General features: G+C 44.1%; 55 protein-coding genes and 3 pseudogenes (1 of these 58 only partly in view). 18 read left to right on the forward strand and 40 right to left on the reverse strand.

Features of this window, described 5'->3' with window-relative positions; genetic code table 11:
* On the reverse strand, nucleotides 1–2,409 hold the 5' portion of the coding sequence (locus NX722_RS01550; RefSeq protein WP_262566407.1) for a hypothetical protein. It extends 3 nt beyond the left edge of the window; only the first 2,409 of its 2,412 coding nucleotides appear in the window; it begins with the start codon at nucleotides 2,407–2,409; its stop codon lies beyond the left edge, outside the window.
* A gap of 304 nt (nucleotides 2,410–2,713) precedes the next feature.
* Here NX722_RS01550 and NX722_RS01555 point away from each other — a divergent pair, with 304 nt between their 5' ends.
* Nucleotides 2,714–3,352: a hypothetical protein gene (locus NX722_RS01555; RefSeq protein ID WP_262566408.1), complete on the forward strand. Its 639-nt coding sequence runs from the start codon at nucleotides 2,714–2,716 to the stop codon at nucleotides 3,350–3,352.
* Here NX722_RS01555 and trhO read toward each other — a convergent pair.
* Nucleotides 3,318–4,334 carry an oxygen-dependent tRNA uridine(34) hydroxylase TrhO gene (trhO, locus tag NX722_RS01560; protein WP_407647946.1) on the reverse strand — a complete coding sequence of 339 codons (1,017 nt, stop codon included), beginning with the start codon at nucleotides 4,332–4,334 and terminating at the stop codon, nucleotides 3,318–3,320. The two genes, NX722_RS01555 and trhO, sit on opposite strands and share 35 nt — an antisense overlap.
* Nucleotides 4,335–4,640: 306 nt before the next feature.
* Between trhO and NX722_RS01565 the strand changes: the two genes are divergently transcribed.
* A complete protein-coding gene (locus NX722_RS01565; protein ID WP_262566409.1) occupies nucleotides 4,641–5,207 on the forward strand; it encodes a hypothetical protein in 567 nt (188 codons plus the stop codon).
* A 113-nt stretch (nucleotides 5,208–5,320) separates the two neighbouring features.
* Here the strand turns inward: NX722_RS01565 and NX722_RS01570 are convergent, their stop codons facing one another.
* On the reverse strand, nucleotides 5,321–5,725 hold the full coding sequence (locus NX722_RS01570; RefSeq protein ID WP_262566410.1) for an SMI1/KNR4 family protein: 405 nt from the start codon (nucleotides 5,723–5,725) through the stop codon (nucleotides 5,321–5,323).
* 167 nt (nucleotides 5,726–5,892) lie between these two features.
* Here NX722_RS01570 and NX722_RS01575 point away from each other — a divergent pair, with 167 nt between their 5' ends.
* Nucleotides 5,893–7,239 (forward strand): MATE family efflux transporter, encoded by a 1,347-nt coding sequence (locus NX722_RS01575; RefSeq protein WP_262566411.1) that lies wholly within the window; start codon nucleotides 5,893–5,895, stop codon nucleotides 7,237–7,239.
* Between the two features lie 117 nt (nucleotides 7,240–7,356).
* On the opposite strand, the gene NX722_RS01580 is transcribed toward NX722_RS01575, so the two are convergent.
* Entirely contained in the window at nucleotides 7,357–8,688 is a 1,332-nt protein-coding gene (locus tag NX722_RS01580; protein ID WP_262566412.1) for a DEAD/DEAH box helicase, read from the reverse strand.
* Between the two features lie 71 nt (nucleotides 8,689–8,759).
* Nucleotides 8,760–9,650 carry a hypothetical protein gene (locus NX722_RS01585; protein ID WP_262566413.1) on the reverse strand — a complete coding sequence of 297 codons (891 nt, stop codon included), beginning with the start codon at nucleotides 9,648–9,650 and terminating at the stop codon, nucleotides 8,760–8,762.
* A gap of 151 nt (nucleotides 9,651–9,801) precedes the next feature.
* Between NX722_RS01585 and NX722_RS01590 the strand changes: the two genes are divergently transcribed.
* The 3 genes from NX722_RS01590 (at nucleotide 9,802) to NX722_RS01600 (ending at nucleotide 11,186) form a co-directional block, all read left to right on the forward strand.
* A complete protein-coding gene (locus NX722_RS01590; protein ID WP_262566414.1) occupies nucleotides 9,802–10,164 on the forward strand; it encodes a hypothetical protein in 363 nt (120 codons plus the stop codon).
* A 70-nt stretch (nucleotides 10,165–10,234) separates the two neighbouring features.
* A complete protein-coding gene (locus tag NX722_RS01595; RefSeq protein WP_262566415.1) occupies nucleotides 10,235–10,867 on the forward strand; it encodes a helitron helicase-like domain-containing protein in 633 nt (210 codons plus the stop codon).
* 25 nt (nucleotides 10,868–10,892) lie between these two features.
* Nucleotides 10,893–11,186 carry an adenylyltransferase/cytidyltransferase family protein gene (locus NX722_RS01600; RefSeq protein ID WP_262566416.1) on the forward strand — a complete coding sequence of 98 codons (294 nt, stop codon included), beginning with the start codon at nucleotides 10,893–10,895 and terminating at the stop codon, nucleotides 11,184–11,186.
* A 51-nt stretch (nucleotides 11,187–11,237) separates the two neighbouring features.
* Here NX722_RS01600 and metG read toward each other — a convergent pair whose 3' ends face one another.
* A complete protein-coding gene (metG, locus tag NX722_RS01605) occupies nucleotides 11,238–13,286 on the reverse strand; it encodes a methionine--tRNA ligase (RefSeq protein WP_407647947.1) in 2,049 nt (682 codons plus the stop codon).
* Nucleotides 13,287–13,432: 146 nt separating this feature from the next.
* Nucleotides 13,433–15,433 (reverse strand): PP2C family serine/threonine-protein phosphatase, encoded by a 2,001-nt coding sequence (locus NX722_RS01610; protein ID WP_262566417.1) that lies wholly within the window; start codon nucleotides 15,431–15,433, stop codon nucleotides 13,433–13,435.
* Between the two features lie 357 nt (nucleotides 15,434–15,790).
* On the opposite strand from NX722_RS01610, the gene NX722_RS01615 reads away from it, so the two are divergent.
* Nucleotides 15,791–16,252 carry a DnaT-like ssDNA-binding domain-containing protein gene (locus NX722_RS01615; protein WP_262566418.1) on the forward strand — a complete coding sequence of 154 codons (462 nt, stop codon included), beginning with the start codon at nucleotides 15,791–15,793 and terminating at the stop codon, nucleotides 16,250–16,252.
* Between the two features lie 4 nt (nucleotides 16,253–16,256).
* On the forward strand, nucleotides 16,257–16,943 hold the full coding sequence (locus NX722_RS01620; protein ID WP_262566419.1) for a replication protein P: 687 nt from the start codon (nucleotides 16,257–16,259) through the stop codon (nucleotides 16,941–16,943).
* A gap of 24 nt (nucleotides 16,944–16,967) precedes the next feature.
* Here the strand turns inward: NX722_RS01620 and NX722_RS01625 are convergent, their stop codons facing one another.
* Nucleotides 16,968–17,612 (reverse strand): hypothetical protein, encoded by a 645-nt coding sequence (locus NX722_RS01625; RefSeq protein ID WP_262566420.1) that lies wholly within the window; start codon nucleotides 17,610–17,612, stop codon nucleotides 16,968–16,970.
* 161 nt (nucleotides 17,613–17,773) lie between these two features.
* Between NX722_RS01625 and apbC the strand changes: the two genes are divergently transcribed.
* Nucleotides 17,774–18,868, forward strand: coding sequence for an iron-sulfur cluster carrier protein ApbC (gene apbC, locus NX722_RS01630; protein WP_262566421.1), 1,095 nt, complete (start codon nucleotides 17,774–17,776; stop codon nucleotides 18,866–18,868).
* On the opposite strand, the gene NX722_RS01635 is transcribed toward apbC, so the two are convergent.
* Both NX722_RS01635 and NX722_RS01640 read right to left on the reverse strand, forming a co-directional pair.
* Nucleotides 18,865–19,458, reverse strand: coding sequence for an NAD(P)H-dependent oxidoreductase (locus tag NX722_RS01635; RefSeq protein WP_262566422.1), 594 nt, complete (start codon nucleotides 19,456–19,458; stop codon nucleotides 18,865–18,867). The two genes, apbC and NX722_RS01635, sit on opposite strands and share 4 nt — an antisense overlap.
* 28 nt (nucleotides 19,459–19,486) lie before the next feature.
* Nucleotides 19,487–19,912 carry a deaminase gene (locus tag NX722_RS01640; RefSeq protein ID WP_262566423.1) on the reverse strand — a complete coding sequence of 142 codons (426 nt, stop codon included), beginning with the start codon at nucleotides 19,910–19,912 and terminating at the stop codon, nucleotides 19,487–19,489.
* Between the two features lie 218 nt (nucleotides 19,913–20,130).
* On the opposite strand from NX722_RS01640, the gene NX722_RS01645 reads away from it, so the two are divergent.
* Together NX722_RS01645 and NX722_RS01650 are read left to right on the forward strand one after the other, a co-directional pair.
* Entirely contained in the window at nucleotides 20,131–20,619 is a 489-nt protein-coding gene (locus NX722_RS01645; RefSeq protein WP_262566424.1) for a CBS domain-containing protein, read from the forward strand.
* Between the two features lie 214 nt (nucleotides 20,620–20,833).
* The gene (locus NX722_RS01650; protein ID WP_262566425.1) at nucleotides 20,834–21,841 is read left to right on the forward strand and encodes a hypothetical protein; all 1,008 of its coding nucleotides are present in this window, start codon (nucleotides 20,834–20,836) and stop codon (nucleotides 21,839–21,841) included.
* An 82-nt stretch (nucleotides 21,842–21,923) separates the two neighbouring features.
* Here the strand turns inward: NX722_RS01650 and NX722_RS01655 are convergent, their stop codons facing one another.
* Nucleotides 21,924–22,526, reverse strand: coding sequence for an OmpA family protein (locus NX722_RS01655; protein WP_262566426.1), 603 nt, complete (start codon nucleotides 22,524–22,526; stop codon nucleotides 21,924–21,926).
* A gap of 278 nt (nucleotides 22,527–22,804) precedes the next feature.
* Between NX722_RS01655 and NX722_RS01660 the strand changes: the two genes are divergently transcribed.
* Nucleotides 22,805–23,584 carry a hypothetical protein gene (locus tag NX722_RS01660; RefSeq protein WP_262566427.1) on the forward strand — a complete coding sequence of 260 codons (780 nt, stop codon included), beginning with the start codon at nucleotides 22,805–22,807 and terminating at the stop codon, nucleotides 23,582–23,584.
* Between the two features lie 74 nt (nucleotides 23,585–23,658).
* Here NX722_RS01660 and NX722_RS01665 read toward each other — a convergent pair whose 3' ends face one another.
* Together NX722_RS01665 and galU are read right to left on the reverse strand one after the other, a co-directional pair.
* Nucleotides 23,659–23,961: a hypothetical protein gene (locus NX722_RS01665; protein ID WP_262566428.1), complete on the reverse strand. Its 303-nt coding sequence runs from the start codon at nucleotides 23,959–23,961 to the stop codon at nucleotides 23,659–23,661.
* Nucleotides 23,962–23,992: 31 nt separating this feature from the next.
* A complete protein-coding gene (gene galU, locus NX722_RS01670; protein ID WP_262566429.1) occupies nucleotides 23,993–24,829 on the reverse strand; it encodes a UTP--glucose-1-phosphate uridylyltransferase GalU in 837 nt (278 codons plus the stop codon).
* 170 nt (nucleotides 24,830–24,999) lie between these two features.
* On the opposite strand from galU, the gene NX722_RS01675 reads away from it, so the two are divergent.
* Nucleotides 25,000–25,569, forward strand: coding sequence for an ATP-dependent zinc protease family protein (locus tag NX722_RS01675; protein WP_262566430.1), 570 nt, complete (start codon nucleotides 25,000–25,002; stop codon nucleotides 25,567–25,569).
* 38 nt (nucleotides 25,570–25,607) lie between these two features.
* Here NX722_RS01675 and NX722_RS01680 read toward each other — a convergent pair whose 3' ends face one another.
* The 4 genes and pseudogenes from NX722_RS01680 to NX722_RS01695 all read right to left on the reverse strand — a co-directional run.
* Nucleotides 25,608–26,306, reverse strand: coding sequence for a hypothetical protein (locus NX722_RS01680; protein ID WP_262566431.1), 699 nt, complete (start codon nucleotides 26,304–26,306; stop codon nucleotides 25,608–25,610).
* Nucleotides 26,307–26,309: 3 nt separating this feature from the next.
* Nucleotides 26,310–27,038: a tyrosine-protein phosphatase gene (locus NX722_RS01685; protein ID WP_262566432.1), complete on the reverse strand. Its 729-nt coding sequence runs from the start codon at nucleotides 27,036–27,038 to the stop codon at nucleotides 26,310–26,312.
* The gene (locus tag NX722_RS01690) at nucleotides 27,038–28,495 is read right to left on the reverse strand and encodes an O-antigen ligase family protein (RefSeq protein WP_262566433.1); all 1,458 of its coding nucleotides are present in this window, start codon (nucleotides 28,493–28,495) and stop codon (nucleotides 27,038–27,040) included. The genes NX722_RS01685 and NX722_RS01690 overlap by 1 nt, the downstream gene beginning before the upstream one ends.
* Nucleotides 28,496–28,636: 141 nt before the next feature.
* Nucleotides 28,637–28,987, reverse strand: a pseudogene (locus tag NX722_RS01695) (sugar transferase); the annotation flags it as partial.
* A gap of 106 nt (nucleotides 28,988–29,093) precedes the next feature.
* Here NX722_RS01695 and NX722_RS01700 point away from each other — a divergent pair.
* From NX722_RS01700 to tnpA (NX722_RS01710), 3 genes and pseudogenes are all read left to right on the forward strand, one after another.
* Nucleotides 29,094–29,183: pseudogene (locus NX722_RS01700) on the forward strand (IS200/IS605 family transposase); the annotation flags it as partial.
* Between the two features lie 98 nt (nucleotides 29,184–29,281).
* The gene (locus NX722_RS01705) at nucleotides 29,282–30,682 is read left to right on the forward strand and encodes an IS1380 family transposase (RefSeq protein WP_262563762.1); all 1,401 of its coding nucleotides are present in this window, start codon (nucleotides 29,282–29,284) and stop codon (nucleotides 30,680–30,682) included.
* A 222-nt stretch (nucleotides 30,683–30,904) separates the two neighbouring features.
* Nucleotides 30,905–31,249, forward strand: a pseudogene (tnpA, locus tag NX722_RS01710) (IS200/IS605 family transposase); the annotation flags it as partial.
* Nucleotides 31,250–31,315: 66 nt separating this feature from the next.
* Here the strand turns inward: tnpA (NX722_RS01710) and NX722_RS01715 are convergent.
* From NX722_RS01715 to NX722_RS01740, 6 genes are all read right to left on the reverse strand, one after another.
* Nucleotides 31,316–32,347, reverse strand: coding sequence for a sugar transferase (locus tag NX722_RS01715; protein WP_262566434.1), 1,032 nt, complete (start codon nucleotides 32,345–32,347; stop codon nucleotides 31,316–31,318).
* A gap of 419 nt (nucleotides 32,348–32,766) precedes the next feature.
* Nucleotides 32,767–33,882, reverse strand: a complete 1,116-nt coding sequence (locus NX722_RS01720; RefSeq protein ID WP_262566435.1) for a glycosyltransferase — start codon at nucleotides 33,880–33,882, stop codon at nucleotides 32,767–32,769.
* Nucleotides 33,883–33,930: 48 nt separating this feature from the next.
* Complete coding sequence (locus NX722_RS01725; RefSeq protein ID WP_262566436.1) at nucleotides 33,931–35,205, reverse strand: hypothetical protein; 1,275 nt, start codon at nucleotides 35,203–35,205, stop codon at nucleotides 33,931–33,933.
* Nucleotides 35,202–36,152, reverse strand: a complete 951-nt coding sequence (locus NX722_RS01730) for a glycosyltransferase family 2 protein (RefSeq protein WP_262566437.1) — start codon at nucleotides 36,150–36,152, stop codon at nucleotides 35,202–35,204. The genes NX722_RS01725 and NX722_RS01730 overlap by 4 nt, the downstream gene beginning before the upstream one ends.
* Nucleotides 36,153–36,155: 3 nt before the next feature.
* The gene (locus NX722_RS01735; protein ID WP_262566438.1) at nucleotides 36,156–37,214 is read right to left on the reverse strand and encodes a glycosyltransferase; all 1,059 of its coding nucleotides are present in this window, start codon (nucleotides 37,212–37,214) and stop codon (nucleotides 36,156–36,158) included.
* 50 nt (nucleotides 37,215–37,264) lie between these two features.
* Nucleotides 37,265–38,308 (reverse strand): acyltransferase family protein, encoded by a 1,044-nt coding sequence (locus NX722_RS01740; protein WP_262566439.1) that lies wholly within the window; start codon nucleotides 38,306–38,308, stop codon nucleotides 37,265–37,267.
* 225 nt (nucleotides 38,309–38,533) lie between these two features.
* On the opposite strand from NX722_RS01740, the gene tnpA (NX722_RS01745) reads away from it, so the two are divergent.
* A complete protein-coding gene (gene tnpA, locus NX722_RS01745; RefSeq protein ID WP_262563698.1) occupies nucleotides 38,534–38,965 on the forward strand; it encodes an IS200/IS605 family transposase in 432 nt (143 codons plus the stop codon).
* A gap of 89 nt (nucleotides 38,966–39,054) precedes the next feature.
* Here tnpA (NX722_RS01745) and NX722_RS01750 read toward each other — a convergent pair whose 3' ends face one another.
* The 12 genes from NX722_RS01750 to NX722_RS01805 all read right to left on the reverse strand — a co-directional run bounded on the left by NX722_RS01750 (nucleotide 39,055) and on the right by NX722_RS01805 (nucleotide 51,364).
* Complete coding sequence (locus tag NX722_RS01750) at nucleotides 39,055–40,203, reverse strand: glycosyltransferase (RefSeq protein ID WP_262566440.1); 1,149 nt, start codon at nucleotides 40,201–40,203, stop codon at nucleotides 39,055–39,057.
* A 13-nt stretch (nucleotides 40,204–40,216) separates the two neighbouring features.
* A complete protein-coding gene (locus NX722_RS01755) occupies nucleotides 40,217–40,612 on the reverse strand; it encodes an acyltransferase (RefSeq protein ID WP_262566441.1) in 396 nt (131 codons plus the stop codon).
* A gap of 272 nt (nucleotides 40,613–40,884) precedes the next feature.
* Nucleotides 40,885–41,199, reverse strand: coding sequence for a hypothetical protein (locus tag NX722_RS01760; protein WP_262566442.1), 315 nt, complete (start codon nucleotides 41,197–41,199; stop codon nucleotides 40,885–40,887).
* A 121-nt stretch (nucleotides 41,200–41,320) separates the two neighbouring features.
* A complete protein-coding gene (locus NX722_RS01765; protein ID WP_262566443.1) occupies nucleotides 41,321–42,298 on the reverse strand; it encodes a glycosyltransferase in 978 nt (325 codons plus the stop codon).
* A 51-nt stretch (nucleotides 42,299–42,349) separates the two neighbouring features.
* Nucleotides 42,350–43,615 (reverse strand): ATP-grasp domain-containing protein, encoded by a 1,266-nt coding sequence (locus tag NX722_RS01770; RefSeq protein WP_262566444.1) that lies wholly within the window; start codon nucleotides 43,613–43,615, stop codon nucleotides 42,350–42,352.
* 255 nt (nucleotides 43,616–43,870) lie between these two features.
* Nucleotides 43,871–44,371 (reverse strand): GNAT family N-acetyltransferase, encoded by a 501-nt coding sequence (locus NX722_RS01775; RefSeq protein ID WP_262566445.1) that lies wholly within the window; start codon nucleotides 44,369–44,371, stop codon nucleotides 43,871–43,873.
* Nucleotides 44,371–45,075, reverse strand: coding sequence for a WbqC family protein (locus NX722_RS01780; protein ID WP_262566446.1), 705 nt, complete (start codon nucleotides 45,073–45,075; stop codon nucleotides 44,371–44,373). The genes NX722_RS01775 and NX722_RS01780 overlap by 1 nt, the downstream gene beginning before the upstream one ends.
* 202 nt (nucleotides 45,076–45,277) lie before the next feature.
* Nucleotides 45,278–46,720, reverse strand: coding sequence for a lipopolysaccharide biosynthesis protein (locus tag NX722_RS01785; protein ID WP_262566447.1), 1,443 nt, complete (start codon nucleotides 46,718–46,720; stop codon nucleotides 45,278–45,280).
* Nucleotides 46,721–46,729: 9 nt separating this feature from the next.
* Complete coding sequence (locus tag NX722_RS01790) at nucleotides 46,730–47,818, reverse strand: DegT/DnrJ/EryC1/StrS family aminotransferase (RefSeq protein WP_262566448.1); 1,089 nt, start codon at nucleotides 47,816–47,818, stop codon at nucleotides 46,730–46,732.
* The gene (rfbA, locus tag NX722_RS01795) at nucleotides 47,815–48,684 is read right to left on the reverse strand and encodes a glucose-1-phosphate thymidylyltransferase RfbA (protein ID WP_262566449.1); all 870 of its coding nucleotides are present in this window, start codon (nucleotides 48,682–48,684) and stop codon (nucleotides 47,815–47,817) included. Before rfbA ends, NX722_RS01790 begins: the two co-directional genes overlap by 4 nt.
* A 274-nt stretch (nucleotides 48,685–48,958) precedes the next feature.
* Nucleotides 48,959–50,026 (reverse strand): dTDP-glucose 4,6-dehydratase, encoded by a 1,068-nt coding sequence (rfbB, locus tag NX722_RS01800; RefSeq protein ID WP_262566450.1) that lies wholly within the window; start codon nucleotides 50,024–50,026, stop codon nucleotides 48,959–48,961.
* 18 nt (nucleotides 50,027–50,044) lie between these two features.
* Nucleotides 50,045–51,364, reverse strand: a complete 1,320-nt coding sequence (locus NX722_RS01805; RefSeq protein WP_262566451.1) for a UDP-glucose dehydrogenase family protein — start codon at nucleotides 51,362–51,364, stop codon at nucleotides 50,045–50,047.
* A 130-nt stretch (nucleotides 51,365–51,494) separates the two neighbouring features.
* Here NX722_RS01805 and NX722_RS01810 point away from each other — a divergent pair, with 130 nt between their 5' ends.
* Nucleotides 51,495–51,836, forward strand: coding sequence for a hypothetical protein (locus NX722_RS01810; protein WP_262566452.1), 342 nt, complete (start codon nucleotides 51,495–51,497; stop codon nucleotides 51,834–51,836).
* Between the two features lie 205 nt (nucleotides 51,837–52,041).
* Here the strand turns inward: NX722_RS01810 and NX722_RS01815 are convergent, their stop codons facing one another.
* The 5 genes from NX722_RS01815 to NX722_RS01835 all read right to left on the reverse strand — a co-directional run bounded on the left by NX722_RS01815 (nucleotide 52,042) and on the right by NX722_RS01835 (nucleotide 57,200).
* Nucleotides 52,042–52,260: a UPF0175 family protein gene (locus NX722_RS01815; RefSeq protein WP_262566453.1), complete on the reverse strand. Its 219-nt coding sequence runs from the start codon at nucleotides 52,258–52,260 to the stop codon at nucleotides 52,042–52,044.
* Nucleotides 52,261–52,398: 138 nt separating this feature from the next.
* Nucleotides 52,399–54,585, reverse strand: coding sequence for a GumC family protein (locus NX722_RS01820; protein WP_262566454.1), 2,187 nt, complete (start codon nucleotides 54,583–54,585; stop codon nucleotides 52,399–52,401).
* A 77-nt stretch (nucleotides 54,586–54,662) separates the two neighbouring features.
* Entirely contained in the window at nucleotides 54,663–55,229 is a 567-nt protein-coding gene (locus NX722_RS01825) for a polysaccharide biosynthesis/export family protein (RefSeq protein WP_262566455.1), read from the reverse strand.
* Between the two features lie 143 nt (nucleotides 55,230–55,372).
* A complete protein-coding gene (locus NX722_RS01830) occupies nucleotides 55,373–56,563 on the reverse strand; it encodes an outer membrane beta-barrel protein (protein WP_262566456.1) in 1,191 nt (396 codons plus the stop codon).
* Nucleotides 56,564–56,615: 52 nt separating this feature from the next.
* Nucleotides 56,616–57,200: a hypothetical protein gene (locus NX722_RS01835; RefSeq protein ID WP_262566457.1), complete on the reverse strand. Its 585-nt coding sequence runs from the start codon at nucleotides 57,198–57,200 to the stop codon at nucleotides 56,616–56,618.
* Nucleotides 57,201–57,671: the final 471 nt, after the last annotated feature.

A 57,671-nucleotide genomic window follows, 5' to 3' on the forward strand; every position in this document is an offset into this window, starting at 1 on the left:
AGGAGGCGTCGGAGTTCCTGTTTTTTTTTTCACAAGTTCAGAGCTGTTTTTCCAGGTTGCGTCAAGGGACGGAGTGATAGACGGAGTCGATGGTGTCGGTGGTACTGGCGAGCTGTTCACAAGCATTGAATTTGAGCTGACAGTGGGTGCTGAGCCTGACGCACTGGGTGTCGACATGACTGGCATGGATGGAGAAGGGGGTAATGGTGTCGGCGAGCTGTTCACAAGCATTGAATTTGAGCTGACAGTGAGTGCTGAGCCTGACGCACTGGGTGTCGACATGACTGGCATGGATGGAGAAGGGGTCAATGGTGTCGGCGAGCTGTTCACAAGCATTGAATTTGAGCTGACAGTGAGTGCTGAGCCTGACGCACTGGGTGTCGACATGATTGGCATGGATGGAGAAGGGGTCAATGGTGTCGGCGAGCTGTTCACAAGCATTGAATTTGAGCTAACAGTGGGTGCTGAGCCTGACGCACTGGGTGTCGACATGACTGGCATGGATGGAGAAGGGGTCAATGGTGTCGGCGAGCTGTTCACAAGCATTGAATTTGAGCTGGTAGTAGATGCTGAACCTGGTGTACTGGTTGTTGTTGTGATTCTGTTCTCCATTGTTTGGGAGACAGCAGGGGCAATGTTGGTCTCTGACGAAAGTTTGACCTTTGACGTTGTGACAACCGGCGTCGTCTGAATGCCCGGCGTTATGCTTTGAAGCCGACTAGCTGAGCGAATAAGAGACGTGGCTGCCAGGCTTGTCATTGGTGTGGTGGTAAAAGTGGAAGCAGAAGGAGATATGTAACCAGAAGGGCAGGGCGTGCCATCGGAAAATATAAATCCTCCCTCTATGCTTGTTTCTTCCAGAGCTTCGCAGGGAGACTCAATTTCTTTCAGGTAGCTGTTGTTGTTATCACCGGAAAGTTTTATTGGATAAATCTGAAAGTCCGTTCTTCCAAACGGTTGTTGCTTCCCTAAGAGTTTATTCGATTTTAAGTGAAGATCGAGCTGTCCGAGCAGAGCAATCGAAGTCATAAAACCGGAAATGTCATTATTTTCAAATTGGAAACCTGGAGAGGTCAGGCTTGCCAGCTCCGGCTTTGTAATTCCAGAAATAATGATTCCTGCTGTTCTTCCCGCACTAAAACCCAGAGAAGTAAGGCTGTTATCCTTTATGAGTGTTGCAGAATTTGGAGCAACTTTTAAATCTAATACTTCTCTGACGTCAGTGATGAATTTGTTGTCCTGGAAATCCAAAACATGAGTTTTTCTCGTATTGTTTGAATAATCTGTATATTGAAGATTTATTTTCAAAGGGGTATCAATGTCTTTCTTAGGAACTCTGTTTTTACTGGCATAGCATGAGCTAAAAGTATTATTGCGAAAACTAATAAACACCCTGTCATCAAGCCATCTTGAAAAAATATCCTGATGATTTTCTTCTAGTGACATATTAACTATTGCGTCATTTATCTGGAACAGATTGCTGTTAGTGATTTTGATGAGACTGTATCCCTCGGGATAATTGAAGCTCATTGGCTGCAGGTCTATTTTAATCATATCCGAATACACCATATCAGGATATATGGTTCTACGGTGCAATCTTCTGGACCCAAAATGCCCATATTGATAACACAGTTTGCTATAGCTTTGTCTATATGAAAAGGAAGTGGCGTTTGTTATGCCTGAAATAACGACTCCAGAACCCGCAAGTCTTATAAGATTATCTCTTTTAGTATTTTGATTAAAAGTGGCGTCTGTTGAGTGCCAATGGCATGAAAAGCTAGCAGAAATTCTTCGTGCCATAGAAATATGATAGTCTTCCGCCAATGCGACCTTGTTAACATCAATTGGAATACCAATAAGCTTTTGACCGGAATCAAGAGTAATTGCATCCGTAACAAAAAAATAATTGGTCCAGGTTTTCGGTATATGACTCGAAACCCCTTTATCTTCTCCAGCGATAAACGTGCTCCCTATAGTACACGATGCCTCATTCTCTCTAATGTTGACACCGTATGCCTTTCCAACCAGTAAAAAAGCTGTGCCAAATCTTTCGTGCCAACTTTTGGAATCGTTATAACCATTAATACGTTTATCAAGATTAAACTTTTGTTCAGGTACCTCTATAATACATCGCCTGATCTCTTCATCCGGGTGTTCCCGGAAAAATTTTTCCATGCCATCAGCAATGACTTTCACAATGGCATCGTTACTTGCATCCAGGCGACCCATGTTAACCGAAAAATTACAAAGCCTGTTCAAACGGTCCATAGGTGACTCTGATGGAGAAGCAGGCTGCTCAGTGGTGCTAAGCGTGGTGGCGTTTGTGGGGATCGCCACGGCTTTATCTAAAAATCCGTACATGACAAGTACGAACAGGTACAGGATGTTAAAGCGTTTGACTTTATTCATATAAAGACTGTCCTCACAGCCAAACAAAGCAGGCTGCTCTATACCGGCGGAAGCTGGATTAATGAAAACAACCTCCGGAGATCTGGATGGTATATCTAATGATTAATTGTTAATACAAATGAGAAGTATTATCTTCCCTGAATTAAATAGCCCATATATTCACTGGCTGCAAGAAAATAGTCGGTACTTAACCAAACCTGTTGATTTGACAGGCTGCTTACCACAATCACCCAGTACGTCTTTACAAACCATCTTTGCCTTTCAATTCGTAGGTTAATGGTTGTATAGTTCGCAGCCATTTTGTTTGTTTGTCGATTGTTTGTTGTCTATGCGACTCCTGACTGCGCCATTGGTGGCGATTGCTATAACTGCTTCTGTCTATAGTGCGGAAAATGCTTTTCCGTACTGGACAATGATTGCGCAATGGAAAAACCCTCTTCTGTTTCTGGCTGGCATGATGGCAGGAGTACGCTGGCCGGACTGGGATTTTTTAATACCAGGGTTAAGCCATCGTTCCGGCTTGACGCATTCCTTACTGTTGCCGATGGTCGTGTATTTTATGGCATTACCTGCCATTGCTGCCGGTTTGTCGCTGGGTATTGCCCTGCATCTGTCTTCTGATATTCAGCCAAAAGCCTGGACGGGAGGGGCATTGATAAAATTTCCTGTTCTGGGCAGCATCGGGAAAAGGCTGTCGCCGTTGTGGCTGTTTATCAATATTGCGGGCTGCATTGGCATTATGGCGGCTTCCCTTGATATTGAACCGCATTTTGCCCAGTTGATTATGCTGATGGTGACGTCTGCCGGAACCTTCTGGTATTTCAGTCGAGAGGAAAAGAGGCGCCTGATTCCACTGACCACTCTGGCAGCCAGTGGCTTGCTGGTTCACAGTTTTCGCAGTGGGCTTCTTACTCTGAACGCTGTGACTCAGCTTTTTGTCTGATCGTCTGACTTCGGGAGCGCTGACGCTCCCTGTCGCGGATTTTCTGTTTGCGTCGTGATGTTACGGTATCCGCAACCTGCCCACCGATATGAGCCTCGCCTCTGGCTTTAGCCAGCTGCATCTGCTTTTCCCGCTCCTTGAAACGCTGCTTCTGCTGGCTGGAATGTTTGTTATGGCAGTGTGGGCAGCTGACCCCCTGCTCATAAAACGGGCTGGCTTTATCTTCCTCGGTAATGGGCAGGCGGCAGGCGTGACACTGGTCGTATTGTCCCTGCTCCAGCTGGTGGTTGACGGTGACGCGGTCATCAAAGACAAAGCATTCGCCTTCCCAGAGTGATTCTGTTTCCGGAACGTCTTCCAGATATTTGAGGATGCCACCCTGCAGGTGATACACCTGTTCGAAGCCCTTTTGTTTAAGGTAGGCCGTTGATTTTTCGCAGCGAATACCACCAGTGCAGAACATGGCGACTTTTTTGTGTCTGGCCGGGTCAAGGTGTTTGTCAGCGTATTCAGGAAACTCCCGGAATGTTTCGGTTTGCGGGTTGGTAGCATGCCTGAAGGTTCCCACCTGGACTTCGTAAGCATTGCGGGTATCGACCACGACTACCTCCGGATCTGAAATCAGTCGGTTCCAGTCCTGAGGTTTTACATAAGTGCCAGCACTCAGGTTCGGGTCGATATTCCCGACCCCCATGGTGACAATTTCTTTTTTCAGTTTGACTCTGGTGCGTTTGAAAGGCTGCTGATCCGTGAAAGACTCTTTGGTGGTCAGGTCGCTTAGTCTGGGATCATCTCTCAGCCAGTCCAGAAGGTTATCAATGTTTTCACGGCTTCCGGCCACCGTGCCATTAATGCCTTCATGGGCAAGCAGTAGGGTTCCCCGGATTTGAAGTCGGTGCATCGCCTCGGACAGGGGCAGGCGCAGGGACTGGTAGTCGGTGAGAGTCACGAATTTGTAGAGGGCGCAAACAACGGTTTTCATTATTGTTGTCCATATTGTTGTCCATTGATTGTACAACGCATTATCAGGGGATATGTTCAGGAAGCCGGATGATGGGTTGGTTAAATGTGGTGGAGAGTGTAGCAGTCAATCGGGGATTAGAAAATACTGCTGCGGTCTTCTTCGCTATGAAGTGGGTATCAGTCAGTGGAAGCGTTTCTTCCATAAAGTGTTAGGCACACTAACCGCGTAGTCAGTGTATTTTCAAAAGCACGGGTCATAATTTAAAGAGTATTAAAAAGCCAACCAATAATAACTTTTAATTAAAAAGAATAAGGAGTAAATGATATGCACTCAACACAATTTCTTAATCATCCCACAATCGGCACTTTCGGGGTCGGCCAATCTGATACAACACTCCATTCCGATGAACCCAGAGGGGCCGGTACGCTGAATGGAATGGGGGTAACGGAAGAAAACGGACACAAGTATCTTTCCCGGATGGCTGCCGACCAGACGAAGCCACCAAAAACATCCATCATGAGCAGAATAGCCCGACCGTTTAAAGTGGCGGGCAGCTACATGAAAAGCACCATCGTAAACAGTACCCGGTATGCCGCAAACATTACGGAGAAGCTGGGTAAATTTGTTGGTGCTTCCGCAATTCTCGGAGCCCTGTGCCCTATTACTGTACCCTTAGCGTTAGCGGCAGTTTTCCTTCCAGGGTCACAAGCTGGCAGGCAACTCGGTAGCATAGTCAGTCCAGCTGAGTCGCTGGCTGGAAGTGCAGGCTATATTGTTGGCGGAGTTGCAGGTGCGGCAGTGGGGCTGGCTTTAACGCCTCTTGCAGGCATGATTGGCCTTGTCAGGGGGGCGGTCAGTCACATACCCGCCTCACGTTCTGCGAAAATCTGATTCCAGTCATTTGGTCAGGGCGATGCAGTGCCAACACCGAAGGGATGAACACTGCATTTTTCCCTAATGGTAATGGCTGCCTGGAAAAGCAACAGAGCGGGAAGTGTTGTCAGTTAACTTTGCAACCAGACGTTCTTAGCCCAGTGCCAGACCGTAGGCCACGTTTCTTCTTCCTGCAGTTCACCGTCTGACCAGAGACCGACTTCGCCTTCAGCGGAAACGCAGTAGTAATCGCCATTGTATTCGCAGATTGGGATCAGGTCTCTGGGAACACCCAGATCCCAGGCGGTTGCAGTGACTTCTGGCAGATAGGTGTGTGAATGGGAGTCAGCAATGGTGACCGGCTCCATTGAACCATAGACGACATCGCTTACCTGTAACAGGAATTCACGAAATTCGTAGGGTATGGGCAGCAGGATCTGTTCCTCTATTTCTATCAGGTCATCTTCGTTGGGAAGATCCAGCGGAATGGCTACCTGTTCCGCATTTTCCCGAAGTTCTTCAATGACATCTTCCATCGGTCTTTATCCAGTAACAATAGTTTGCCCTAGTTTAACATTGCTCACCTGTAGCGTGATCACATTTAGGCGGACAGATGTGGGGTATAATAGGCTGGAAGTGCTATGGACTGTCTTTTGTCATAGTGCGTTTCGGTTGTAAATTTGGCTTTTTCGGGTAATCAAACGTGAGCAGCGTCGCTGTCAATTTGGGTACCGACCCTGTGCCAACCTGTTTCTGGCATTATCTGCTGCCCTCTGTTATGGGCATGATGATCAAGTCTGTATATATCATTTCAGATCTGATCTTTATTGGTCAGCGTATGGGATACGCTGGTCTTGCAGCAATTAATATTGTAATCCCTTACTTCACTTTTATGTTTTCGATTGCCGTGTCGATTGGTGTGAGCGGCTCAGCGTTGATGGCGATTCGTTTTGGTGAAGGGCGTAGACAAGAAGGCCTGATTATGTTTCAGCAGGCGTTCTCCCTGACCTGTATCATTATGGTGCTGTTCACGTTTTTTACACTGCTGAACCTGGAAAACATTTCTTGCCTGTTTGGTGCTGATGAAGAGCTGTTGCCCCTGGTAAAAGATTATCTGGGCATGATAACGCTGTTTGCTACTCCGTGTGGTATTGGCTGGGCCATGTCTGGATTCATCCGAAATGATGACAACCCCGGGCTGGTTATGATGGCAATGATTGGTAGCGCCTGCACTAATGTTTTTCTTGACTGGCTGTTCCTGTTTCCATTTGGCTGGGGCATGAAAGGTGCTGCTTGTGCCACGGGTATTGCTGAGGTGGTCATGTTGGGAACGCTGTTATTGCACTTCCGTCGCCCAAATCAGGCGTTGAAGCTTAAACTGGTGCTGCCGGACTGGCACATTGCCAAACTGATTTTCAGGAACGCTGTGTCGACATTTACCATGGAATCTGCGTTTGGTGTGGTGATCATGATATCAAACTGGGTGTTGTTAAGGCTCGGCGGTAACCTGTTTGTTTCTGTGTATACCATTGCCCTGAACTGCACCTGGGTGGTGGTTCTTCTTGTGTATGGTGTCGGACAGGCAGCCCAGCCGATTATCAGCTTCAATTATGGTGCCGGGCTTAACCACCGGATTCAGGAAATCATCAAACTCGGGTTTGGGCTGGTGATGGTGATTGGCCTCACCCTGTCGCTGGGAATGGTTGTGTTTGCCCACTCTATTGTGACCCTGTTTGTTGATAAGCCATCTGAGCAATTGCTGGCTCTGGGGGGGCATGTATTGCGGCTGTATGCATTATCATTAGTACCTATGTGTATCAATCTGATGACGGCGACACTGTATCAGTCGGTTGATAAAGCCGCTTATTCCACGGTTATTTCCATGTTGCGGTCTCTGGTTTTGCCGCTGGCAGGATTATTCTTATTGCCAGGCTTATTTATGGTTAATGCCATTTGGTACAATTTGTTGCAGACAGAGGTTACGACTGCCCTGATCAGTGTGTATTTCCTCAAGCGTTTTTGGGATCAGTTGCGTAGAAACAGCGTTTAACCCTCTGTGACGTTGTTTGTATAAAGAGTCTGCATGAAGAGTCTGTATGAATGGTGTTCACAGGCTTTCTGTCAGAAAGCCTGTGATGAGAAGCAGAAGGGCTATCTTCTGGAGCTATTAGCTTTTCTTTCGACGCAGTGGTTCAAAGCCTGCATCGACTGCAGTACTGGAGGTGTCAGAAGGCTCACGACGTTTACCGATGTTTTTCTTCACACGATGACGAGCTTTGGATTTGTCGACGTCTTTTTTATTGGCCTTTTTCTTTTTCGATCCTGCCGCTTTACCGGAAGCCTTGACCTTTTTCGGACCTTTCCATGAACCGCGCAGCTCTTTAATGGAGCGCTTTTCAAAACGGGTTTTCAGGTAACGCTCAATACTGGACATCAGGTTCCATTCGTTAGGGCCAATCAGGGCAATAGCCAGCCCTTTGTCACCGGCACGTCCGGTACGGCCAATTCGATGCACATAATCGTCACCACTTCGGGCCATATCGAAATTAATAACCAGTTGCACACCTTTAATGTCCAGACCCCGGGCTGCTACGTCTGTGGCGACCAGTATATTGATCTGGCCATCCTGAAACCGGTTCATAATCTGTTTGCGGTGTTTGTGATCCATATCACCGTGCAGTACACCCACCTGTAACCCCTGCCTTTCCAGCAGATTAAACAGATGCTCGGCATTGTTGCGGGTATTGGAAAAGACCAGTGCTTTGTCAAAGGGTTCGTGCTTCAGCAGCCAGCTCAACAGACGTTCCTTGTGCGGATTGTCGTCAGACAGCATGATCTGCTGGTGAATGTTTTCATGCTTGTCGCGGGCTGTACTGAGGGTAATGGTTTCCGGGTTTGTCAGTACAAGCCGGATAAGCTCGCCCATGCCTTTGGGTTTCATCGTGGCAGAAAACAACAGGGTCTGGCGTTCTTTACGGCATTCGTCAGCAATTTTAAGCATATCGGGGCTGAAGCCAAAGTCGAGCATCCGGTCAGCTTCGTCCAGCACCAGATATTCGAGGTCTCTGAAATCGGTGTTGCTGTTTTCCATGTGTTCCAGCAGGCGCCCCGGCGTGGCGATCAGGATTTCCGGGTTCTTGCGCAGGGTGTTAACCTGATGGCGGAAATCGTCACCACCGGTAATGATGCCTGCTTTCAGCCAGGTAAAGCCCGCCAGTTTTTCACACTCTGTCATAACCTGACGTGCCAGTTCCCGGGTGGGTACCAGAATCAGCCCCCGGGTGCTGGAACGGGGTGCCGGATTATTCTGCATGTGATGCAGCATGGGCAACAGAAAAGCGGCTGTTTTACCACTGCCGGTCTCTGCGTTGACGATAAGGTCCTTGCCTTTTAACACCTCAGGAATTGTGGCTTCCTGAACGGGCGTTGCCTGAGTGAATTGCTGTTGGTCCAGAGCCTTTTGCAGGCGTTCATGCAGTGCCAGTTCGGAGAAAATCAAGGGCGGGTCCTCGGCAGAAAATGATGGGAAATTTGAGAGGCAGGCATTCTATGTGGGAAGGACTGAAAAAGCTATCTCCTAACTGAACAAGGTTCGCCAAACAGCATGTCTGTGACAACATCTGAAAGCGCGTCTGAGAACTCGTTTAACCAGCGGTAATGCTCTGCCATCTGCAATGTGTTGTAGACAAAAACGCCTTTTTTGATCAGCAACAGTCCGGTTTGGCTACCTAAACTGACGACTCCTCCATCGGTCATGTCCAGGGCGTTCAGTCCATAAGTCGTTTCAAGGAACTGTATGATAAGAGTTGACTTATAAGTAACCAGATAACCGACTACTTTTACATGGTCTTCGACTTTATTGCTGACAATCCCGCGAACCGACAGCTCAGATTCGCCTTCAGTATGGGAGTAGCCATTCTGGTGCTGTTCAAAAACATCCCCTACCGCGTCTCCGATCGGACTCAGCAATAGATTCATGGCTTCAAACAGCACAAGCCCACTGAGAAGACTGACGTAGCCGGGGTAAAGTCTGTAGGTCATTATGAGGGGCAGGCCGATTGATATGGCATCTTCTGCCAGATCGTCCAGGGAGTTTTGTAAAAAATGGCTGATCTGGTCAAGAACAGAGGAGGCAGTACTGGAAGTCAGCTGTTGTAATCGTTCCTGTGGACTGGTTGGTAATTCCTGAATACTGATAATGTTACAGATGTTTCTTTTTACCCAGGGGGTGGGGCAACGATCAAGGAATTTTGAGTCGTCAGGAAGCCTTTTGCTGGTCATGACCTTTTCAAAAAGCGGATCATCATTACAGACCAGCGTGGATTCGTTGCCGGAGGTATCGATCAGGCACAGTTTCCCATCCCACTGGCCGAGAGCATAAACCTGAGGCGGGGCAAATGCTTTTACCCCTGTGGTGAGTATCGTGAGTACCAGACAAACTAAAAGACAGAAGTATTTCATGAAGCAGGGTACTTCTGGTTATTTGGTTATTAAATTAAAGTTTCTGAGGTGAATTATGTATTAACCCTTTTTTGGTTAATAATTTGCCATCTCAGGGCTGAGTTGCTATTTGATGATAGAATAAGAGTCTTTAAATGCGAATGGAGGTTTTATGTACGCCTTCTTGCGGTTTGTTGTCTTTATCGTTTTTCAGCTAGGTCTGGCAGAAGCAGGCGAGTTTAGAATTGATGTTTATAATGCAACGAATTTTCTTTGTGAGCATGATCCTGAAGAAAGCTGTTCTAAAGAAAGCTGTCCTGATGAAGTTCCGATCTCTCCAATAACACTTCAACAGCTTCCGTTTATCCGGAGTATTTATGTTTCACATAATTCAAGCCAGTATTTCATCTACTCAAATGCCGAAAATCCAGGGACTCCTGAGTTACCTCCTATGGCGAATCCGCAATTGCGGCGTGTAGCACTCAAAAGTGCGCCAGCCAATACCGGAAAAAACAAAAAAAAAATCGAATTGTGAGTTATTAAGCAGCAACACTGACACGTCTTTTGTTCCGAAGCAGGTTGTCATCAGCAAGGCAGGTAGTAGTATGTTTCTTGCTGCAACTACCTGGGCGAATGGTAAGACCTCTCGTCGCACAATGTCCGGAGACCCTCTTTCATTGATCAATGTACTGATGAACTTTGAGGATGGTATGGGGCGCAGGGACGTTCGTTATAGCAATAAACACAAAAAGTGGATGATTAAAGATGATGATGCCCGTGTGGTTCCGGGTCTTTCGTCTTCCTTTTTTTATAACAGGTTGCAGTTTGATAACGCCTTTTATGACGGCATTCTTGATGTTGATGGCGAATGTGCAATTTATGGAGTGGTTGTGCATTACAGACATGCCATTGAGTGGAATAAGCGCAGGGCTCCCCATCAGATTGTTGTTGGATTCCAGCTGGTCAATCTGTTAGATCCTTCAAACCTGTTCATTCAGATTACAAACTGGGAAAACGACGAACAGCACGTTTCTTACTATTATTGCGACCCCGGAACATCGGCTGATTGTCCGCTGCTGGGTGAGGCAGGCAGCCAGGTCGACGGGCAAACGGAAGAAGAGGCTGATTCAATGCCTGCTGCCTATGATAACGAAAGCTTTGAGTTTGATAAGGATGATTGGCCAGATCCTCCGGGGGCAGCAGGCTGTAGTGGATTCATGATATCGTCAGGCTCATAGGTGGCTTAATGTCAGGTATGGGCTGATGAGCGTTAAAGACAATGGAAAAGTCGTGTGCGTATCAGGCGGATTCGACCCGGTTCACATTGGTCATTTGCGCATGATCAACGAAGCGACATCCCTTGGGCGGGTTGTCGTTATTGTTAATTCGGATGACTCGGTTTGTGAAGCACTGGTGCGATTGAAACCGGATTGCTTTGCCAACGGGGGGACCGTAACAATGACAACACACCCGAGGTTGAGCTGTGCCGGAAACTGGGCATCCAGTTGCTGTGGAATCTGGGCGGAGAGAAAGTGCAGAGTTCATCGGAACTGGTGAAACCCAGTGGAGATGGCCGGTAGTCATCTCCACCGATTGCGATCGGAATCGTTACATCACCCGCATGCCAGGCTGGGCGCCTTCATGAGGTTCCAGAATCCATAGTTCTTTACCGCCAGGACCCGCTGCCAGCACCATACCCTCACTCACGCCGAATTTCATCTTGCGCGGTGCCAGGTTGGCGACCATGACCGTATGCTTGCCAATCAGGGCTTCCGGCGCATAGGCTGATTTGATACCGGCGAAAATGTTGCGAGTCTCCGCTTCGCCAATGTCCAGAGTCAGGCGCAGCAGTTTGCCAGCACCTTCAACGTGTTCGGCGTTAACGATTTTAGCGATACGCAGATCCACTTTGGCGAAGTCGTCAAAGTTGATCTCTTCTGCCACCGGCTCTTTTTCCAGCCATTCGTTGCTGGCTGCTTTTACTGCTGGTTTTTGTTCCGCCATTTTTGCCAGAACTTCCTTGCTGGCTTCAATCATGTTGCCCACCTTATCGGCTTCAACACGGGTCATCAGCGGCTTGAACTTGTTCACTTCGTGATCCAGCAGCAGGGACTGGCTGCCTGCCCATGTCAGTGGCTCAACGTTCAGGAAGGCTTCAGCCTTAACGGCCATGGCTGGCAGAACCGGCTTCAGGTAGATCATCAGCAGACGGAACAGGTTGATGCCTGCGGTGCAAATATCGTGCAGTTCCTGATTCTTGCCTTCTTCTTTGGCAACGACCCATGGTTTCACTTCATCAATCCAGGCATTGGCCTTGTCGGCCAGAGCCATTATTTCACGCATGGCTTTACCAAACTCACGACCTTCGTACAGTTCGGCAATTCGGTCACCGGCTGTCTGGAAGTCTGCGGTCAGCTCAGGAATCAGGTTGCTGGCAGACAGTTTGCCACCAAAACGTTTTTTGATGAAACCGGCGTTACGGCTGGCAATGTTCACAACCTTGCCCACCAGGTCGGAGTTAACGCGCTGAATGAAGTCGTCGGTGTTCAGGTCCAGATCGTCAATGCGGTTAGACAGTTTGGCGGCGTAGTAGTAACGCAGGTATTCCGGATCGAGATGATCCAGATAAGTCCGCGCAGTGATAAACGTGCCACGGGACTTGGACATTTTCTTGCCGTTGACGGTCAGGTAACCGTGAACGCTGACACTGGTGGGTGTGCGATAGCCGGTTCCGTGCAGCATCGCAGGCCAGAACAGGCAGTGGAAGTTAACGATGTCTTTACCGATGAAGTGGTGAACTTCGCAGTCGCTGTCTTTCTTCCAGTAGTCGTCAAAATTCAGGTCGTCACGACGGTCGCAGAGGTTTTTAAACGCTGCCATGTAACCGATAGGTGCGTCCAGCCATACGTAGAAGTATTTGCCAGGCTCACCCGGAATTTCAAAACCGAAGTAAGGCGCATCACGGGAAATGTCCCAGTCCTGCAGCCCGGTATCCAACCATTCCGCCAGCTTGTTAGCGATTTCATCGGAGATGGTGCCGGAGCGGGTCCACTCTTTCAGGAAGGCGTCGAAGTCGGACAGCTTGAAGAAGAAGTGTTCACTTTCCTTTTCAACCGGAGTCGCGCCGGAAATGGCAGAACGGGCGTTTTTCAGGTCAGCGGGAGAGTAAGTGGCACCACAGGCTTCACAGTTGTCGCCGTACTGGTCGGGCGTGCCACATTTCGGGCAGTCGCCCTGGATGTAACGGTCAGCCAGGAACATTTCTTTTTCAGGGTCGAAAGCCTGAACAATGTTGTGGCTGGCAATATGGCCTTTCTCTTTCAGGGCCAGGTAAATGGCTTCGGACAGCTCACGGTTTTCATCGGAGTGTGTGGAGTGGTAATTGTCGAATTCCACGTGGAATTCGCTGAAATCGCGCACACGCTCTTTGTTGATCAGGGCGACGGACTCTTCCGGTGTAATGCCCTGTTTTTCAGCGTGCAGGCTGATGGCGGTACCGTGGGCATCGTCGGCGCACACGTAGGTGCACTGGTTGCCGAACAGCTTCTGGAAACGAACCCAGATATCGGTCTGGATGTATTCGACCAGGTGGCCCATGTGCAGTGGCCCGTTGGCATAGGGCAGGGCGCTGGTAACGAGAATTTTTCTTTGGCTCATGCGTGTACTGTTTCGCTCGAACTGGCAGATTTTGGAAATTAATCAGCCATTATACTGCATTGTGTTCAGGGAGCCATAAGGGGAAGGAGTATCGGTAAGGTCAGGAAAACGCAGTCAGCGGTTTCCTGACCTCAGGGCAATCAGGCTCAGGCGTTACTGGTACCTGACTCTGCTGTCGGATTCTCGAAAAGGTCTTTAACCGGGGTCACAATAACAGTCAGGTTATCTCCGGAGCCTGCTCTGAAGGCATGATCCCGAATGCTGACTGCCAGATTTTCCGGGGATATATCTGGTTTTTCTGTACACAATCTTTTTACCAGTCGTGTGATTTGCTCATTGGTTGCCACTTCGGGAATACCGTCACAGAACTGGATCAGGAATCCATTGGGGTCAAGTTCACCTTCTTCATAAACGGTAACAAAGGGTTTCGGGCTGGTCACGCCATTGTAGTGATGATCGCCTATTGTGGCGACACAGCTCATGCCCGCATCGCCTTCAGGCGTGTCAATGCTTTTTACCCGGATCTGGCTTGGTTTTCTGGGGTGTGGCGCAACGAAGCCGCCACGCTCGTGAACCATTTTATTGAACCGGGACTCTTTGTTGTCCGGATTGTCTTCTGGCAACAGTTCAGCATCTTCAGACAACTGGATGCAGGCATTCTCTTCTGATGGCGCTTTATTCGGATTGATAAATACAGAACGGCTGTCGCCCGTGTTGATGATGCATAAATGCTTGCCGATGACGGCTGCGCAGTTGAGTGAGCTGCCTCCCATCCTGTAATCGCCCTGTCGGTCCAGGTCAACAATGGCTGCCTGGCAGGCTCCGACCATACCGATTCTGGTAAATTCTTCTCTGTTCATGGTACTGAGACGTTTGACCAGTGCCCGGGGTAGAGCTTTGCCGCTTTCAATGGCTGCGGAGTTGTCGCCAGTTGCCTGTCCGGTATCTTTTGTGTGTCCGTCAAGTACGGCTGTTATTCTGACCGGAACCCATTGACCAGCAATAACACCATGCTCGCGTTGGGCTACGACAACGTCTTCCATTCCGTAGCCGACATTTCCATCAGCTCCGGCCATGCCGGTGGCGGGCAGTTCTTTAGACATCATTTGAAATCTTTGCAGGTATTCAATACGTCCAAGCTGGGTAGTGCCATCCAGAAGCTTCTGAAACCTGCCATGTACCTGTTCGTTAAACTGCTCTTCTTTACCTTGTTCTCTGGCTCTGTTCCTGTTTTCTTTCAGTTCATCTTCAAGTAAAGCGGCATTCGTCGTTATTTGATAATCAAGGTCCTGCAACTCCGGCAACGATATACCATGGGTTGTTACTGGCGTTTTAAACTGAACCTGTTGTTTGCAGGTCTCTACAGGCTGTCCTTTGACATGCCCGGTTGTCACCAGTTTTTCTTTCTGAGGAAGGCTTAGTTCCTGAGCTTCTAAACGTGTCCGGGGGGTTGCTTTTCTGCGTACCCTCAGTTCTGTCATTAACCAGTCCACTAGTAACGACTCTTGTTCTTTGTCTCTGTATGAACTTGACACTCTTATGGCCAGTTCTTCTACCGGCTTTCTCAGGATTGAACACAGCTCCTGAAAAAAAGCTCTTTTGGTGACCTCTGTTTTGAAGTCAGATTCAAATTCCGGGCTTACACTGGACTTCAAAAAAGTCATGAGATGATCGAAGTCTCCCTCCCTTAAAGAGGGTAATCCGGAAACCTGCTGGTTTTTAGCGCGGTCGCCGTATGCTCTGGCGGTTGCAAGGAAGGGCGTTTTTGCGGATTCCTCAATACTGTCTACAAAGGGGGTTAACCCTGATGGTGTCAGGCTGTCAACAGAGTTGATTGCTATCCCCCGGTCTGCCAGATGGGTTCTGTTTGCATAGTTATTGAGGCTGCTCGCCATATTGTCCTGATATTCTTTAAATGTTTTGTTTTCAGGGTCTTTTACGGTGACTAACCATGACTTTGACCAGCCCCAATTGGTATTGGTCTGCCCGAACTTTTCATTAAACTCCTTCTCCGACATCACTGTCCCGTCCCGTGACATACCCAGTTGTTCCCCGGGGTTGGTTTTTTCGTACCGACGAATGGTTCTGCAAAATTCGTACGCGGAAGGGTAAGCATCGATTCCGGGAGCGCCGCCACTGGCATCCATAGTTGTATCTCGTGTTCAGGGTAAGGGATGACATTTCTATCGGCGCAGCTTCTGTAAGCCTGATTAAAAATTGTCACTGTTGCTGACCTCAGGCTCGGGGTAAACTATTAACCGTACATTCAAGGTGGGAAGTGCTGAAAAGTGTAAATATACGCATTGCTCTTTTGTTGACGCAGGAGCAGACTTGCCCGCCTTTTTTTCTTTCAGAAACCTGAAATTTTTTGCAGGTTTTTTGTCACGGCTGTTTGGGCAGAACTGACGGTAGACCCGGATCATCGTCAGCCAGTGTTCGCCCGATCCACGTTTAATTTCAATGACCGGTAGACCGGAACCGGGAAGGCAGGTATTGTTAAATCCATGACCGAAGAGGATCGAAAACAGCGTTATATTCGTCAACGCAACGCCGGTGCATTGCCCTGGGAACTTGAAGAGTCGACACCTGTCGAGCCGGAACATCCGGTTTTTTCTCAGGGTGTTCAGCAGGAAGTGCCGGCTGCACCCGCGAACGAAGGTGCCAGGGTGCAGCCTTTACCGGACGATTTTCAACCTGACCCGGTATATATCGAGTTTCTCGAGGTTCACCATGGCATTGATCGTGAGTTTACCCTGGCTCAGCTGGTTGAGTTCAAACTGTACTGGCGTGAAACGGGGGAAGCACGCAAGGCATGGCAGAACAAGTTCAAGAACCATGTGATCTACCAGTGGAAGCGGAGCCAAAGTGAAACAGGGCAGAGAGCTAATCGATCAACAGCTGAAAAGCTTACAGACACCAGCTGGGCAGACGGCATACAGCTCGACTTCGACGACGCCGACGACTGAGCCTGTGCAGGGTTCTGGCTCTGGCCGGAGCGCTGACCAGAATGAAAGTGCAGAACAGCAACAAAACTACCGCTACGCCATCAATACCCTGTTTACACTGCTTGAAGATGCCTACCCATTAAAGTTTAAGCGGGCATTTTCAACCGAAGAAGATCTGAACCGGGCCAAGCGGGTCTGGTTTCAGTCTCTTAAGGAATTTCATCCCCGGCGGATTGTTAAGGCGGCGCAGAAAGCGCTGGATACCAGTAAGTTCTTCCCTGACCTCAGTGATATCCGTGAGCTGTGCAAGCTGCGCTATGACGAGGTGGGTTTGAAGGAACCTCTGCAGGCGTATTATGAAGCCTGTTATGCGCCGGTTCAGACCCGCGATTATCACTGGTCGCACATTGCCGTTTATCTGGCGGCAAAGCAGACAGGCTGGATGACGTTGCGCAGTGAAGAGCAGCGTATCGCCCTGCCGATTTTCGAGCGCAATTACGAAATCATCTGCAACCGTGTGCTGGATGGTGAAGACCTTGAAGCGGATATCCTGCAGGGCCTGGAAGACAGTCGCAGCAAAGAGGCCGTTCGGCTGGCGGATGAGCAGGCTGAACAGGTATTGCGGCAGCAGATGGAAAAGCAGGGAATTGATCCGGATGCAGGGCGAGACGCATTTATCAGAATGCGTGACCAGCTGCTCAGGAATAAATAACGTAACCGGGCATCACAGACACCCTCATCCAATATCAATAAAAAAGTTTTTGCAATCATGGGTTGCCTGGCCGCTGTTGTCGGTCATTCTCAGGAATCTCATTTCGCCATCAAACAGTTTCTGGCACCATTGATTTGCAGGTTCCTGCATATTCCAACCGCTGCATATTTCCTTGCCTGCAATCGACCAGCGACTTGACTGCATTATTGCCATTGGTCCGTACATGTTCAGCTTGCAATGTATATTAAACCACGGATCGCATACCCAGATATCTTCATCTTTGTACTGGTAAAATTCTTTCAATGCTAACTTATTTTTCAATTCGGATTCATTTGCCAGCACCAGGAACGTATGAAATTCATGACGCACCAACCATATATTTGGAACCTTCAAAGCCCTGCCGTACTGGAGGGCAATACAGGTGTATTCATGACAGTCACCCGCCCTCTCCTCAGGAGAGTATGAGTCTAAAAGCCTGCATGCATCATAATTCAGATGTTTTCGTAAATCACATATCGCGTTATAAGCCTTATGAACATTGGCAAGACGTCTTTGTTTTCTCTCTGGAGAGGCCAACCCATATTCCAATGAGAAGGTTTTATTACCTGTTTTTAATGACACCTTAAAAAATTGTCGGGCATAATTCATCATCTGGTGTGAATTTGTCATTTGATCATTCATAAATGTGTCAGTCTCTCTGGTCAGTCACCCTGTCATTCTTCTATCACAGAGCCATTTATCCGTTAGAGTTTCCTGCTAATCCAGTGCTATTTGTTACTAAATTTGGTAATAATGCACACCTTATACGATTTCTCTGGAGTCAGGTGTTTATGAGTTCTCCCAGTCGTGCTGTGATTGAAACTGCGATCCAGTCTTACCAGGATCCTTATTTAAAACAGGATCTACTCTCTGCCGGTTGTGTGAAATCCCTTGAGATTGACGGGGGAAAAGTTCAGCTCTCCGTCGAGCTGGGCTATCCGGCAGACGGCTTGGTCAATGGTGTGGCGGAACTGCTGCGTACCAAAATCAATAATGTTGACGGCGTTGAAGGCTGTAGTGTCAGCGTCAGCTGGCGTGTTGCCTCTGCACCGGTTCAGGGAGAGCTGGAAGCCTTTTCCAATGTGAAAAATATTATTGCTGTGGCTTCCGGCAAAGGCGGCGTGGGTAAGTCTACGACGGCGGCTAACCTGGCACTGGCGTTGGCGGCTGAAGGTGCCAGAGTGGGTATTCTTGATGCCGATATTTACGGCCCAAGTGTTGGAATGATGCTGGGTATTGCCGATGGCACCCGGCCTGAAGTGAAGAATGAAAAATTCTTTATACCGATTCAGGCTCATGGTCTGGAGGCTATGTCTATGGCGTTCCTGATTACTGAAGATACACCGGTGGTCTGGCGTGGTCCCATGGTGAGTGGCGCTTTGCAGCAGTTGTTGACCCAGACCGTGTGGAACAACCTGGATTACCTGGTGATTGATATGCCACCGGGTACCGGCGATATTCAGCTGACACTGGCGCAGAAGGTTCCTGTTACCGGCAGTGTGGTGGTGACCACGCCTCAGGATCTTGCTCTGATCGATGCTAAAAAAGGTATCGAGATGTTTAACAAGGTCAACATTCCGGTGTTGGGCGTGGTTGAGAATATGGCAGTCCATATCTGTTCCAACTGCGGTCACAGTGAGCATCTGTTTGGTGAAGGCGGTGGCACTCGTATTGCCGAACAGTTCGGCGTCGATCTGCTGGGCGCACTGCCTCTGTCCATGATGATTCGTGAACAGGTCGATAGCGGCACGCCAACGGTGGTTGCTGAGCCGGATTCCCAGATCACTATGATCTACAGGGATATGGCGCGCAGGGTGGCCGCAGAACTGTCCCTGAAGAACAGTCAGGCTGCAGCCGCACCAACTATCTCGTTCTCAGACGATTAACGACTGAGCAGTTTCGGGAGTCTGGTTTTTACTTTCTGTAAAAACTGCTCCCGCTGCTGTTGGGTATTCTTGTCCATTCTGTACAGTGCCAGCCAGTGGAACCGACGAAAGCGGGTACACGCCCGGAGACTGAGCTTCAGCATCTTTCTGGGTGGATTTCCGATCAGTTTCATGCGCCACCAGGACGAACCCTGAGTGGTAATCACCACAACGGTTCGTATCTTTGTCAGCCCCGGTTCTACGACACCGCCATTAAACTTTGCTGCAATGCCCGGCAGCCAGACCCTGTCCAGCCAGCCTTTAAGAATAGCGGGTGGTCCCGACCACCAGGTGGGATAGACCAGCACCAGGGCTTCAGCCCAGCGCAGTCGGCAGACTTCCTGCTCAATGCCAGTGGTGTTATCGCTGGTTGTATAGCGCAGGCGCTCATCCTTGCTCATGGCTGCAGTAAAGTTCTCCTGATACAGATCCAGCACATTAACCTCATGGCCAGCTTCTTTCAGGGTGCTTTCTACCTGCGCTTTAATGGCAGCGTTAAAGCTTTCAGGGTTCGGGTGGGCGTATACCACCAGTGTCTTCTTTGGTGTCATTTTTTAAATTCGGTATGAACCCGGTGAATCAGCTAAGGGGAATCTGCTCAATGGTCACACCATTTTCACGGCAGAACTGGGAGAGTTCTTCCTGAGGATTACGGTCGTACTGTTCGTCATAAACAATGCGTTTAATGCCAGCAGCCAGCAGGTTCTTGGTACACTGGTCACAGGGGCTGTGGGTGACATAGGCGGTTGCCCCTTCAATAGCAGTGCCGCAGCGGGCAGCCCAGATCACCGCATTCAGTTCTGCATGGATTTCGTGACGCAGTGACCAGTAATGGTGCTCTTCATAGTCGGCTTCATTGCAGTTGATGTAGCCAGACGGTGTGCCATTCACTCCGGTAGACAGTACCCGCCCGTCTTTCACCAGCAGACAGCCTACCTGCAGGCGCACACACTTTGACAGTTTGGACAGCGATCGTGCCATCTCAAGATAAACAGTATCACTCATAAACAGATCTGGTTTGAATAATCGGTGGATCACCGTACTTTAGCAGCATTAAAGACGACACATAAGGCTTTGCTGACAGGCAGGCTCCGTTAAGGTCGATCATTCAGCAAGAAGCAGACCAGTTCGGGGTGAGTTATATTGATCCAGGTCACAATAGTGGTTTCCAGAAATCGTCCATACTGTAGTCACACCCAGACGCTTAAGCAGGAGGCCAAGCCATGAATCAGGACTATTCTCTGCAGTCTGTCACCGCTGCGCAGATCATGACTCATAAGGTGATTAGTGTTCCCTACGACTGGACGGTTGACCGTCTGGCAAGGTTTTTTACCGACAAGGGGATTTCAGGTGCGCCGGTTGTTGATGAATCCCGTCGTCTGGTAGGCGTGGTAACCTTGTCAGATATTGTGCGTCAGGCAGGCAGCGGCCTGGTGGATATGAAGTGTCGTGATGAAGATTTCTACAGTTCTATGCTGGACGCTGAGCTGTCGGAAGAAGATATGCAGTCTTTCCATGAAAGTATCGACCAGAGTGTTCTGGTTAACGACATAATGACCCCAATGGTGTTTGAGGTGGAGCCAGATACTCCGCTGGTGAAAGTGGCAGAAGCCATGGTAAGAGGCAGGATTCACCGGGTTCTGGTGACGGAAGGCCGAAAGCTGAAAGGCATTATCAGTGTGCTGGATATTCTGAAGGTAATGACCGACTGAAGAAGGGGGCTTTACCACTTGAAAAATTGCTTTAAGGTGACTTTCTGTTTTATGAGACCAAGGTGTCATAAAACAGAGATTCGCGTGTTCTCTAACAAAGGCTACTCGTTGGGTTAACTCGTTGGGTTAATAGTTAGTGGCGAGTAATACTGAGGGTTGGAAAAATGTAAGATTAATATAGACTTCACTGCAATAAAGAATAAGTAACTTTTTTATGTTTGTTTTTCATCGATGCTGTTTGGTGTTACTGTTTTTTTTATTATTAAGTGACAGCCCGGCGTATGGCTATGAAAAAAGGATATGTAAACATTTGATAATGCGGTGCAGTACTGAACGCTGTCATTCGAACAACATCAATACAAAACCTGAACTGGAAATAGTTCCTCATAATATTACTCCTCACCTTTATTTTGATTCTATTCCTGCTGATATTGACACTGATTACAGAATCGATAACATCCCGGCTTGCATATCACTTGCTCTACACCTGCAGTCTTTAGCAAACGAGCAAACCAGTCCCAGGCTAAGGATCTTTAGCCCCGAGCAACATCTTCTTCGGGTCGTTTTCCCTGAGGTGACTGGTTCTTTTTATAGCGGAGTTGAATTGTGTCTGCGTAATCAGAGAGGCGAATTCGTTGATTTTGACTTTCAGGATACTCATTCTGATACGTTTGCCACTGTTGCTACTATTTCGCATTATGGTCGAATCGCTGTTACAGTTTTCAACCACGAGGTACTGTCTTTCATTGATGAGGCCTTATCCTCCGGTGTGGCAATGGATAGTCAGGTATATCAAGCTTCCGGGGGGCGTTGGTTACGAACTCCTGGCTCAAATGGTCTCACGCTTTGGGAACTGGAACGCTTAGAAAATCTGAGGGTTACGGTCACCCCTCTCAGAGATGTGGCTTTCAATAACATACCGGCTCCTCCGTTAACAGAACATTCAGTAGCGCGAATGCCGCTACCTTTTGCTGATGAATCCAGAATTATACCTTTTATAAACCGGGAGCCCCTTTCAGGTAGTTCTTTTACATACAGTCAGATGGGATTATTAAGTACCGTTCAGGATGATCAAGAAGAGCAGGAAGAGCAGGAAGAGCAGGAAGAGCAAGACCAGGATCTGGAAAGTGAAATGAGTAACCCGCAGGATGGCTACGGGTTGCTCTTTTTTTGCATTTGCACTGTTTTGAGTGCTTTTATTCTTTACTACTCATGGTGGTAACTGAAGACCGTTGACGAAGTCATATTCCGATCTGTCTGATGAGATTGTCAGGCAAATTCGTGGATGCAAGCCCGGTTTTATCTTATCTCTGAGTAACTCTAATCACTGCCCTGCGGTTTTCCCGCCGCATTACCTCCGTTTCATTGCCCCTTACGGGTTCACTTTCACCTCTGCCCAGGGTTTTAATATGTTCTTCTGGTACGCCGTGATTTATCAGCCAGTTTTTTATGGCCATAGCCCGACGTTCTGAGAGATCCTGATTGAAAGTTCTAGTGCCAATGGCGCAGGCATGACCCGTAATAATAATACGACTATCATCGCTTATCTGCGTCAAAAGCTCATTTAGCTTTTGCTCACCCATCGCCTGTACAGCCGTCGAATTAAAGGCGAAGTACAGAGTGTCCAGACTATCCTGGTTGGGTATCTCAAACACGTCGTCTGTAACCGGGTCAGCCAGGGCGCATGCGGTTCCGGAAATTACTGCGCCGGTAACAAAAGCTGCACCACCGGTAGCCCAGCTATAGGCCGCAGCCGGAACACCTAACACAGCCCCCCCTTTAGCGGCACAGACAGCCCAGTGCTGGGAAGGTGCAGAAGTGTGTTGCTGGTTTGAGGTTGAGGCGCAGCCCGTTGTGAACAGCAGGGCAAGTATGATGGCGCTGAGCTTCAGCTTCCTGATTGTCATGGTACTTCTCCATCCATGGTTTTATGTCGTGACACCTGTGAGCGGAAAACGCTTCTGGTGCTTTTGAGGAGAGTATAGGCGCGGGGTTTCTGGCGGTGGAAAAGGGGTGTTTTGCCAGCAAATGAAAGGGAAGGCAGGCAAACTTTCCGGACGATGCTGGATTTTTGACTTACTCAGAGAATATTGATGGCGAATCTGAGCTAGGCTTTACCGATATCCTTAATGAATTCTGCTGAAAACTGACCAGACTGCGTGCTTGCCTATAAATAGAGGTAAAAATGCTAACTCTTGAGAGTCTGACCCACCCCTCTAATGTTCTCCAGCTGACCAATCCTGGCAGCTTTCTCAATACCACCATGATGGCCGGAGCCTGTTTCACGCCCAAGAGTTGGTGTTCCGATAGCCCCGGACCTTCAGATGCTGTTTTGGTGGATGTTGAACCTTCTTATTTTTCCGGCTATGTGTTTCGTGGCGATGCCAGACCGCCGATGCTTATTTTTGATCGGGGTTTTGAGTTGCAGATCACTTCGGGAAGTGAGATGACTCATGTGAAGAAAACGATAGGCGCCAAGGGTGGAATTACCGATCATTATGGTATTTCAACCAGTATTTGTGCCCACGTTTGTACCAGCTACAGTACTCGAGCTTCACGTAACGCTCCTTTTCCCTCGTACGGCAATTCAGGCTTTGTTTATCTTATTGACGCTAATGGCTTCAAGGGATTTGCCATACCTTCACCCAGACCGTGGGAACCAATTGTTGTGCAGTACCCTGTTTTAAGAGATATTTTTGAAGTCAATTTTCCGAGTTACATTCCCGGGTGTTACATTGTTGGTATAGTGTGGGCGATGGGGACGCAAGTGAATGGGATTGATAACTGTCACGGTGCGTGGCCCCATACCCTCACCCGCCTCTGGCTGGCGGTCAACCCAAATTTTGAAAAAAATTTGTATCTGACAGACAAAGTCATGAAGGGAATGGACGCAGCCAAATATGTGGTGCGGCAGTTCAATGATCAACAGGTACCCGCCCTGTTAGGCATGGCAAAATCATCGTAAACCCACTGTTTGTGGTGGATTCCCACTTTCGTGGGAATGACAAAGGTTTGGTAAATTTTCTATTGCCGCTTCCCTTAGGTGAGCCTGATAAACTCACGCCCTTTGCCTGTCAGAAAATACCCTCTCCCATCAGAAACAGGCGCTTCTTTAACCAGCTGATAACGGGTATTTTTTGCTGCAAGGCGGCTACCTGTGAGTTTTCGCAGGGCAGACTGAATATTTCTCTCATCGTATCCTGTTACTTCAACCAACTGGTCGCAGGTTATCCCTTCCCGATCAACAATATGCCTGAAGAGAACGAAGTCCTTCAGGCTCATTGAATTGAATGCAAGGGCAAATGTATTGAGGCTCTGTAAGGAAATTATATTATTAATCATTTTTATGGATTACATTTTCTTTCTAGCACTTCTATACGCTCTGCTCTATACACTGGCGGTCATAGCAATAGTTAGTGGCTTCAATAAAACCATCAATGCTGCCACAGTCAAAGCGCTTACCTTTGAATTTATACGCTAAAACACAGCCTCTTTGCGCCTGTTTCATCAGAGCGTCAGTGATCTGAATCTCACCTCCTTTACCTGGCTCGGTATCAGCGATCAGATCAAAAACATCGGGAGTCAAAATGTAGCGACCTATAATGGCCAGGTTACTTGGCGCATTTTCCTTTGATGGCTTCTCCACCATATGCTCAACACGGACAATATCGTCGGAGATGGCCTGTCCCGCAATCACACCATATTTGTGGACTTCATCTTCAGGAACCTCTTGCACTGCAATAATGCTGCAACGGAACTGCTTATAAAGTTGAGCCATCTGAGAAAGAACGCCATGGCCTTCAGTATTAATACAAAGATCATCAGCAAGAACGACACCAAACGGTTGATCACCCACCAGCGCTTTTCCGGTCTGAATAGCATGCCCCAACCCTTTCATCTCATGCTGCCGGGTATAAGAGAAGGTGCATTGATCAATCAGTTGACGAATATTATCCAACAACCCTTCCTTTGAGGTTCCGGAGATTTGCTGTTCCAGCTCGTAGTTCACATCGAAATGATCTTCCAGAGCTCTTTTGCCTCGCCCGGTCACAATGCAGATATCAGACATTCCGGCTTCCAGAGCCTCTTCAACCCCATACTCAATCAGAGGTTTACTCACTATTGGCATCATCTCTTTCGGCATTGATTTAGTGGCAGGAAGAAAACGGGTTCCATAACCTGCGGCAGGAAACAGGCACTTTTTAATCATTTAAAAAACTCTTGGTATATAAAAGGTATATAAAAAAAGGCATTTCTTTGACACAGAAAGTGGGCGAATAATCATCCATCAGGAATTGTGTCATTAACAGCCAGTCGTATGAAAAAACATCAGAGTAAGGACTATAAATAAATGAATAAGTTGTACTTTAAGGAAGAAGTATGTTGTTTCCTCACATTAATCATTTATTCAAATCCCTAAGCCTTTGTTTCTGTTTGTGGTTGACGCAATTCAGCTCTGATCTATCGGCAAGCGGAACAACCTGTAACAGTAACTACGAGATAAAAGTTCTCGGTTTAGTTGAATTTGTAGCCATTAACTCACCAGGCTCCCCCCAAATATTATCTAAAGCACTTCTGGATACAGGAGCCACTCACTCTGCAATCCATGCAAGAAACATCGTGACTCAGGAGAATATAGCGGGTTCATCAACGGTAAGGTTTGAAATAAAAGATGATCAAACGGGTCAGTGGAAGACCGTCCAACGCCCTTTGACCCGTTACGCCCGGGTCAAAACACACCATGGGAGTGCAATAAAACGAATGGTTGTCACTTTACCGGTTCAGGTTGGAAACTTAGCGGGAACCAGCGAATTTTATTTAATGAACCGTCAGGCGTTTAAGTACCCGGTTTTACTGGGCAGAAGTTTTTTAAGGGATCGCGCAGTGGTTGATGTTAGCAAGCAGAACATTGCTAACCGTCCGCTCTGTATGAGTCTTGCTGACCGATAAGATCAATCCAGCTCCATAGAAAATTCAACAATCAATTGCTAACGGGTCAGGTATCGACGACAAGAGCCCAGTCTGGCAAGTGCAGCAAATAACAAACACAGCTGCGGCAGATGCCCTTCCTGCTCTCCCCAGCGAATAACATCCCAGGGATAAGCGGATACATAACGCGCAAGATTCATATCAACTTGCTGCTGCAATGAGGGATTAAGGCCCGGACGGTAAAGCCAGCCTAGCCGGGCAACCTTATCTAACACGTCTTTTTCCCACGGTCCCAGCCGCATAGCTTCTTTCAGAGCCAGCTCAAATTCAGCATCAAGCTCGCCAGATCTGGCCTTTGCCACGGCAAAATCAACTCGATAATAAGGCCATGCAGGACGAAACATCATCAGCTCCCGATAAATATTTAGAGAATCCTGAGCAGATGATTCATCATAAACAGCCTGACGATCAAAGATTCGTGCTAACTGTAAAGCGAACAGAGGGTTGCCTGCTGAATACTTCAGCGCTCTTTCAGCACCCTCAACAGCCTTTGTGTAATTTGCCGGTTGAATTCTGCCATTCCATTCTTTATTGAGCGTTTCCTGATGCCAGAAATTCAAGAAGCCAATAGTTTGCTGACTATAGAGATAACCAAGACCTTCCTGAAACAAAGACCTGGCTTGAAAAGCTAATACAACGAGTATGGGTAAAATCAACAGGCGCTGCTTTATTGATAAGCTTATTTTTTGGGCAGGCATCACTTATCCATTAAATAAAGTATGAGTTAGCAAAGCCGGATTCTCACGACACAAGGTTTCGGCAACAGAATGTCCATACGTTGTAGATAAAACCTCGTATGCGTTCATCATCGAAGAAGGGCGATTAACCGGGTGGTGCGCGTCCGAGGCAACAAAATCGACTAAATTTCTCTCTAACAACCAGTGCGATAAAGTTTTCGCATTATCACCGAATTGTCCGGTGGTCGATGCGGCTGTGGCCTGAAACAGCGCTCCTTGTTCAGACAACTGAATGGCCATTTCAGGCCGCCGCATCAGTTCCCGATTACGCTCCGGATGAGCAATTAATGGTGTTATGCCTTGTTGCTTCATCCAGTTCATCAAACTGATCAGTCCCATTGGTAATCGATCATGGGGAAGCTCCAACAACAAAACCTTTGACCCTCGCCATTCACCAATATAGGGCAATTGATTTTGCCGATGCAGCAATAGAATTTCATCCGACAATCTCACCTCAGCCGCCATTGCCAGCTTAATGGGCAGACGTTTGACTTCAGGAAGACGACAAAACTCACCAAATGCTTTGGAAATAACCGACAAAGTATTGTTATAACGACCCGGATGAATATGAGGAGTGCATACTAAATGGGTAACGGAATCTTCCACTGCAAGATGCAATAGCAATAGAGCGTCTTCGATGGTTTTAGCTCCATCATCCAGACCGGGCAAAATATGATTATGTATATCGATCATTAAGCGCTTTCCTGACATCTTTCAGGCTTTGTGACTTCAAGCCGAAAACGCTGCGATGGCAGATAACGGGCATGAACAGCCAGAGCCATAAGAACAACAAAATAAGCACCGTTGGCGGGTATCTGAAGATTAAAATCTACGGTGGAATGAATCAGAATGGCAACAATCCCCATAAAAGATCCAAAGCCTATCCCTGTCATCAGAGGGTTCTTTCTATGTCGCATCGCCTGAAATCCATGCCACAAAGCCAGCAAAACCATTGCAATCAAAATACCGTAGGCAGGTAATCCAAACTCAGCTGGAAACTGCAATAAATCAATATGGGCGAGATCATAAAAGCCACGCCATGAGCCATCATGGTACTCAGTCAACGCCGTATAATAAGTGCCGCCTCCTGTTCCGGTTAAAGGATAGTCCCGAATAATATCAACAGTCAGCTGAGCAACATTAGGGCGGGACTCATGATCAAGAGAGGTTTGCTCAAGACGATCTATCACCTGCTCAAGACCAAACCACTGACTGACAATGGCAACATCAACCGCAAGCAAGCTGATAAACAGAAAAGCCACACCTTTCGTTAAACGACGCCGGCAAAAAACATACAAAAATCCGGTGATTACAAGGCTGGCAAAAAAGGCTGCATTCCCCATTCGGGAACGTGACATCACCATACCTATCACCATAACGGCAAGACAGGTTCTCAACAGCACTTTGTTGCTGAGCAACGTCGTCAGAAACTTAACCAGTCGATCTTTAAAGGGAATTCGCCCCGATTTACCCAACCCACTTATCTGCAAACCAATACCAATCGCCAGTATCATTTCAAGGAATCCGGCAAAACTGTTTCGATTCACAAAGGTGCCTGTAGCAACACCCAGATAGCTCTTTTTATCACTAAGTAAGAGCGTTTCAAGCCCGGATAAAATACTGAACGCCCCCACAGATGCCTGAAACGCACCGGCAGCGATCAGCGCCCACGCCAGGGCTCTTAACTGTTGTTGAGATTTAACAACCCCCAAAACCAATGAAAACAATAACCAGTATCCCAAAGTAAGCCAGTAAGCTAACCGGGTATTATATGGATCAAGTGATAAAGGGATTTTCGCTGGCAATGGCTCACCGATCAAAAGGGAAGCATTGGTATAAGATGCAAAAGCTTTTGGAGAAAGCCACTCCACCCAGTCAGCAGGCAAAGGACACTGCTGCAGCCAGAGCCAGAAAATAATTAACAAAAAACCAACGTGAAAATGTAACCCTTTTAAAAAAACAGAACCCAACCGGAAACCTTTCACAACAAGAGAAAGCCCCCATCCAAGGCTAAGAGTAACCGCCAGGAATGAAAACAAAATCATTGCCCATTCAGGCTTGCTGCCAAAGGGAATGGGCAGCCAGAACAGTAGAGCAAACAGGCAACAGAATATTACTCCAGCTTTATCCTCAGGCTGTCTGTTTGGCATAAAATCCGGCCCACTCGGCTAAAAGTTTCTTCGGGAAAAAAATCATATAATTCGTCTGTTTAACAAAAAGGTATAAAGCCTCTAAGAAAAGCAATGCTTTCCAATGAAGATTTGCCGCTTCAAGGCTCTGCGCTTTAAAGATTAATAAGCCGTATTCCCGACAAAACCTTTAAATACCGTAAGAAAAACAATTTTGATATCGAGCCACAGAGACCATTCATTCATATACTTGAGGTCGTACTCTACTCGCTTTTCCATTTTGTCCAGGGTATCGGTTTCACCTCTATAGCCCTTCACCTGAGCCAAACCCGTAATGCCTGGCTTGATTTTGTGGCGTTTCATATAAGATTGAACCAGCTCTTTATACTCTTCGTTATGAGCCAGCGCATGAGGGCGTGGACCAACAATCGACATTCGCCCCTGAAGCACATTAAAGAACTGAGGCAGCTCATCCAGACTGGTGCGGCGAAGAAACGCCCCCACTTTTGTAATTAACACTGATAAACCCCCGGCTATGCCGGGGAGACTCTCATAGGTTTAACCGTAGCGACAGTAGCTAACCTTCAGTTTCCGACCAAGAAAATTGAAGGTAAAACCAATGAGAGACTACAAGAGTTTGGCTCATACGCGTTGGGATTGTAAGTACCATATTGTCTTTATCCCAAAGAGAAGACGAAAGGTAATCTATCCCGGATATTTCATAAAAAGAGGCAAGTTCCGCCCAATCACTTGATATAATTGGGTCGACCAAAAAAATGCTTCGGAAGAAGCAAACCGGAACTTGCCATGAACAAATTTACACAAGAACAGCTTCGTTTTCACCCCTCCAACGGAAAAACTATCCGGGCAGACTTCAATGGCGGAGAATTATCCTCTGATTTTGGCGCCCTGATGCTACGTGAAACAATGCTTCACAGCGGTATCATATCCAGGCTGACTGACGGCATTGACGATAAACGTCATCAATCCTACATCGACCACACCCTGCAAGAACTCATTGCCCAAAGAGTTTTGCAAATGGCCTGTGGTTATGAAGATGCAAACGACAGCAACCATCTGCGTAAAGACCCAATCTTTAAGCTTGCCAATGGAAGAAACCCACTGGACGATGATAACCATCTGGCTTCCGCTCCAACGTATACAAGGCTTGGTCAGTCCATGACCAAACGGGATATTTATAATATGACCAAAGCACTGGCTGATCACTTCATCAGCAGTTATGAATACCCGCCATTAGCCATCATTATCGACCTGGATCATACGCCTGCTATCACCCATGGCGGCCAGCAGATGAACCTGTTCAACGCCAAATATCAAGACTACTGTTACTTGCCCTTAATGATCTTTGAGGGGCTCAGCGGCAAGCTGATCACTTCGATCCTGCGTCCTGGAAAAACACCCACAGGCCGAGAGAATGCAGCTATTCTCCAGCGCCTCATTAAGCTGATCCGTACAAGATGGCCGAAAACCCATTTACTGGTTCGTGGGGATAGCCACTTTGCCCAACCAGAGTTAATGCAGGTTGTTCAGGATGACCCTCACTCCGACTACGTGCTGGGAAAAGGCGCAGGACACAAGACGGCCTTGCGACCTAAAGCCAAAGAGTTGCTGGATGAAGCGCGGAAAGCTCTCGACGTTAAAACCGGGCTGGCAAAACTGAACAACATGCCAGAGCCTGAGCGACTCAGGCTCTACGGAGAAACGGACTATCAGGCAAAAAGCTGGAAAGGGCTGGACACCCGGATAATCTATAAGGCAGAGGTCAACCAGAAAGGCGACAATCCCCGCTTTATTGTGACTTCGATGATGGAGGCTTCCCCCGAGGAAATATATGAAGACCTTTATTGTCCCAGAGGGCAGGATGAGAACTTCATTAAGCATCTGAAAAGTGATTTGTCCGGTGATCGCTTGTCAGATCAAGGCTTTCTGGCAAATCACCTGAGAATGTTTTACGCCTGCGCTGCTTATGTTCTTCACTATGAGCTGAGAACCAAGGCACTGAAAGGTACGGAGCTGGAAAAGGCACAGCCATCAACCGTGATCACAAAACTTTGTAAGGTCGCGGTTAAAGTGGTTGAGTATAAAGACCGAATCAAACTTCACTTGCCCCGCAGCTGTCCAATAAAAGGGCTTTTGCAGCATATAACCGAAGTCTTTTATTCAATGCCGCTGCCTCGACCGGGATAGTCAGCTTCATAAACTCAATCAGAATAAAATAGCGACCAACAGAAAGAGTGTTGGGGAATTCTGTTGTCCTGAAAAAGCAGGTGCTGATCAAAAAACATCCGAATTAATGGTGAGTTCGGGTTGTAATACCTTTTTCATGGACAGTAGAGCAACAGACCTCCGAAAAAATCAGAATGGGATGTTTTTTCCGGAACTTGTTGCTCATTTATGAAATATTCGGGCTATGGGAATTTGAGAAAGTTTCTCGGAGAAATATTTCATGAGCTTGCCAGAAGGAAAGGCTGCAAAATTCTCGAAGGGCATTTGATGTCTGATCATGTTCACATGTGCATCAGTATTCCACCCAAATATCCGGTATCTCATGTCGTTGGATATCTGAAAGGAAAGTGTGCAATAGAGATTGCGAAAAATTTCAAAGGCAAGCAGCGTAACTTTAACGGAGAGCATTTTTGGGCAAGAGGTTACTTTGTCTCAACAGTAGGACTTGATGAAGAAGTGGTTCGGGCATATATCCGAGATCAAGAAAAGAATGATGGAAATAGAGATCAGTATGATCTTGACTGGTAAGCGCCCTTGGGCGCAATAAAAGCCCTTAGAGGGCGTAATCTGATAAGCCTCCGGCTATGCCGGAGGTCAGTTAACTCGGCTATCACCTTTAGTCGCCTGAGTGACTTTGCCATTGGTTTCGTTATGTACCTTCATTGAACGGAACTTATAAATTTTGATTTTTTTCTTGTTCCTGCCGTGACGGTACTGTTTAAATAACACGGGTCCCGGGGATGTCAGCTTAATGGCAGCAGCTACCATCAGACAAACCGGACTGATCAAAACAAGAATGATGCTCGAAAGAACGATATCTTCAAGCCGTTTAACAAAACGATTGAAGTCATCCATCGGGCTGATACTGATACCCAGAGAATAGATGCCGCCAATAGGCGTCACCTGATGATTTATCAGCGGTAAATCTCGAATTCCCGGCATAAAGCGGATATTGCCTGTCTCATGCCTTAGTTCATGAACAATATTCCGTACTGCTGCACTGTATTTTAACGGCAGACAAATCCAGTAACCATCAAAATGCTGACCTTCATAAATCCTTTGTTTCAAATCAACCAGTGTCTGTTCCAATGATTCAAATTCAATTTGATCTTTAATCAAAAAACCATCTTCATTGGGTTTGGTGAACTGTTTAATTGTTTTCTTATAGCTTCGACCATGGCCAATAATCAAAACTGATTTAGCATGCTCTTCCGTCATACGGTAATGACGAATACTCACTGAAAACAATCCACGTACTAACAGGATTAATGCAAGGTGCGTACCCATCCAAAACGAAAGCCAGATTCTTGAATAACTATCAGATATTTTAAAGGCCACCAATACGGCAAATAGCATTGCGAATGCCATAGCCCAGCTTAAAAACAGCTTCCAGATTCTTTGATACCAGGCTGTGCCACGCCAGATGTCGTGTACACCATTAATACCAAAGGAAATGACCGATAACAGACCAAACACCAGCATAATCATCTGATAGTAATCATCAGGGTTATTGTTACCGAAGCGCAAGTTATAAGCAATCAAACCACTGCTTATAGCTAATATAAGATCCGACAGAACAAATAAAACAATCGGAATAAAAGAACGTTTAGATAAAAGTTCACTCATAACGCATCATATATTATTTGCCTCCAGCAAATAATACGCCCCCTTGGCGAAAAAATTAATATGTGGAAATAGAAAGAAGTGCTTTATTTTTGAGCGTAATTGAACTTATGACGTAAAAGAACAGGAGAGGCAAACATTAAAACACCCGCACAACTGAATGTAGCATTCCCCCCTGTGTCAGCATAGTTGTCGTCGAAACTAATTGATTTTAAATGAGCCTCCTTGCAACTCATTATAAAATTCATTCTTAAACCTCGCTTCTGAAAACTTACAGGCATTTTTTTAACCATAGGTTTGTGAATCACAACTATTAACCAGATTCACAAGCCGTTCTCTTCTCCTGATTTTTGGTTACTTTTGCAAGAAGTCAACCAATCATGGTGTGGGGAGCTGCGTCGTGTGTTACAACAGCATTGAAACTACGACCTTAAATCAGTGCCGCTGGCATCAGCAGAAGATAGATCAAAGGTTGGTTCTGGATGGTATAGAATATCTGTTTTTTGGAACATTTTTTCGGCAGTGAAATTTGAGAGATAGGTTTGCCTTGCTGCATTACCCATTATATTAAGAGCGTGCTTGTCCAAGCTATCAATGACTTTTGTCAGTTCATCAACTGAAAGGTTAAATTGATATCCATTTATGCCATGTTGACAAATATCCAGTAGCCCTCCAACTGCACTACAAATTATCGGGGTACCTGCACGAAGGCTTTCGATTGCAACAAGTCCAAAACCTTCCCAACGAGATGAAACAACTGTTGCTGTAGATTCATAATATATATTTTCAATATCATTTCTATCTAACCAACCATACCATTTAATTTTTTTATTGAGCTTATAGCCATCCTTCAGAAGTGAAGAGTTAGATACCACAAAATCACCAACAAGATTTAATTGTATATCGCTACGCTTACTCTTCTCAAATGCCTCTAATAAAACATCTATTCCTTTTTGACGATCAAACCTACCAACAAAAAGTAATTTCAAAATATTTTCGTTTTCTTCGGAATTATCACTAATAGCTTTACTGTCAGAAACACCATTATGGATCACTGAAAGCTTATTAGAATTTATTCCTAACTTTATTGCTTGATTGGCCTCATCGCTTGATATACAAATGATACAGTCACAAAAAAATGATAAAAAACGCTCTATTACTTTATATGTAAAGTTTATAGCTTGATTTGGAGAGATAGTAAAAGGCCACCCGTGAGAACAATAAATTATTCTCATTTTTATAAAGAAAAGCCTTTTCGCAAGATAAACAAATGGTCGAATGACACCAGCAAAAGAACTATGTATATGTACAACGTCAGGTCTTTCACGGATAATAAAAAATAGACTTAAAATGAGTAATGAGACAAGATTTGTTAGGCGACCTCTATTTTTAAAATTATACTGCCTTATTCCTCTAATGTTATTTTTCTGTGAAATCAAATTGACTTCATAGCCCTTCTTGGTTTGAAGCGGAATAAGCTCAGAAAGGTAGGTTTCTATCCCACCTTTCAAAGTTTCCGATACATGCAGTACTTTCATTTTTCAGAACATCCAACAACAAATATGAAAAACTAAACGGTAATAAAGTTACCAGACAACTCTAAGGGATTTAAATTTACTTTTCTGCACAATATTTTCATTAACATCAAATTCTAAATAGGATTGACTGCGCATAAAAAGGAAAGCGTAAGCAAAAGGTGCAATATAGCGTCCTTCTATAGGAACAAACGTCATAAGTGAAATAGAAAGAAAACTCAAGCATATAATTTCATTATATTTTCGGTGTCGTGAAAAAATTCTGAATAATTGAAAATGAAAACGGAAGAATAAAAAAAGAAAAGGTAAGCCTGCAAAAATCAACCAGTCGAAAAAGAATGTTTTTGTTGAAATTCCTTCCGTTGCACCAACAACAAAATAGCTCATCACTTCATTAAAGTTCATTCTTTCAGGAAATACTTTATGGTATAGAGAAATAGCATTAAATCCATTTTCATAGATGGCAGGTAAATAACCAAAAAAACCTGTTCCAAAAGGGTATTTAAATAGGATGATAAGTGATGTGAAAAACATTGTGCCACGGGTTGCAACCGATGAGTAATTTTCTATATCACTTGCAAACATGGCATAGAAAGAATTTGAAAATAATAATGGCAAAGCACAAGCTACAAATGCAAAAATAACAGGTTTAGCTTTAGGTCTGACAGCAAAAGTAAGACAAAAAGAAAAGCTCAGAAAAAGAGCAATCAGTGTGCCTTTAGATACTGTTATAGAAGCTAGTATAAATAACAAAGGTATAACATAGAACACCTTAATATTTAAAACAATAAAGAGCATAAGCAGAGACAGGGTGATTTGAAAGCCAAATGTACTTGCCTCCAGGGTAAACCCCCGTAGCCGATGCGGTGAAAGCGCAGAGCGGAACTGAATAAATGATTGTGTATTAACAATATCAGGAAGAGTTAGATTAACTACTAAAGATAATAAACAAACGAATGCAATTAAGAAAACACCAAAATTAGTTACTTCTTCCTTCTGTCGAAGTACAGCTAGAAAGACAACTACTGGTGGTAGAATCAGCAAGAGAAATCTTACTCCTCTATCTAAAACAAAGGTGTAGTTATAGTCAAAAGAGAAAAATAACGATACAAATAATGAATAGGTAAAGAAAGTCAAAAAGTAGATAATAGTTTTTTTTTCATAACTACCTATATGTTTAAAGTTAATTACAGCTATCAATAAAAAGACCGGTATAAGAATAATTGCGCCGGGAGCTGTAAAAACACCGGCAACTGAACGTAAAGCAGTGTTTTCAAAGGGGATAAGAAGGCATAATAGATAAAAAGCAAGTCTTAAAAATTTCACCTTAAAGCTACCTTTTTTAAGAAATAGCCATACATCTTATCATCTAAAAATCGAATAATTCGAAACAGGTTCACAATCACGGATGCTCGGGACAGATTAATATAAACTCGCTCATTAAGTATTTTTTTATACTTGATAAACATATCAATAGTCAATTCATCTCTAGTTTTGTTTTTTATTAAAAACACAAGAAGATTGATATAGCAGGTAATAAGAAAAAAATTAATATATTTTGCATTATCAGTATTTTTATTTCGAGAAATAAAATCAAGTGCAGCAAAATGCGTTAATGCTTTATGACCGAACGGTGAATTTATTGCTGAGTTTTCTCTACAGTTATATGTAAATAGAATGCTATCGATAACTAAAACATTGTCTGTTTTAAACAGCGTCTCCACAACAAACAATATATCTTCACTATGAGATATTTTTTCATCAAACAACAAGTTTTCTTTTAAAAGAAATTCACGACTAAAAGCAAAACCGCATATATGCAACTTGACTTCTTTTGTGAAGTATTTTTTCAAAAAAACAGATTGCGCATATAGCCCTGGCTTGTTTTTAATAATCTTATTTTTTTTATTAAGGGCTTTAATAAATGAAAATGTAATAATTTTACTGTCTTTATGAAGTTTCAGCTTATTATCAAGTACAGTGAATATATCATCTGTGTAAGAATCATCCGAATCAAGGAATAGAACAAAGCTGCCTTTTGCTTTTTTCAATCCAGAATTTCTAGCACTTGATACACCACCATTTTCTTTATAGTAATATTGAATATTACTAGCAAATTTTTTATTGAGCTTTTGAGCAGAACCATCATCAACTATAACCAGTTCAATATCATACTCAGCCCTTTCAGCCTGAACCCGCTCAAACCATGCAAGAATATTTACCAATTCTTTATGAGTATTGTAAACGGGTACAATCACAGAGTATTTTATCATGTTTTATAAAATCTCTTTCCATAAACTATTAACAAGATCCAGGTTCGTCTCCTGAGCTTTACTTAAAGCATTTCGTGTCATATTCATATAAATATGCTCATTCTCACACAGTTCTAAAATTTTTCTGGAAAATTCATGCCTGTCATTGTTTTGAATAGCAAACCCATTAAATCCATTTTCAACTATAAAACTAAGTGCATCAAAATTATCGAAAACAACAATTGGTAATCCCTGGCTTCTTGCTTCTATCAGGGTTTGTCCAAATCCTTCATACCTTGATGTCATCAAAAATACTGAATATTGCTGTAAAACTTTGGGAAGATCGTCAGACACTTCTCCCTTAAATTGTACACCTGGTACCTTGCCCACTTTTTCCTGCAATGAAGCTATTTCTTCAGCACTACCACCACCATATATATCCAGTGAGTACCCTTTGGGCAATCGCGAAAAAATATCAAGCATTGCAGTGAAGTCTTTTTGATCTTCATCAATCCTTGCTACGGTGACCAACTTTTTGGAACAAGTACGTACAGTTTCACAGCTCTGTATTCTACAGCCTCGTGGAATGACCTTTATCTTTTTACCCAAGTCTGGGTACATTTCGGTCAAAACTGCTTTGTCTTTTTTGGTATAAACCGTCACATAGTTAATATACTTTTTAACCAGTGCCATAATTATTTTTGAGAATGGCTTAAAAAAAATATCAAAACGGTTAGTTTGAACCAGTATTATTTTTGAACTCTTAAGTATTGACACTGGCATATAGAGCAGATCATTAGGATGAAATAAAATGATAACAGCACCATCACCAGCACTACATGATTTTATTTTCCTAATTTGATTAATTTTCAAACCCAGTTTACTCAATAAACCAGAGTGGTTTTTGATGGAATAATCAATATAGTCAATATTTTTATTTTCTTGATAGACTTCTTTTGTTCCAATACTAAAGAAAAGCTCAATCATTTTATAATCAATGTCGAGAGACTGTATGAAACGGATTAAGCCTTCAACTCCTCCAATAGTTGTTGACTTGTTTGAATTTACTGTTATTAGCTTCATATTCACATCACCAAAATCAAGGACTCAACAATAGATTACTTTATTAAGCTCTACCTATAAGATAAGGTACTTTTTTTTCCAAAAAAAAACGCAACAGGAAAAAGAGCGAGAATGCTTCCGACTGCAATGATTAAGTTCAAAAGTAAAGTTTCATTGAACTCACTCAAAGGGAAATTTAATAAGAATATGAAAATACCTTTTAATAAAGTACAAACGAAGCCATGTAATACCAGAATAGTTAATGTATTTTTACCAATATAAGACATTATTGAATTAGGGGGTATTATTTTGGAAAAAGAGATAATTGCTATTATGCCAGCTATTGCTGCAATAACATAAATGACTAAATTACCATAATGATTATGGTTCATATCAGCTCCCCAGTTTTTATAAGACAGCCAATAGGTTAAAGCTAACGTTGCAATAGTGATCATACTATTTGGCAAACGCCCCAAACTATTTTTTCCTGCAAACTCTTTTAAGAGATAGCCAGCGCACAAGAACAATTGGCTCATAGGCACTATATTTATACCCCAAGGGAGTCTTGGTGCATTTGTTGATGAAAGTAAATAACCAAAGTATGCAATTAAAGAAATGATAATCAACAGTGTTTTCTTTGATACTGTTTTTGAGATACTGAAAAAAATACACTCTGTAATAAAAAGACAAGTTAGAAACCATAAGGGCACATTATGAATCAACCAGCCATCAATACCATTAGAATAGAGCATACCTACTAACGGTCTATACAGCGGCATAATGGTACTTGCACCAGAACCAAAGTTACGACCAATAGCAAGCCACCATAAATATGTTGCTATACCAAACACTAGGTATGGAAACAATAATACTCTTGCCCTTTTCAGCATAAACTCTTTCAATTCGAAGTTTTTGTGCTTAAAGGTAACACCTGATAAAAAGAAGAAAAGCGGCATATGAAATGCGTAAATATAATTATGCAATTTTGATGGTATGCTCAGATGGCCTAAAACAACTAAAAAAATGCCGATACTTTTAGCATTGTCTAACCAATACATTCTTTTCTTCATAATTAGTTCTTTACCTAAATCGGTGTGTGAGTTTGCTAAGAGCATGACCACCGCCTAATATTTTTACGAATAAGTGCATCTCGGTGCACCCTTCAACACAACCACCTGTTGTAGACTTATTTGAATTAATAGTTACTAACTTTTTTGGTACTTCATTGTCTAATTAACACTGATAAACCCCCGGCTATGCCGGGGAGACTCTCATAGGTTTAACCGTAGCGACAGTAGCTAACCTTCAGTTTCCGACCAAGAAAATTGAAGGTAAAACCAATGAGAGACTACAAGAGTTTGGCTCATACGCGTTGGGATTGTAAGTACCATATTGTCTTTATCCCAAAGAGAAGACGAAAGGTAATCTATGGGAATTTGAGAAAGTTTCTCGGAGAAATATTTCATGAGCTTGCCAGAAGGAAAGGCTGCAAAATTCTCGAAGGGCATTTGATGTCTGATCATGTTCACATGTGCATCAGTATTCCACCCAAATATCCGGTATCTCATGTCGTTGGATATCTGAAAGGAAAGTGTGCAATAGAGATTGCGAAAAATTTCAAAGGCAAGCAGCGTAACTTTAACGGAGAGCATTTTTGGGCAAGAGGTTACTTTGTCTCAACAGTAGGACTTGATGAAGAAGTGGTTCGGGCATATATCCGAGATCAAGAAAAGAATGATGGAAATAGAGATCAGTATGATCTTGACTGGTAAGCGCCCTTGGGCGCAATAAAAGCCCTTAGAGGGCGTAATCTGATAAGCCTCCGGCTATGCCGGAGGTCAGTTAACTCCATACTCAAAACTTACTTATTAAAACAATGGCTATAAATTTTATGAAAATGATCAAGTTCTTCTTTTTTTGTGACACTTAGGTCAAATTGATCAGGTAAGCTAACAGGATGAAATTTTTGAAGTGTTTCAAAAATTTTATTTGCTAATAACACTTCAAAATTATCCGATTCAGAAAAAGGAACAACATTATCTTGACCAACAGCTTCTGGTAACCCTCCGACATCACTTGCCACAACCTTTACTCCAGCAGCCTGGGCCTCCAGTGCAACAAGAGACAAACCTTCTTTTCTGCTCGGTATTACTATTAAATCAATGGTTGATAAAATATCAGGTATATCTTCTGGCTTAACTTTACCCAAAAAAGTGCTTTTGCATGCTGGCATTGTTGTTTTCATATACTCTCTTTGTTCACCATCTCCAATAACTACATATTTCAGCCCTCTCTGTTGACGTTCTAATAAAGCACAAACTCTTGCGAATATATCCGCACCTTTTATCTTAAATAAATTTCCAATAAAACCAATTCGTTTGAAATTAAATTTTTTTGTTCTATTCTTAAATCTGCAAGTATTGATTCCATTATATATAACGTTGCTGTTTTTTGTAGAAAAACCAATCGCTTTAGCTTCTTTCTTTAAGCCACTACTAACAAAAATACAACTTTGTGAATCACTTAGCGCCTTGATCAACTCTTCCTTTAGATATTTATTTTTTTTTGGGTATGTATGGACATCACTACCATGACAAGTGATAGTATAATGATGTTTTGTTTTCATTGTTGCATAACGTGCCAGTATACCCGCAGTTATGCCCCAGTGAGCAGAAAGTAGTGCTGGCTTATCTCCTATCGCTTTTCTCAATAATTTACTGTCTTTCTGATGTATAAATGTGTGTAGATATTTTAACCTTTTTCCAATACTACTTAACACACCTTGTTTTATATAAATATTTTTTACTTTAGAATTAGCAAAATATTCTAATGGTATTTTTTTCTTTGTCTTTTTTTTAAAAAATAGCTTTGTAATTTTTAAAAAACATGAGTCATAATACGTAATATTATATATTTCACCACCACCCCAGTACTTGATTTTTTCTTCTACGGCATTATATAGACCTGTTTTAGCTTCAGGATCAACATCGATAACAAATTTAATATTCACAACTATTCATAGCCTAATAATTTAATCTACTCTTAATGACTTTCCCGGGGTTTCCAACAACAACAGAGAATTCAGGAACATTTTTTGCCACAACACTACCTGCTCCCAATATTGACCCTTTGCCAACTTTTACTCCTGGTAAAATGATAACACGCCGCCCTATCCACACATCATCTTCAATTATCACCCTCCTTACCTTCATCATTCCCTGATCCATCATAGGAGTATCTGTGCGTGCTGTATTATGGTTTTCTGTATATATGACTACTTCTGGACCCATCATAACATTCTTACCAATTTCAACATTACTTTGAATTTCATAGTTGATACCTACACCGGAATTATCACCAATTTTTAAATCTCTTGACAATCTTGCCACTTTTTCAAAAAATATATTTTTCCCTACCAAGCTTATAGCCTTCTTTGCAAAATATAAACGTATTTTTTTGAATCAATCGATCTTAATTTTTTTTAGATATTCTAAAATGAGAAGGTGGAAGTTTTATTGCAAAAAAATTATATAATAGATAAAAGAAATTCATTATATGACTACTGTTGCATGTTAATTTTGCGTCTTAAATATGATTAATAAATGTGCTAGTTTTGGATGTGACTTTATAAGGAATAACAATGACTGCGTCATATTACTTCTTTTACGGAAATCCCATCTTTTAATAATGTTTACCTTAAAAAATCATATTTTTTGTTTTCTAAAGCAGAAACTGTAATATAAAAATAATCACCACCGCCTGGAGCATTCATAAACCAAGCAGGCATATTAACTATTACTTGCTTTTTCAGCATCAGTGATGCTGTTGCCATATATGCGCCTCCTCTTGCAATAATATCATCTAAATCAATAATAATTTCTGAGTCATAAGATTTATGCAAGAGTGATGAGTGGCAGTCCCGTTTTGTTGCTCGGTGATAAGGCTTGCCATTGGCTTTGGCAAAGTCGCTTAGGTGGGTTTGTTTTTGTAGCCATGGTGATCTCAAGCATGATGAATGCAGGAGTAGCATGGGCTGTCATGTCGGGTTTTGATAGACGTCCTTAAATGACCGGTTTCCTATCGCTGCATGAAAGTGTCCAGAGTGTTGGTATCACTATGCACCTAGTTTAATAGATTTTATCAACAAAAAACCTCAAATGATCTTTCATTAACCCTGCCTTCAATGACAATAAGAAATATTTAATCGATTCTATTTTATTTTTCTTCCAATAAATATCGGCTAAACCTAAGTAATTATGCCTTTTCTTTTTGTTTATCAAACTACCTTTGATATCCAATTCTTTTTTTACAGAGTCCAAAGACGTAATCATTCTCAGATTATGGTTAGTAAGTCTATCAACATTTTTTAAAACTCTAACACTCCACGAACCAGCACTACCCCTTCTATAGACGCTCATTTTTTTGGGTAGATATAGTACACCATTAACACCACCCATTATTTCAATAAAAAAATCCCCTACCGGAGTGTTGTAATAAAAATCAGGCAGGGGTTTAAAAATTGAAGAATGCACCATCATAGAAGCAGTCGGTGAAAACTGCCCTTTTTCTAAAAATATCTCTCTATGTGGGATTATTTGCTTTTTGTATTTACGCTTAGGAAATTTATAATCTGATTCTTCATTTTTTTCATTAATAACAAATGCATCATGTACACAGAGTAGAATATTTTTGTTTTCCTGTAATGCATTATATTGCTTGTCTAGTTTTTTACTATCACACCAATAATCATCACCTTCACAAAATGCAATATACTCACCTTTTGAAAAGCTAACTGCCAATGCACTTATTTTTTGTCCTTGACTATGTTTGTTTTCTTTTTGCAGCACTGGACTAATTATTGAAGGGAATCTATCGTAATATTTTTCAATGATTTTTCTTGTCCCGTCCGTTGAAGCATCATCATGAATAACAATTTCAAAACGATATTCAGTTTCCTGAGCAAGAAAGCTTTCTATAGCATCACGAATATAACTTTCTTGATTGTAAGTTGTACAGATAACACTTACATAAACCTTATCAGTATATTTCCAGTGCTTTGTTATTTCTTCTTCTGAAGAAGGGGCTTTTAACTTAGCTAAATCCATTTTTGATCCAATAATTTAAAAATAACATTGTTACTATTAGATATTCAAAGTTTACAGGCTATGAAGTAACCCAGTCACTGCGTCCAGTGAAAACACAGGTATCCCTTTGTTTTTATAAACTTCATATCTTTCATCAAAAGAGTCATCAATAAATATCGAGCATTGCTTATTAATATGATTTGACTTAGGCTCATCTCCATCCAGATGAACAACTCTGTCGAAAAAATTACTTAACCTTAATTTATGCAGTGCTTTAGCCAAATCACCTCTATGCCTGGTAAGCAAAATTATTTCTTTGCCTTTATTTAACGCTTGTACCAGTAACTGTATTAATTCAGGGTTAAGCTTTTTATTATCCAGTAGTAGACAGCCATCAAATTCAACGTACAAAGTATTAAAATCAATATTAATTTTAATGTATTGGTTTAAAGGCCTATGCATTATTATTTGGAAATTTTGCTGTATTAAATCAACATCAACACCTTGATGGATAAGCAAACTTTCTTCAATGAAATTAACCCCATTCATACGACTTAATGCCATAGAGCCAGCTGGGCGAACTGAAATTTCCAGTAAGCATAACTCGTTGTTCACATCACGCTTGACCTGAAAGAACCAGGCACCTTTGAGTTTTATTTTTTGACTGATTGATAATGCAAAATTCTTAAACTCATTCGTCAATTCAATATTTCTGGTTGATACAGAAATGCCATTTTTCATTGTCAATCGAATTCGCGGAGAAGCATATATCAAGTTGCCATGTTTATCGTTCAGGCAGTCTACTGTATATTCTTCACCGGGAAGATACTCACAGACGATATCACCGGAATTTATCAATTTATAATCTTCAGGGCAGTGGCATATAAAAGCCCCTCTGCTACCTTGCCCAACGTCTGGCTTGATGAATACTGGGTACAGGTGATCGGCCTTATGAAAAACTTTTGGAACACGTACGGCATCCTTTAATGTTTCGTAAGTTTTTAATTTGCTCCTGGCAATTTCAACTGCTTTTGTATCGGAACATATTAATGTTGCACCTAACTGATCTCTAACAGAAGACAATGCTAATGTAGCACTATCATGTGCAGGTATAACAAAATCAACATCAAGCTTATCAACCAGCTCTATAACAAACTTACTGAATTCAGGTTTATCAACATAAGGTAGCCCTAGTTTATTTTTATAAAAAACAAAAAATGATGCATCATCAATAGAATTAGCACCAATCAGCTCATAATTCTCACTATACCTTAAAGCTCTTTCAACCTCCAAGCCTATCTCAGTTCCAGATGGAACTACCAACACTTTCTTTTTCATCTAGTCTCCAAAATTTTTTATAAATATTTCTGGTTTAATATCCTTAAATCCTTTTACACCTATTTTGGCATTAACCAGGTTATGGTCAGTATCCCCCTGTGTCAGCGTTGATGACAAGCCCATATCCAGAAGCTGCATCCAACCCTGTACCATGGAAAAAAACTAACTAAACCATAGGCTTATTTTCCAAGATAAGAAAGATAGTCAGGTACAATGACAATACCGATAAAGGCTACATAAAGGCGCCGGATATAATTAGCAATGACATTTTTTTTCAGATTCATGATTAACCTTATATTCCATTTGATATGTTAATTGCATTTCAGTACTGCTGTTTAACCTCGTAGTTTTACCTGTTAAATAGAAATCGTTCTGCTCATACCAGTTCATTAATTTTTCACTATATGTTTCTAGTTTTATTTTTAAAAAACCATTTTTCCTACAGTAATCTTTAACTGCTGCCAGTAATGAAGCTCCTATTCCTTTTTTTCTAAAATCAGGATATGTTACAACCAGTGTGATGAAAGCTGCGCTTTTTTTAGGATCATTCGCATAAAAAATAATGACACCTGCTGTACTATCTTCAACAAGATATTCAAAAACACAAGCATTTTTATGCCATTTAGCTGCAAGCTCATTCAGGTCTAAATCAACTAAAATATTTTGAAGCTCGTCTTTGCTGTCTTTTAATAAAGACTCAAGCTTATCTTTCGAGTGCTGGCCTGCTAAGTATGATTCTACACATTCATTTTTCATTAGAGAAGCTCATACTCTGTCAAGTATTCTTTTGTTCCAGCAATGCCACAATTAAAAAGCATATCAATTATTGATAGATAGGGTACAAACTTATTCTTACCAAGCTGACTATATTCAATAGGCTTTGCTCTGATAAAACTTAGTTCAACACTGCTATCTTCAAAATATTCCTTATCGTATATTTCTGCACCACCAATTGGGTTAGTATAAGCGTTAGCATTTACCATCTTACAAATATCAAGAACACTTTTCTGACCAGATAAATTCATGTTTCTTTTTAAAGATGACGAGAACGTTATTTTTGTATCTATATCTAACAACTCACAAACTTTAGTAATACTGTTATGTAGGTATTCAACCATGTCACTCGATTGAAATAATACTATTTTTTCAAAAAAATCAATCAACTCAGCATAATCACTTTTTAAATAATTTTGCTTAAGTGATTTAATAAATTTATCTGCTTCTTTCTTGTGCCACTGCGGCTGTATTTTCTTATCAAGCATATGATCTTTCATTGATCCCTTAGATACAGGGATAGTGAAAAATGTTGGCTTTCTGTTATTTAAGTATCGGTTTCGATTAACCCAACCTTGCTTAATATATTGAACATCGTCGTATATAATGAAATGATCAACTAAGTTTATTAGCTGCCAGTAACCAATATAAGGTAAGAAATATGGCTGCATCAGGCCTAAACGCATAGAGTTACCTTTAATTTTATTGCAAATTCAAACAAGCTTTTTATGTCATCAATAGTTTCATCATCAAAGTTATTCATTATTTTAAATTGCATACAGAAAACCTCATGTTTTTCATAGAATCATAATGTTCTACTAATTCTAAAATTTTGCATAAAGGTATGCAGTGATCAATTCAAGCTTGGGAGCTACACAAAGACTGTTTCTAAGCAGTTTTGTAATCAGAAAAAACTCGATGTACCACTTCCCGATACTCATCCTTACAAAAACGTTTCACACTCACCACATAAACACCAAACCCTGCCAAACCGCCTAAAACAATTTGCAACAAAGGCTCCGAAACATTTACCAGCACCATCCACCCCGCAAGACTCGCCAGCACCGTTCCTGCTGCCACCGGCAATAACAGCTGTATCTGCTTTTTCGTGGTTAATCCCAACAGTTTTCCGGTGTAATGGGTATTCACAAACAGTGCCATAAAAGAATTAACGACCATCCCCAAACACATCGCCATCACGCCCTGTGGCACTGTGATAAACAACGTGATCGTAGTAATGGTTTTCTTAATAACTTCCAGCTTTAAAAACCAGTCCGATCTTCCTTTTACCTGCAACAAATTCAGGTTGATAGCGTGAATTGGATACAGCATGGCAGTCAGGCACAACAAACTTAACATCGGTACCGCTGGCAACCATTGATCGTTCAGCACTACCTGAATCACCGGCTTTGCTAATACCGCCAGCCCAGCCATTAGCGGGAAGATCACCATGGCAGCGTACTTTAAAGCCCTGGCATAAGCCTGTTCTAACTGTTTATCGTCGTTTTTTATCTGGCTCATTAACGGGAAATTGACCCGTTGTATGATCTGGGTAATGTTCAGCGCAGGCAGTTCAGATAATTGCTTAGCTTTTGTGAAATAACCCAGTTGGCTGGCAGAAAATTGTTTACCAATAATGATCTGGTAAATGTTTTTGTATAGGGTATCCAACAGTCCGGAAGCCAGTAGCTTTGAACCAAACCCGAACAATTCTTTAAAGGTTGCCCAGCAAAATGGTTCTACAGGAACCCAGCGAATTAAAACCCACAGCAACAGTGCTACCAATAAATTCATGGCAACCGTTTGTGCTGCCAGAGCCCATACACCAAACCCTGTGTACGCCATCGCAATGCCCAGTGCACCGCTGACAACCACAGCGATCAGTGAAATGACGGATTGTTTCTTAAAGTCCAGAGCAATGGTCAGTTTGGCTCTCTGCACAACCGCCAGGGAGCTGAATAATACATTCAGGCCTATGATCTTTGTCAGGCTTTCCAGTATCGGTTCACCATAAAAGCTCGCAATCAGTGGTGATGCCGCAAACAATAGCCCGTAACATGCAATGCCAACTACCACATTAAAATAAAAGGCAGTGGCACATTCTGTTTCGGAGGGTTCTCCTTTGCGTATCAGTGCTGTAGAAAAACCACTGTCGATAAAGGTTTGTGAGATCGCCATAAAAATAGCCAGCATTCCCACCAGGCCAAAGTCGCCCGGTGTTAGCTGCCGGGCAATGACGATCATCATCACAAACTGCATACCCTGGGTGAGTATGCGTTCGATGGCACTCCATTTTAGCCCTGTTAAGGCTTTGCTCTTTGATTCAGGCATTCTTGGTCTTTATAGCGTTTGCAGGGCTTTTTTCAGGGCGTTACACACTTGTTCTAGCTCGCCGCTGGTCAAGTCGTAATAGAGGGGTAAACAGAGTACCCGGTTGGCAAAATCGTCAGCAATGGGGGTGGAATGACGGTTATCACCAAGCGCTTCAACCTGTGCCAGTGAGGGTGAAAAGTACCTTCTGACAATAATGCCCTGATCCCGTAGTGCCGTGAAAACGGCGGTACACTCTGGCGCACTCTTGAAAATAATGGGCATATACGCACCATTTTGATTGGTACCTGATCGCCAGCCCGGTAATTCAACGACATTTTTAAGGTTTGCCTGATATTGCCGGTGCAATTGGCAACGCCGGTCAATAACCTCATCTATTTTATCGAGTACAGTCAGCCCCATAGCGGCATGAACTTCACTCATTTTGGCATTGGTACCGCAATCCACGATTTTGCCGTTGGAGGTATCTATACCAAAATTAATCATTTTAAACGCTCGCTCATAAGCGTCAGCGTCTTTAAAAATAACCGCGCCACCTTCAACAGTATGGAAGACCTTAGTGGCGTGGAAGCTCAGTGTTGAAGCATCGCCATAATTCAGAATACTCTGCCCCTGATAGTTAACGCCAAATGCATGGGCAGCGTCGTAAATTATTTTAAGCTGATTCTCGCTGGCAATTGCCTCAAAACCCTTAACATCACAGGCATTGCCATACACATGAACCGGCACAATGGCGGAGGTATGGCTGTCTATTTGTCCGGCAGCCCGATCAGGGCAGAGGTTCAGGCTGTGTGGGTCGATATCGGCAAATTGCGGAGTAATGCCTTCCCACTTGAGTGAACTGGCGGTGGCAACAAAGGTGAACGGCGTTGTAATGGCTGAGCCGCTAACATTCAGTGCTTTATACGCTAATTGCAAAGCCAGTGTGCCGTTTGCCACGGGCAAAAGATGTTTTACGCCAAGATAATCTTCCAGCCGGGCTTTGAGTTCCTGCACCATCGGACCATTGTTGGTCAGCCAGGCTCTGTCATAAATGCCTTCTATATAACGCTGGTATTTTCCAAGGTCCGGCAGATAAGGTTTATTGACAGGAATCATGCTTCTTTCACCAGATTTAACAAGTATTGTCCATAACTGTTTTTCTTTTGCTGTTCTCCAGCCCGCTGCAACTGTGCCAGCGTTAACCAATTTTGTTTGAAGGCAATTTCTTCCAGACAGGCGATTTTAAATCCCTGTCTGCGTTCAATCGTTTGCACAAAATGACTGGCTTCCAGCAGCGAGTCGTGCGTTCCGGTGTCCAGCCATGCAAAACCCCGAACCAGACGTTCTACTTGTAAGGTTCCCTGTTCGAGATACATTTTGTTCAGGTCGGTAATTTCAAGTTCACCACGGGCAGATGGTTTGACTTCTTTAGCCAGTTCCACCACCTGGTTATCGTAAAAATACAATCCCGTTACAGCGTAATTGGACTTTGGCTTTTCAGGCTTTTCTTCAATAGACGTGACTTTGCCGGTTTTGTCGTAGGCGACAACACCAAAGCGTTCAGGGTCCATTACCTGATAACCAAACAGTGTGGCACCCTTTTCTTTTTTGGCGGCTTCTTTCAGTTTGGGAGAGAAGCCCGGCCCATAAAAGATATTATCTCCCAATACCAGTGCTACCCGGTCATTGCCAATAAAGCTGCGACCAATGGTAAAAGCCTGCGCCAGCCCTTTAGGCTCAGGCTGAATGGCGTAGGTCAGGTTAATGCCAAACCGACTGCCGTCGCCTAATACCGAATAAAAGTGCACCTGATCTTCCGGTGTGGTAATAACCAGAATATCCCGGATACCTGCCAGCATAAGCACCGACAGCGGGTAATAAATCATCGGTTTGTCGTAAACGGGCAGTAATTGTTTGGATACGCCTTTGGTGACAGGGTGTAGCCGTGTGCCACTACCCCCGGCAAGAATGATGCCTTTCATTTGTTTCCTTTAAATTAGCGCATAGCTTCTATAATGCATTCCAACTAAGGGAAGAAGCAGACAAATTTATCCCATCGTCATCCCCGCGAAGGCGGGGATCCACTGTCGTGGTACTCTCTCCTTTACAAGAGCCGCCTTCGCGGGAATAACGGTATATTTTGTTCTGCCGCGTCCCTAAGGGAGTGCATTATGAATAACAATTTATATGAAGATTTAAGCGGATCGGTATCAATGCAGGAGTAATTGCCGCAGAGACTATTTTACAAACACAACGTTAAGAAGCACCAAGACGCTCACGCTGGTAGCTGCCATCCTGTACATGTTGGCACCATTCCGGATGAGTCAAATACCATTGAACGGTTTTACGCAATCCCGTTTCAAAGGTTTCTTCCGGCTTCCAGCCAAGTTCTCTTTCTATTTTGCTGGCGTCAATGGCATAACGCATATCATGGCCGGGGCGATCAGTTACATAAGTGATTAAATCTTTGTAGCTTATTAAACCTTCTGGTTTTTCAGGCGCCAGTTCGTCCAGCAGCTCACATATGGTATTAACCACCTCTATATTTTTCTTCTCGTTATGCCCGCCAATGTTGTAGGTTTCGCCAGTTTTTCCTTCGGTCACTACTTTATAAAGCGCACGGGCATGGTCTTCTACAAACAGCCAGTCCCGAATTTGCTCCCCTTTGCCGTAGACTGGTAATGGCTTGCCATCCAGTGCGTTCAGAATCATTAAGGGAATCAGTTTTTCCGGAAAATGATAAGGTCCATAGTTATTGGAGCAGTTGGTAACGATAACCGGCAAGCCATAGGTTCGGTGCCAGGCTCTTACCAGGTGGTCAGAACCAGCCTTACTGGCAGAGTAAGGGGAACTTGGTGCATAAGACGTTGTTTCCGTGAACAGGTCATCGGTACTGTCAAGATCACCATAGACTTCATCGGTGGAAATATGATGGAAGCGGAAAGCCTGTTTTTTTGCGGGTTCCAGTGATTGCCAGTAATGTCGGGTGACTTCCAAAAGATTGCAGGTGCCGACCACATTCGTCTGAATAAATTCGGCAGGGCCATCAATGGAGCGGTCTACATGGCTCTCAGCCGCCAGATGCATAATCAGGTCGGGCTGGAATTCATAGAATATGGCATCCATTGCATCAAGGTCAGCAATGTCTGCCTGCACAAAATGGTAGCGTTCATTCTTTTCAATGGGTGCTAATGACTCAAGGTTTCCCGCATAAGTCAGTTTATCCACATTAATGACTGTGTGATTGGTGTCATTAATAAGGTGTCGAATCACAGCAGAGCCAATAAAGCCGGCTCCGCCTGTTACTAAAATACTTTTTGTCACAACTCAATCCCTGACGATTTAACGACCGATACCGGTGTACTCAAAACCTTTGCGTTGCAGCAAACCCGGCTCAAACAAATTCCGCCCGTCAAAAATCACAGGCTCATTGAGCAAATCAGCCATTAATTCAAAATCAGGTGCCCAGAACTGTTTCCATTCGGTACAAATCACCAGCGCATCTGCCCCTTTAAGTGCAGCCTGTCGTGTACCAAACAACATCAAATCATCACGAACGCCGTAAATGCGCTGTGCTTCTTCCATCGCTTCCGGATCGTATGCCTGCACTTTGGCACCGGCTTCCCACAGAGATTCCATCAGCACACGACTGGGAGCATCACGCATATCGTCAGTGTTAGGTTTAAAGGCCAGTCCCCACAGTGCGAAGGTTTTGCCTTCCAGGTCACCCTTGTAATGGCAGCTGATTTTCTCGAACAATACTTCTTTTTGTTTTGCATTGCGTTTTTCAACGGCTTGCAACATCAGTGGTTCAAAGTCGATTTCTTCTGCAGTTCGCTTAAGAGCCTGCACATCTTTCGGGAAGCAGGAACCGCCATAACCGCAACCGGGGTAAATAAAGTGGTAACCGATACGTGGGTCTGAACCAATGCCCTGTCGTACATGCTCTACATCAGCACCCAGCTTATCTGCCAGCATGGCGATTTCATTCATAAAGCTGATTTTTGTGGCAAGCATGCAATTGGCGGCGTATTTGGTTAATTCTGCACTGCGAATATCCATAAAGATCATTCGATCATGGTTACGGTTAAACGGTGCATAAAGTTCACGCATGATGTCGGTTACCTGATCGCTGTTGGTACCAACAACAATCCGGTCAGGCTTCATGCAGTCATTGACGGCAGCCCCTTCTTTTAAAAATTCAGGATTAGAAGCCACATGGAATGCCGGGCCGATATCCCTGTTATCCAGCACCTCTGAGACTTTGGCTTTTACTTTATCAGCGGTACCAACCGGAACGGTTGATTTATTGACGATGATCTTTTCATCGTTCATATGAGTGGCAATGGTTTCTGCCACTTTTAAAACATATTGCAAATCTGCGGAGCCATCTTCATCGGGCGGGGTGCCTACGGCTATAAACTGGATTTTGCCGTGTTCAATGCCTTGTTTGGCATCGGTGGTGAATGTCAGGCGACCCTGGTCGTAGTTTTCTTTGACCAGTGGTTCTAAACCCGGTTCGTAAATTGGGATGATGCCTTGCTTAAGGTTATCTACTTTTTGCTGGTCAACATCGACGCATACTACGTTGTGGCCTACTTCGGCCAATACAGCCGCTTGTACCAGGCCTACATACCCAATACCGAAAACGGTAACTTTCATTTTAATTCCTTTTTTGGAACCACCAGATCTCAAAGCCTGCACCGTTTTAAAAAAACGGTGTGATCTTCGTAATCTCCGTGGTTTAAAAGTCCTTTAAGGACTATCTTGTGTACTTCTTTAGGGAGGATTTATGAGCCAGAGCCTGTATCACGAACTCAAAAAAATCGGTATAGATGAAGAACTGGCCGGCAAAGTCAGTGCTTCTTTAGACCCTGAATACAATGCCAGCAAGAAAGATATTCTGGTGATGCAAGAGGCTATCATGCAGGTTCAGCTTCGTCATGATGCTCGTTACCATGAACTCAATAACAAGCTGGAAAGCAGTTATCATGAGCTGAGTAGCAAGATTGACCGTGTAGACAGCAATCTTCGAGTTGAGATTGCGGCTATTTCACGGCATTTCTGGATTACTTTTGGTGGATTGATTACCACTATTTTGAGCGTGTTTGCTGTGAACTGGTACTTTCATTAATTTGAATAATCACTAAGGGAAGTAGCAGACAAGTTTAACCCATCGTCATCCCCGCGAAGGCGGGGAGCCACTGTCGTGGTAGATTCCCGCCTTCGCGGGAATGACGGTATATTCTGTTCTGCCGCTTCCCTAAACGCTATTCACTCACTAACACGATCAATTACCGCACAAACCTATTCACCTGAGAAGCTGATTAACATTTGAGTCAGTCAAGATTTTGCAGCTCCTCGTCCAACTCTTCAGCAGAGTAGTTCACCACGGTTATACCAAGATGCCCCACGGTCTGGATAAGTTCTTCAAGGCTGCATTCAGCCAGTTTTGCCGCTTTGGGAAGCGATAATACCCCTTGCGAAAAAAGGTGTATGGCAAGGTTAATGTTCACTCCCTGCTTAAGCAGGTTTTCGCTGAACGTAATACCAACCATAAAAGGGCGATCCCGTTTAGTAAATATGCTTAGACGGCCAGCTTCAGCGCATTGGCTCTTTCGGCTTCAGCTTCCGGGTAATCATGGGCAAACGCATTTCGAAAAACCACTCAGCCACATAACTATCCAGCCACATAACTATCCAGCCGCATACCCCTGATAGCCATAGGGCTCATACTCGTAGCCATAAGTGCCACGATGGGGATCAACCTTATTCAGCACCACTCCCGTCAAAGGGGCTCCTGCTTTCATCAGTCGTTTAATGCTGCCAGTGATGGCCGGTGTTGGCAGTCGCCCTGCCTCTACCACAAAGATCAGTCCATCGCAGACTCTGGCAATCATCAGGCTGTCGCTGACGCTTTGCACAGGCGGGCAATCCAGAATGATATAGTCGTATTGCTCTCTCAGCGATTCAATCAATGATGCAAAGGCTTCACTGGAGAGTAGCTCTTGAGGGTTTGGAGGAATAATGCCTGTAGGCAGAACATCCAACCCTTGCCAGGAGTGAATGCATTGCTCAACTTTATCAAATCCAGCCAGAATGTGCGCCAGTCCAACGGCTTTCTCTTTGAGGTTGAACTGTTTTGCCACTATCGGGCGGCGCAGGTCCGCATCAATTAGTAAGGTTTTACCCATGGTTGCAAAAGCCAGTGCCGTATTAATGGCTGAGGAAGATTTACCTTCGCCCTGTTGTGTTGACGTGACGGCAAAAACTTTATGGGCCTGATCCAGTGCTGTCAGGCTTAAGCCTGTGCGAATGGTTCGAACCGCTTCACCGAACCCGTGCTCATCTTTATCAAGAAAGAGTTTATGCACAGAGTCTTTCTTGGCTTTGTCGCTGATAACCGGCAGGATGCCCAGTACCGGCAAGTTCAGTTTTTCTTCTACATCTTTACTGGTGCGTATGGTGTTGTTCAGCATTTCTTTCAGGAATACACAGCCTGCCGCAAACAGCAAAGCCGCAATGCCTGCTACCGCAATAATCAATTTTTTGTTTGGCGCAATCGGGGAGCGAGGTGCGTTGGCTTCTTCAACCACACGGGCATTAGCTGTTTGCAGATCAGCTGTGGCACTGGTTTCACTGATACGTTTAAAGAAAGCGTCGTATAAGTCACGTTTGGTCTGAACGTTTCGCTCCAGCTCGTTCAGGCGATGCTGTTTACGATTCATAGCCTGAACACGCTCTCGCGCGCTATCAACAGTGTTACGCAACGCTTCTTCATTGGCGCGGGCTACTTCATATTCTCTCTCAACGCCACGCACTGTTTTTTCAATTTGCTGACGAATAATATCCTGAATGCTGTTCAGTTCACTTTGGGCTGCGATCATTCGCGGATGGCGCGGACCATAGCGGCGTGAAAGTTCCTGAGCCTGTCTTTCAATACGGGCTTCATCTTCTTTCAACCGCTGAATCAGCGGGTGTGCCAGAACGGCAGGCAGAGTGCTGTATTCTTCAATACTTCCTGCGCCGGTATTCTGGATCTGCTGATAGATAGTGCCCGTGGTCGCAAGTTTGCTGCGCTCCTGCGCCAGAGACTGGGTCAGTGCAGTCAGCTCACTGTTAGCGAGTGCCAGTTCGCTTTCCAGGTCGATCAGGCTTTCTTTTTCACGATAGGTTTGCAGGCTGGTAATAGCTTCTTCAAGCTCGTCGGAAAGATCAATCAGTCTTACTTCCATCCAGTCAGTAGCATTGGTGGTAAGAGCCAGTTTTGATTCAAGCCAGGTTTCGATATAAGCGCGGGAAATAGCATTGGCTGCATCGGCGGCCATTTGAGGGTTTTCTGAATCAAAGCGGATGTTAACGATTTGAGTTCTGCGAACCGGGTCAATGGTGACATTGCGGCTAAAGGCTCCGATAACCCCTTCCAGCTGTCGTGCTTTTTGTTCAGCCTCGCTCAGTTCCGGAGATTCGATACTGAACCAGTTACGCCAGTTCAACCACTCCCTGAAAGGAGATGGCTCACGCAATGCGGCATTAAACTCAGGATTTTCAATCAGGTTTAGCTTTTTTACGGCTTTTTCCATGACAGGCCGTGATTTTAATACTTCATGCTGAGTATTCAGATAAGCATCATTGCCTTCAAAAGCATAAACATCCTCAATAGACATCACTTTGGCTTGTTCCTGCTCTATTTGCAGTCGCGCTGAAGCCTGATAGGTGGGAGAGATTGAGAAAGTCACCAGTGCAGCAAGGATAACAACCGATGCCGTAAAGCTGGTTATTTGCCAACGATACAGTTTCAGGATGCCAACAATTTCGCGGATTGAAATGATTTTTTCATCCGCAGGTCTGAGCCTGTTTTGGTAGGGGTTTTGTGTAGTCATATATATTTTGGAACCACAGAAGACACAAAGCTTTTCTTTGTGTTTTTGGACATTCTTATGAAGGTGTGGTTAAAAAATCAGAAGAAACTTTCTTTAACGTTAACGATGTCACCGGGCAGAATTCTTTCTCTGAGGCGAAAGCTTTGTGTTGTCGGGTTTCCGTCAAGGTCTTCCCGAATCACTTCGACTTCTTGTTTGGAAGCTCTTTCGGTGAAACCTCCGGCAAGGGCTATGGCTTTTTCAAGCGTAAGACCGGGCTCAAAAGAGAAACCACCCGGTTGGCGCACCTGACCATGCACAAAGAATTTCCGGTATTCGATGATGCGAACCGTAACATTGGGCTCTACCAGAAAATCCCCTCGCAGCTCATTTTCTACATGATTTTGCAATGATCCTACTGTCATACCGCTGACTTTTATTTCGCCAAGAAAAGGCAGGGAGATGGTGCCAGCATCGGTCAGGCGAGCTTCTTCAAGGCTCATATCTTCTTCACCAAAAACGGTGACGCTGATCCTGTCTCCTACACTCAGGCGATAGGTCGACATGCTCATCATCTGACTGGTATCAGAATTGTTGGCAATACTGTGCTGACTCAGTAGTACCAGACAAATAAAAAGAGGGATAGCCAGCAGTCGTTTTAGCATTCTCAGACACCTGTTCATTGGTAAAAGTGTGGTTGTGATTTTTGAAGTGATACCCGGTTGATGCATCAATTCTATTGAAATGATCTATCTGGTGTGGAAAGGCTTCTCAGCATGTCTGTCGTGAAACAAATTCGCACTTTAATTTAAAGAGAAAAGTGCCCACTCAGCATAAATGTATTACGTCTGTAATTATCTTCGAAGGTTCCGGCTTGAATGGCCCGTTCACGACGTTTGTTGTATTTCCAGTCGAATGCCAGTGTGAACCAGCGCTGGATTTTCCAGTCCAGCCCTATATTAAAGGTATTCACTTTACGCTCTTTTAACGCAGTACCGGCAAAGTTCATGGTCTCTTCATCAACATAACGCCACCCTAAACGGGAGGTTATCTTGCCAGTCCAGTCGTGACGCCAGGATACATCGATTGTGTTGCCTTTGGTGAAGTCGGAGGTTTCCGGGTTATCGGATTCCAGACCGTAGTCACGCCCCGCCGACAACTGAATTAAGGAATAACTAAGGGGCTGATAGCTCAGGCCAAGCTCCCAACCGGTATAACCTTCAGTGCTGGTACCAGAAGCTTTGGTTTTCCGATAACGGCGGCCTGCTTTGAGAAAGCCTGTGGTTTTAGCGCTGGTATCCATGCTTAAACCCAGCAGGTAGTTGGTTATGTCATATCCGGCATTACTGATATCGACGTAATCCAGCCCTCGTCTGGACACTTCAAATAATGCTCTGGTATTTGGCATAACGCGGTAATAAAAAGTGGAACCATAGCGAACAATTGAACGGTCATTGAAACCGGTATCCCGATAGCCCCGGTTATCATAGCTGGCAAATACATCAATATGCGCAGCCTGTCGTGAGCCAAAACCGTAAGTGCCACCGATTTTTCTCTGTTCATACCTGGGCAGTGCTCCGGTTGAACCCACCTCGGAACCTTCATCATAGTAGCTGCCCCATCCACCATCCATATCCAGTCGGTGACGGCTGGTGAATTCATGATGAATGGTGCCATTGATGCCAACGTCGGTTGAATCAGCTGCATGGGCACGGGTATAAGTTCGGTTTACGGCTTCAAATTGCAGTGCATATTCATTCAAGCCAGAGATTGCTCGAAAATCGACCGTTGGTTTCACAACCATGACGGGGGTACTGATGCTTCGACTGTCTCTGTAGAAGTTGTCATCGTATTTCAGACCAGTCATTAACTGCGGAGTGACTTCCACAACTCCCAGATTGAAATAGGCAGGGTCTCTTGCAGCATGCGCTGCTTCCCCATAACTCAAACCACAAGCCACGACGATTGCCGACAGGCTTGTGCAAACAACATTCTTCACTGGTTCGCCCTTGATGTTTTGTAAATTCTAATCTGCTACCAGACAAATAAGATTATGTTGGACTGATGCCTATTGGTTTATCGTTAGCTCCCGGATTAAACGCTGGAGGCGGTGGAACTGTGGGGGCAGCAGCTTCTTCAATTTCAGCAATTTCGTCTTCAGTGGTTTCATCGACTTCTTCAAGCTCAGCCACAACCTCTTCATCAGTTGTTTGTGGAATACCATAAACGGCGTAAAGGATGTCTATGCGTGTAGAAAGGTCATCAATAGAATCCAGCACAGCGCCCAGTATCTGATATTTTTGTTCTGGAAGAGCCTCAACAGCAGCGACCACTATATCAATTACCCGCTCTGGTCGCGCATTAATAGCGGCAAGAACAGTCTCTATTGCTGCAGCATTATTGTTACTTACAACAAATGCAACATAAGAGCTTGTGCATTCAGGCCTGAGTTCAATTGATTTTAGCAACCCATCAATGACACTTTGCCCCTGCTCTTGTGACTGAGTAATAAGCTCTGATGAACAAGATTTATTATACTCTTCGGTCAATTCTTCTGCAGAAACTGAGCCAGATATAGTGTGAGGATTCAACAAAAGCATCAATGCTGTAGTACTTAGTATTTTATAAGCCTTCATAGATGCACTCCCTTTGTTTTTTTAATCAAGTTTTAACGGATCATACAAAAGTTTTGAAAAATATTGAACAGGCACGCTACCGCCCTTTGGTTTACACTAGTTACCAAAATAGCCAGAACAATAAACGACACACAGCCACGTCAGATAGCTGGCCCGATTTTAATTACAGGGATGTAAATTGATCTAAATCAAAAAATAAAACTTTTCACCGAAAAGCAGCAGTGCAGTATTCTCACTGTTTAAAAAAACATCATTGAAATCGATGTCAGAGTAAAAGAGATGATTTAATGAGCGTATATTTACTCTTAGCAGTGTTTTATTCAGCCAATCTTTTCGTTCCCGGCACTCGTCTGCTCGTTTTCTGGTCAATGAATAAAAGAACATTGCCATGCCTGTTCTGAAAACATGTCTTTATGCTGAATCTTAAAACTAGCGTAATAGCGCTGCTTTCAGTCGCCCAATCCTAACTCA

This window comes from Endozoicomonas gorgoniicola, assembly GCF_025562715.2.
In the GTDB taxonomy this organism is placed as follows: Bacteria; Pseudomonadota; Gammaproteobacteria; order Pseudomonadales; family Endozoicomonadaceae; genus Endozoicomonas_A; species Endozoicomonas_A gorgoniicola.

Coding starts and splice junctions, on each gene's coding strand:
- apbC (WP_262566421.1), top strand. CDS start 17,774: ATGAGTTCTCCCAGTCGTGCTGTGATTGAAACTGCGATCCAGTCTTAC.
- metG (WP_407647947.1), bottom strand. CDS start 13,286: ATGAGCCAAAGAAAAATTCTCGTTACCAGCGCCCTGCCCTATGCCAAC.
- NX722_RS01735 (WP_262566438.1), bottom strand. CDS start 37,214: ATGAAGCTAATAACAGTAAATTCAAACAAGTCAACAACTATTGGAGGA.
- NX722_RS01655 (WP_262566426.1), bottom strand. CDS start 22,526: ATGACAATCAGGAAGCTGAAGCTCAGCGCCATCATACTTGCCCTGCTG.
- NX722_RS01740 (WP_262566439.1), bottom strand. CDS start 38,308: ATGCTCTTAGCAAACTCACACACCGATTTAGGTAAAGAACTAATTATG.
- NX722_RS01685 (WP_262566432.1), bottom strand. CDS start 27,038: ATGATCGATATACATAATCATATTTTGCCCGGTCTGGATGATGGAGCT.
- NX722_RS01625 (WP_262566420.1), bottom strand. CDS start 17,612: ATGACAAATTCACACCAGATGATGAATTATGCCCGACAATTTTTTAAG.
- NX722_RS01595 (WP_262566415.1), top strand. CDS start 10,235: ATGTTTCTTGCTGCAACTACCTGGGCGAATGGTAAGACCTCTCGTCGC.
- NX722_RS01785 (WP_262566447.1), bottom strand. CDS start 46,720: ATGCCTGAATCAAAGAGCAAAGCCTTAACAGGGCTAAAATGGAGTGCC.
- NX722_RS01720 (WP_262566435.1), bottom strand. CDS start 33,882: ATGAAAGTACTGCATGTATCGGAAACTTTGAAAGGTGGGATAGAAACC.
- NX722_RS01680 (WP_262566431.1), bottom strand. CDS start 26,306: ATGCCTGCCCAAAAAATAAGCTTATCAATAAAGCAGCGCCTGTTGATT.
- NX722_RS01645 (WP_262566424.1), top strand. CDS start 20,131: ATGAATCAGGACTATTCTCTGCAGTCTGTCACCGCTGCGCAGATCATG.
- galU (WP_262566429.1), bottom strand. CDS start 24,829: ATGATTAAAAAGTGCCTGTTTCCTGCCGCAGGTTATGGAACCCGTTTT.
- NX722_RS01825 (WP_262566455.1), bottom strand. CDS start 55,229: ATGCTAAAACGACTGCTGGCTATCCCTCTTTTTATTTGTCTGGTACTA.
- NX722_RS01805 (WP_262566451.1), bottom strand. CDS start 51,364: ATGAAAGTTACCGTTTTCGGTATTGGGTATGTAGGCCTGGTACAAGCG.
- NX722_RS01615 (WP_262566418.1), top strand. CDS start 15,791: ATGACCGAAGAGGATCGAAAACAGCGTTATATTCGTCAACGCAACGCC.
- rfbA (WP_262566449.1), bottom strand. CDS start 48,684: ATGAAAGGCATCATTCTTGCCGGGGGTAGTGGCACACGGCTACACCCT.
- NX722_RS01815 (WP_262566453.1), bottom strand. CDS start 52,260: ATGGTTGGTATTACGTTCAGCGAAAACCTGCTTAAGCAGGGAGTGAAC.
- NX722_RS01565 (WP_262566409.1), top strand. CDS start 4,641: ATGCACTCAACACAATTTCTTAATCATCCCACAATCGGCACTTTCGGG.
- NX722_RS01675 (WP_262566430.1), top strand. CDS start 25,000: ATGTTGTTTCCTCACATTAATCATTTATTCAAATCCCTAAGCCTTTGT.
- NX722_RS01610 (WP_262566417.1), bottom strand. CDS start 15,433: ATGGATGCCAGTGGCGGCGCTCCCGGAATCGATGCTTACCCTTCCGCG.
- NX722_RS01715 (WP_262566434.1), bottom strand. CDS start 32,347: ATGAGTGAACTTTTATCTAAACGTTCTTTTATTCCGATTGTTTTATTT.
- NX722_RS01660 (WP_262566427.1), top strand. CDS start 22,805: ATGCTAACTCTTGAGAGTCTGACCCACCCCTCTAATGTTCTCCAGCTG.
- NX722_RS01650 (WP_262566425.1), top strand. CDS start 20,834: ATGTTTGTTTTTCATCGATGCTGTTTGGTGTTACTGTTTTTTTTATTA.
- NX722_RS01705 (WP_262563762.1), top strand. CDS start 29,282: ATGAACAAATTTACACAAGAACAGCTTCGTTTTCACCCCTCCAACGGA.
- NX722_RS01820 (WP_262566454.1), bottom strand. CDS start 54,585: ATGACTACACAAAACCCCTACCAAAACAGGCTCAGACCTGCGGATGAA.
- tnpA (WP_262563698.1), top strand. CDS start 38,534: ATGAGAGACTACAAGAGTTTGGCTCATACGCGTTGGGATTGTAAGTAC.
- NX722_RS01585 (WP_262566413.1), bottom strand. CDS start 9,650: ATGAAATACTTCTGTCTTTTAGTTTGTCTGGTACTCACGATACTCACC.
- NX722_RS01790 (WP_262566448.1), bottom strand. CDS start 47,818: ATGATTCCTGTCAATAAACCTTATCTGCCGGACCTTGGAAAATACCAG.
- NX722_RS01570 (WP_262566410.1), bottom strand. CDS start 5,725: ATGGAAGATGTCATTGAAGAACTTCGGGAAAATGCGGAACAGGTAGCC.
- NX722_RS01780 (WP_262566446.1), bottom strand. CDS start 45,075: ATGCGTTTAGGCCTGATGCAGCCATATTTCTTACCTTATATTGGTTAC.
- NX722_RS01775 (WP_262566445.1), bottom strand. CDS start 44,371: ATGAAAAATGAATGTGTAGAATCATACTTAGCAGGCCAGCACTCGAAA.
- NX722_RS01635 (WP_262566422.1), bottom strand. CDS start 19,458: ATGACACCAAAGAAGACACTGGTGGTATACGCCCACCCGAACCCTGAA.
- NX722_RS01600 (WP_262566416.1), top strand. CDS start 10,893: ATGAGCGTTAAAGACAATGGAAAAGTCGTGTGCGTATCAGGCGGATTC.
- NX722_RS01665 (WP_262566428.1), bottom strand. CDS start 23,961: ATGATTAATAATATAATTTCCTTACAGAGCCTCAATACATTTGCCCTT.
- NX722_RS01690 (WP_262566433.1), bottom strand. CDS start 28,495: ATGCCAAACAGACAGCCTGAGGATAAAGCTGGAGTAATATTCTGTTGC.
- trhO (WP_407647946.1), bottom strand. CDS start 4,334: ATGAAAACCGTTGTTTGCGCCCTCTACAAATTCGTGACTCTCACCGAC.
- NX722_RS01810 (WP_262566452.1), top strand. CDS start 51,495: ATGAGCCAGAGCCTGTATCACGAACTCAAAAAAATCGGTATAGATGAA.
- NX722_RS01765 (WP_262566443.1), bottom strand. CDS start 42,298: ATGGATTTAGCTAAGTTAAAAGCCCCTTCTTCAGAAGAAGAAATAACA.
- NX722_RS01730 (WP_262566437.1), bottom strand. CDS start 36,152: ATGATAAAATACTCTGTGATTGTACCCGTTTACAATACTCATAAAGAA.
- NX722_RS01590 (WP_262566414.1), top strand. CDS start 9,802: ATGTACGCCTTCTTGCGGTTTGTTGTCTTTATCGTTTTTCAGCTAGGT.
- NX722_RS01640 (WP_262566423.1), bottom strand. CDS start 19,912: ATGAGTGATACTGTTTATCTTGAGATGGCACGATCGCTGTCCAAACTG.
- NX722_RS01835 (WP_262566457.1), bottom strand. CDS start 57,200: ATGAAGGCTTATAAAATACTAAGTACTACAGCATTGATGCTTTTGTTG.
- NX722_RS01770 (WP_262566444.1), bottom strand. CDS start 43,615: ATGAAAAAGAAAGTGTTGGTAGTTCCATCTGGAACTGAGATAGGCTTG.